At 67.1% G+C, this 44,943-nt stretch carries 43 protein-coding genes and 1 pseudogene; 21 read left to right on the top strand and 23 right to left on the bottom strand.

Annotated features, from left to right (window positions below; translation table 11 throughout):
* A pseudogene (locus tag KBZ19_RS14755) lies at positions 1-134 on the top strand (photosystem II D2 protein (photosystem q(a) protein)); the annotation flags it as partial.
* 456 nt (positions 135-590) lie between these two features.
* On the opposite strand, the gene KBZ19_RS14750 reads toward KBZ19_RS14755, so the two are convergent.
* Genes KBZ19_RS14750 through KBZ19_RS14735 form a run of 4 tightly spaced genes read right to left on the bottom strand, consistent with a single transcriptional unit; the run spans position 591 to position 7,568 of the window.
* Positions 591-2,231, bottom strand: a complete 1,641-nt coding sequence (locus KBZ19_RS14750) for a DUF2079 domain-containing protein (RefSeq protein ID WP_255101476.1) — start codon at positions 2,229-2,231, stop codon at positions 591-593.
* Complete coding sequence (locus tag KBZ19_RS14745; protein ID WP_255101475.1) at positions 2,215-3,906, bottom strand: glycosyltransferase family 39 protein; 1,692 nt, start codon at positions 3,904-3,906, stop codon at positions 2,215-2,217. The genes KBZ19_RS14750 and KBZ19_RS14745 overlap by 17 nt, the downstream gene beginning before the upstream one ends.
* A 5-nt stretch (positions 3,907-3,911) precedes the next feature.
* Complete coding sequence (locus tag KBZ19_RS14740) at positions 3,912-5,477, bottom strand: glycosyltransferase family 39 protein (RefSeq protein ID WP_255101470.1); 1,566 nt, start codon at positions 5,475-5,477, stop codon at positions 3,912-3,914.
* Between the two features lie 27 nt (positions 5,478-5,504).
* On the bottom strand, positions 5,505-7,568 hold the full coding sequence (locus KBZ19_RS14735; RefSeq protein WP_255101469.1) for a glycosyltransferase family 39 protein: 2,064 nt from the start codon (positions 7,566-7,568) through the stop codon (positions 5,505-5,507).
* A gap of 221 nt (positions 7,569-7,789) precedes the next feature.
* On the opposite strand from KBZ19_RS14735, the gene KBZ19_RS14730 reads away from it, so the two are divergent.
* The 3 genes from KBZ19_RS14730 to KBZ19_RS14720 all read left to right on the top strand — a co-directional run bounded on the left by KBZ19_RS14730 (position 7,790) and on the right by KBZ19_RS14720 (position 12,195).
* Positions 7,790-9,391 (top strand): iron uptake porin, encoded by a 1,602-nt coding sequence (locus tag KBZ19_RS14730; protein WP_255101468.1) that lies wholly within the window; start codon positions 7,790-7,792, stop codon positions 9,389-9,391.
* Positions 9,392-9,677: 286 nt separating this feature from the next.
* Complete coding sequence (locus KBZ19_RS14725) at positions 9,678-11,378, top strand: iron uptake porin (protein ID WP_255101467.1); 1,701 nt, start codon at positions 9,678-9,680, stop codon at positions 11,376-11,378.
* A 121-nt stretch (positions 11,379-11,499) separates the two neighbouring features.
* Positions 11,500-12,195, top strand: a complete 696-nt coding sequence (locus tag KBZ19_RS14720; RefSeq protein WP_094514838.1) for a J domain-containing protein — start codon at positions 11,500-11,502, stop codon at positions 12,193-12,195.
* A gap of 23 nt (positions 12,196-12,218) precedes the next feature.
* Here KBZ19_RS14720 and ndhO read toward each other — a convergent pair whose 3' ends face one another.
* Entirely contained in the window at positions 12,219-12,461 is a 243-nt protein-coding gene (ndhO, locus tag KBZ19_RS14715; protein WP_094514834.1) for an NAD(P)H-quinone oxidoreductase subunit O, read from the bottom strand.
* 97 nt (positions 12,462-12,558) lie between these two features.
* On the opposite strand from ndhO, the gene KBZ19_RS14710 reads away from it, so the two are divergent.
* Complete coding sequence (locus KBZ19_RS14710; protein WP_255101466.1) at positions 12,559-13,506, top strand: TIGR01777 family oxidoreductase; 948 nt, start codon at positions 12,559-12,561, stop codon at positions 13,504-13,506.
* Here KBZ19_RS14710 and KBZ19_RS14705 read toward each other — a convergent pair.
* From KBZ19_RS14705 to KBZ19_RS14690, 4 genes are all read right to left on the bottom strand, one after another.
* A complete protein-coding gene (locus KBZ19_RS14705) occupies positions 13,442-13,720 on the bottom strand; it encodes a hypothetical protein (RefSeq protein ID WP_255101465.1) in 279 nt (92 codons plus the stop codon). The two genes, KBZ19_RS14710 and KBZ19_RS14705, sit on opposite strands and share 65 nt — an antisense overlap.
* Positions 13,713-14,921, bottom strand: a complete 1,209-nt coding sequence (locus KBZ19_RS14700; RefSeq protein WP_255101464.1) for a lipid-A-disaccharide synthase-related protein — start codon at positions 14,919-14,921, stop codon at positions 13,713-13,715. Before KBZ19_RS14700 ends, KBZ19_RS14705 begins: the two co-directional genes overlap by 8 nt.
* 23 nt (positions 14,922-14,944) lie before the next feature.
* A complete protein-coding gene (locus KBZ19_RS14695; protein ID WP_399220423.1) occupies positions 14,945-15,370 on the bottom strand; it encodes a hypothetical protein in 426 nt (141 codons plus the stop codon).
* Between the two features lie 140 nt (positions 15,371-15,510).
* Complete coding sequence (locus KBZ19_RS14690) at positions 15,511-15,915, bottom strand: iron-sulfur cluster assembly accessory protein (RefSeq protein ID WP_255101462.1); 405 nt, start codon at positions 15,913-15,915, stop codon at positions 15,511-15,513.
* 172 nt (positions 15,916-16,087) lie between these two features.
* Between KBZ19_RS14690 and zds the strand changes: the two genes are divergently transcribed.
* Genes zds through KBZ19_RS14675 form a run of 3 tightly spaced genes read left to right on the top strand, consistent with a single transcriptional unit; the run spans position 16,088 to position 18,673 of the window.
* A complete protein-coding gene (gene zds / locus KBZ19_RS14685) occupies positions 16,088-17,593 on the top strand; it encodes a 9,9'-di-cis-zeta-carotene desaturase (protein WP_094514819.1) in 1,506 nt (501 codons plus the stop codon).
* A 5-nt stretch (positions 17,594-17,598) separates the two neighbouring features.
* Complete coding sequence (locus tag KBZ19_RS14680; protein WP_255101460.1) at positions 17,599-18,048, top strand: SRPBCC family protein; 450 nt, start codon at positions 17,599-17,601, stop codon at positions 18,046-18,048.
* Between the two features lie 40 nt (positions 18,049-18,088).
* The gene (locus KBZ19_RS14675) at positions 18,089-18,673 is read left to right on the top strand and encodes a hypothetical protein (protein WP_255101459.1); all 585 of its coding nucleotides are present in this window, start codon (positions 18,089-18,091) and stop codon (positions 18,671-18,673) included.
* Here KBZ19_RS14675 and KBZ19_RS14670 read toward each other — a convergent pair.
* The 5 genes from KBZ19_RS14670 to KBZ19_RS14650 are packed head-to-tail and all read right to left on the bottom strand — an operon-like array spanning position 18,660 to position 23,040.
* Positions 18,660-19,469 (bottom strand): uroporphyrinogen-III synthase, encoded by an 810-nt coding sequence (locus KBZ19_RS14670; RefSeq protein WP_094514813.1) that lies wholly within the window; start codon positions 19,467-19,469, stop codon positions 18,660-18,662. The two genes, KBZ19_RS14675 and KBZ19_RS14670, sit on opposite strands and share 14 nt — an antisense overlap.
* A 30-nt stretch (positions 19,470-19,499) precedes the next feature.
* Positions 19,500-20,693 carry a glycosyltransferase gene (locus KBZ19_RS14665; RefSeq protein ID WP_094514811.1) on the bottom strand — a complete coding sequence of 398 codons (1,194 nt, stop codon included), beginning with the start codon at positions 20,691-20,693 and terminating at the stop codon, positions 19,500-19,502.
* A 49-nt stretch (positions 20,694-20,742) separates the two neighbouring features.
* Positions 20,743-22,425 (bottom strand): glycoside hydrolase family 3 N-terminal domain-containing protein, encoded by a 1,683-nt coding sequence (locus KBZ19_RS14660; RefSeq protein WP_399220415.1) that lies wholly within the window; start codon positions 22,423-22,425, stop codon positions 20,743-20,745.
* Entirely contained in the window at positions 22,382-22,831 is a 450-nt protein-coding gene (gene rbfA / locus KBZ19_RS14655; RefSeq protein WP_255101456.1) for a 30S ribosome-binding factor RbfA, read from the bottom strand. The genes KBZ19_RS14660 and rbfA overlap by 44 nt, the downstream gene beginning before the upstream one ends.
* Before the next feature lie 2 nt (positions 22,832-22,833).
* Positions 22,834-23,040, bottom strand: coding sequence for a DUF751 family protein (locus KBZ19_RS14650; protein ID WP_094514805.1), 207 nt, complete (start codon positions 23,038-23,040; stop codon positions 22,834-22,836).
* 168 nt (positions 23,041-23,208) lie between these two features.
* On the opposite strand from KBZ19_RS14650, the gene KBZ19_RS14645 reads away from it, so the two are divergent.
* On the top strand, positions 23,209-23,967 hold the full coding sequence (locus KBZ19_RS14645; RefSeq protein WP_094514803.1) for a glutathione S-transferase family protein: 759 nt from the start codon (positions 23,209-23,211) through the stop codon (positions 23,965-23,967).
* Here KBZ19_RS14645 and KBZ19_RS14640 read toward each other — a convergent pair.
* On the bottom strand, positions 23,927-24,739 hold the full coding sequence (locus tag KBZ19_RS14640) for a DUF6816 family protein (RefSeq protein ID WP_255101453.1): 813 nt from the start codon (positions 24,737-24,739) through the stop codon (positions 23,927-23,929). The two genes, KBZ19_RS14645 and KBZ19_RS14640, sit on opposite strands and share 41 nt — an antisense overlap.
* On the opposite strand from KBZ19_RS14640, the gene KBZ19_RS14635 reads away from it, so the two are divergent.
* Positions 24,738-25,007 (top strand): chlororespiratory reduction protein 7, encoded by a 270-nt coding sequence (locus tag KBZ19_RS14635; protein WP_255101452.1) that lies wholly within the window; start codon positions 24,738-24,740, stop codon positions 25,005-25,007. The genes KBZ19_RS14640 and KBZ19_RS14635 overlap by 2 nt on opposite strands.
* 10 nt (positions 25,008-25,017) lie before the next feature.
* Here the strand turns inward: KBZ19_RS14635 and KBZ19_RS14630 are convergent, their stop codons facing one another.
* A complete protein-coding gene (locus tag KBZ19_RS14630; RefSeq protein ID WP_255101451.1) occupies positions 25,018-25,632 on the bottom strand; it encodes a shikimate kinase in 615 nt (204 codons plus the stop codon).
* Between the two features lie 62 nt (positions 25,633-25,694).
* Between KBZ19_RS14630 and KBZ19_RS14625 the strand changes: the two genes are divergently transcribed.
* Together KBZ19_RS14625 and KBZ19_RS14620 are read left to right on the top strand one after the other, a co-directional pair.
* Positions 25,695-26,618, top strand: coding sequence for a 6-carboxytetrahydropterin synthase (locus KBZ19_RS14625; RefSeq protein ID WP_255101450.1), 924 nt, complete (start codon positions 25,695-25,697; stop codon positions 26,616-26,618).
* Between the two features lie 38 nt (positions 26,619-26,656).
* On the top strand, positions 26,657-27,316 hold the full coding sequence (locus tag KBZ19_RS14620; protein WP_255101448.1) for a dihydrofolate reductase family protein: 660 nt from the start codon (positions 26,657-26,659) through the stop codon (positions 27,314-27,316).
* Here KBZ19_RS14620 and KBZ19_RS14615 read toward each other — a convergent pair.
* Positions 27,301-27,750, bottom strand: a complete 450-nt coding sequence (locus tag KBZ19_RS14615; RefSeq protein WP_255101446.1) for a hypothetical protein — start codon at positions 27,748-27,750, stop codon at positions 27,301-27,303. The two genes, KBZ19_RS14620 and KBZ19_RS14615, sit on opposite strands and share 16 nt — an antisense overlap.
* Before the next feature lie 56 nt (positions 27,751-27,806).
* Between KBZ19_RS14615 and KBZ19_RS14610 the strand changes: the two genes are divergently transcribed.
* Positions 27,807-28,985, top strand: coding sequence for a GNAT family N-acetyltransferase (locus tag KBZ19_RS14610; protein ID WP_094514779.1), 1,179 nt, complete (start codon positions 27,807-27,809; stop codon positions 28,983-28,985).
* A 16-nt stretch (positions 28,986-29,001) separates the two neighbouring features.
* The gene (locus tag KBZ19_RS14605) at positions 29,002-29,385 is read left to right on the top strand and encodes a DUF4346 domain-containing protein (RefSeq protein ID WP_094514774.1); all 384 of its coding nucleotides are present in this window, start codon (positions 29,002-29,004) and stop codon (positions 29,383-29,385) included.
* A 26-nt stretch (positions 29,386-29,411) separates the two neighbouring features.
* Here the strand turns inward: KBZ19_RS14605 and KBZ19_RS14600 are convergent, their stop codons facing one another.
* Positions 29,412-31,016: a B12-binding domain-containing radical SAM protein gene (locus KBZ19_RS14600; protein ID WP_255101443.1), complete on the bottom strand. Its 1,605-nt coding sequence runs from the start codon at positions 31,014-31,016 to the stop codon at positions 29,412-29,414.
* Between the two features lie 119 nt (positions 31,017-31,135).
* On the opposite strand from KBZ19_RS14600, the gene KBZ19_RS14595 reads away from it, so the two are divergent.
* A complete protein-coding gene (locus KBZ19_RS14595) occupies positions 31,136-31,252 on the top strand; it encodes a cytochrome B6 (protein ID WP_233133140.1) in 117 nt (38 codons plus the stop codon).
* 52 nt (positions 31,253-31,304) lie between these two features.
* Here the strand turns inward: KBZ19_RS14595 and KBZ19_RS14590 are convergent, their stop codons facing one another.
* Both KBZ19_RS14590 and rimO read right to left on the bottom strand, forming a co-directional pair.
* Positions 31,305-32,522: an MFS transporter gene (locus KBZ19_RS14590; protein WP_255101442.1), complete on the bottom strand. Its 1,218-nt coding sequence runs from the start codon at positions 32,520-32,522 to the stop codon at positions 31,305-31,307.
* The gene (gene rimO / locus KBZ19_RS14585) at positions 32,519-33,994 is read right to left on the bottom strand and encodes a 30S ribosomal protein S12 methylthiotransferase RimO (protein ID WP_255101440.1); all 1,476 of its coding nucleotides are present in this window, start codon (positions 33,992-33,994) and stop codon (positions 32,519-32,521) included. Before rimO ends, KBZ19_RS14590 begins: the two co-directional genes overlap by 4 nt.
* 168 nt (positions 33,995-34,162) lie before the next feature.
* On the opposite strand from rimO, the gene KBZ19_RS14580 reads away from it, so the two are divergent.
* The gene (locus KBZ19_RS14580) at positions 34,163-35,089 is read left to right on the top strand and encodes a vitamin K epoxide reductase family protein (protein WP_255101439.1); all 927 of its coding nucleotides are present in this window, start codon (positions 34,163-34,165) and stop codon (positions 35,087-35,089) included.
* A 110-nt stretch (positions 35,090-35,199) separates the two neighbouring features.
* Here KBZ19_RS14580 and nadB read toward each other — a convergent pair whose 3' ends face one another.
* The 3 genes from nadB to KBZ19_RS14565 all read right to left on the bottom strand — a co-directional run bounded on the left by nadB (position 35,200) and on the right by KBZ19_RS14565 (position 38,224).
* Positions 35,200-36,870 carry an L-aspartate oxidase gene (gene nadB, locus KBZ19_RS14575; protein ID WP_255101477.1) on the bottom strand — a complete coding sequence of 557 codons (1,671 nt, stop codon included), beginning with the start codon at positions 36,868-36,870 and terminating at the stop codon, positions 35,200-35,202.
* Between the two features lie 157 nt (positions 36,871-37,027).
* Complete coding sequence (gene psbU, locus KBZ19_RS14570) at positions 37,028-37,405, bottom strand: photosystem II complex extrinsic protein PsbU (RefSeq protein WP_094514757.1); 378 nt, start codon at positions 37,403-37,405, stop codon at positions 37,028-37,030.
* Positions 37,406-37,603: 198 nt separating this feature from the next.
* The gene (locus tag KBZ19_RS14565) at positions 37,604-38,224 is read right to left on the bottom strand and encodes a DUF3120 domain-containing protein (RefSeq protein WP_255101438.1); all 621 of its coding nucleotides are present in this window, start codon (positions 38,222-38,224) and stop codon (positions 37,604-37,606) included.
* A 255-nt stretch (positions 38,225-38,479) separates the two neighbouring features.
* Here KBZ19_RS14565 and KBZ19_RS14560 point away from each other — a divergent pair, with 255 nt between their 5' ends.
* From KBZ19_RS14560 to KBZ19_RS14540, 5 genes are all read left to right on the top strand, one after another.
* Positions 38,480-39,355, top strand: coding sequence for an undecaprenyl-diphosphate phosphatase (locus KBZ19_RS14560; protein ID WP_255101437.1), 876 nt, complete (start codon positions 38,480-38,482; stop codon positions 39,353-39,355).
* A 120-nt stretch (positions 39,356-39,475) separates the two neighbouring features.
* The gene (locus tag KBZ19_RS14555) at positions 39,476-40,864 is read left to right on the top strand and encodes a TIGR03279 family radical SAM protein (protein WP_094514857.1); all 1,389 of its coding nucleotides are present in this window, start codon (positions 39,476-39,478) and stop codon (positions 40,862-40,864) included.
* A gap of 68 nt (positions 40,865-40,932) precedes the next feature.
* A complete protein-coding gene (locus KBZ19_RS14550; protein ID WP_255101436.1) occupies positions 40,933-42,687 on the top strand; it encodes a TolC family protein in 1,755 nt (584 codons plus the stop codon).
* Between the two features lie 67 nt (positions 42,688-42,754).
* Positions 42,755-44,155: a BCD family MFS transporter gene (locus tag KBZ19_RS14545; protein WP_255101434.1), complete on the top strand. Its 1,401-nt coding sequence runs from the start codon at positions 42,755-42,757 to the stop codon at positions 44,153-44,155.
* Positions 44,152-44,943: inositol monophosphatase family protein (locus KBZ19_RS14540; RefSeq protein ID WP_255101433.1), on the top strand; the 792-nt coding region annotated here is incomplete at its 3' end. The genes KBZ19_RS14545 and KBZ19_RS14540, both read left to right, overlap by 4 nt.

Here is a 44,943-nt window from a genome sequence, read left to right as displayed (position 1 = left end):
CTGAATTCGAAACCTTCTACACGAAGAACATTCTTCTGAATGAAGGTCTGCGTGCCTGGATGGCACCGGCTGACCAGCCGCATGAAAACTTCGTCTTCCCTGAAGAGGTTCTGCCCCGTGGTAACGCCCTCTGAGCCCTAAGTCAATCAGACAGTTCCAGAGGATCAATTCAAATTTGGCGCCCTTCGGGGCGCCTTTTTTGTTGGGTCCCCAACTGTTGCCGATCTCTCAGGTTTTCTTCTAAGATCAATGGGTTGTGTCAGCAGTGCCGTGGGGCGAGGCTTCGGGGTTTTCTCCCTTGTTTCGCTCCGAAGGCGTCACCGGCTGGCGTTATCCCCCAAGGGAGGAGGTGCTTGTGAGCCAAAGTTCCATGTGCAAGGGTCTGTTGATCGCGGAGAACGCCGTCTGATGCCAGGCAGCTTGATCTGAGTTCATTCGGTTCCGCGCCAGAGCGGACCCGGCGATGCCCCCATTCAGCAATCGGCTGAATGGGGGCATCGTTCATTCTGGAGACAGGGTATTGATTGAAGAGCAGCCTTTCTATGGGGAAAGACTTTTCATTTTCGATCGGGTTCTTTGTTCCAGGGAAGTCACTTTTTGGATTCCCGCTCCAGCTTCAATGATCCCACCAGGCGAGCAAGGCGCTCCTGGGCATCGGCATGATCCACTGCGCCTCTGGCCATTAACACGATGCCCCCATCAACATCGACAACCCCATAGCCGGGCGAAAGATCGGGGATCATTTCAAGGATGCGCACCAGCTCTTTGCGATCACCATCAGACACCCTGAGATTCCTGTTGAGCATCTCAAGATCTGCAGCAATCCAGTCAACCTCCTGGGGCTTTCCTTGCCTGTCGAGATAGCGCCAACTGCGGGGAAAACGCACCAGCACCTCCCGCTCAGCAAGCAAAGGAACCAGCGGGGTGGTGGCTGAAACGGTTGCCGTTGGGGGGATCTGCTGGAGAACGCGCCGGGCGGCCTGGCCATGGGCCCAGAGCTGGGCTGGGTTGGAGTAAATCCAGGGCTGCACGCTGTCGGGAATGACGAACGAGAGGCTGCGATTGGGGTTGCTGCTGATCGTCAGCAGGATCGACAGCCCGATTGCCCCGATCCAAACGGCATGAAACTTCGGTCGACGGAAGGTGTCCTGATGGTGCTCCCACCAGAGCACGGCCCCTGCAAACAAGCCCGGGACCACCAGCAGCGCGTAGCGCACATTGATGGCCAGTGGTGGTGGCTTCCCGTCCGCCAGCAGCAACCCTAGAAATGGCAACCCCATCAGCAGCCAGCTGTCCAGGGAGATCAAGGGGATGAACAGCAGCGGCAGACTCTGGGCGAGCAGGTAGCGAAGCGTGTGCCCAGGTTCGCTGAACAGTTCCATGATCAGCGCCATCGGCGTTGAAAGGATCCTTCCCGCCACCTCCAGGCTGCTGGCGCGATCCTGGTCACCGAGAAAGTGGCCGAAGTTCTCCACCATGAACCGGCGTGAATTGTCTTCGCTGAACAGAGGCATCAACACATTGGTGACGATCAGGACCCAGCTGACCCCCACCCCACCAATCAGGAGCGCCAAAGGCCACTCTTCCCTGCGTCGTCGCAGCAGCATCCACAGACTCACCCCCACCAGCAGCACGCCGGTGTCCTCCCGGATCAACGGAATCAGCAGGGTGCAGAGCGCCACCAGCCACCAGCTCCGTCGGCGCAATCCCCAGATCAGCAGAAAAAAGGCCAGGGGCAACTGGCAGAGATCCGTGAAGTTGCCCCAGGTGGGGCCGAGTACGGCATTGGCTCCGAAAAAGGAGCAGGCCAGCAGAGCGGCCAGCCGATCGTTGTTGCTCCCCAGGATCTCGAGGGCAAACCGATGCAGCGCCAGACCTGCCGCCGTCATCAGCCCCACCTGAACCAGGGGCAAGGCTGCCGCTCCCAGCAGACCCACCAAGGGAGCCCAGAGCAGCAGCACCGGGGTGAAGTGCTGCCCCAGGCGGTGATAGCCCAGGCTGGGCAACTGGCCGTCGTGGACCACGCTGGCGGAAAGCTGGGAGGAGAGGGTGCTCTCGAAGGGGTGGCCCCGCAGGCTGTTCCAGAGCACCTGCAGAAAGATGCCCTGGTCGTAGGAAGCGGCGAGAACCTGGAGGCGCCATGCCTGCAGGGCCAGGCCAACCACGGCAAACAGCACGGCGGCAGTCAGAACCGCGCGGCTCCAGGAGCGTCGTTCAGGGGCGAGGGTCATCGGATTGAGACGCGAGTGTGCAGCGCCAGAGGCGCCAGTCCTGCTCGCCCAGCCCACTCAGGCGGCAGCGGACGCCGGGCTGGAGAAGCATGGGCGGAGGGGGGGCGGAGGCTTTCTCAATGAACAGGAACGGGCTCGGAGAACCGGGGCTTGCCCGGGACGGCAACCGTTCGATTGGCCGTTGGGCATACCAGCTCAGGCTTGGACGTCGCCCGGATTGTCCGGCCATGTAGATCGGCATCGGGCGATGGTCCGGCTCGGTCGCCGCACCCCTGACCAGGCTGGCCACGGGGCGAACGTCGTCATGTTCGTTCAATTCCCAGTTCCAGAGGGAACTATGGAAGAGCAGCAGCAGGGAGAGGCACCAGCCCGCGAGCAGCAGGACCAGGCCGCGGCGGCGCTGCCGTTCGGCCGGGCGCAGCAGCAGCAGCCCCCCCCCAAGCAGCCCTACGCCCGCCGGCAGAACAAGAAGACTGGTCCCACTCGGCAGTCCGGTCCGGGCTGTTGCGGCTGCCAGGGCCAGCAGGATCAGGCCGCCACCCAGCCAGGACCACAGGATTGGAACGAGCTGGAGAGGCGGACGGGTCTGCCGAGCCTGCAGCATCTGCGCCAGCAGCGGCCCGCAGATCAGGGCGAACGGCAGCCAGAGCGGGTGGCTGTACCAGGGGAGCTGGGTGCGCAGCGGCAGGATCGACCCGGCGATCACCAGCTGCAGCACCAGGCACCAGCGCCCCCAGCTGCGGTGGCGCTGCCGCCAGGCGATCACCACCGCCAGGGGCCAGAGCGGCAGCCAGGGCCAGCCACCTTCCAGCACCTCGATCACCGGCACCCGCCAGCCCAGCTGGCTGCCTTCGCCCGCATCCAGCAGCACCCGCGTCACGCCGTCGCCGCCCCAGAGCCAGAGCGCATCGCTGCCGCGCATGAGCGCATGCCAGCCGTGCCAGGCCAGCCCGGGCAGCAGGCCCACGCCAAGGGCCGCCAGCAGCGGCGCCAGCGAACGGCGCGGCCGCTCCGGATCGAGCACCAGGGCGGCCAGGCCGGCGGCCAGCACCGGCAACAGGATCGGGGCCTTCAACATCAGCAGTGCACTGCCCGCCAGGCCGGCGACCAGCCCGCAGCGCCAACCCGCTCCAGTGCGGCCGGAACGGCTGCGCAACAGTGCCCACCAGAGCAGCCCCATGGCGGTGAGCTGCGCGCCGTCCAGCATCGCCAGCCGCCCGTGGCGCGCCACCGGCAGCAGGGTGAGCAGGATCGCCGCGGTCGCCAGTGCGGCACGGTTGTCGCCCGGCCGCAGCTGAAGCTGCACCAGGCCCCCCACCGGCACCACCAGGGAGGAAAGCAGTGCCGGCACCAGCCGCACCACCCATTCCGGCGGTAGCGCCTCCGCCGGCGCCTGGCTGAGCTGGCGCCAGAGGCCGATGGCGGCGGCGATCAGCACATGCAGCCCGGGCGGCTTGTTGAGGTAGGGGCTGCCCCAGATCGTGGGCAGCCAGCCTTCCGGCAGCCCCCTGTTGGCGATCTCCAGCGACACCCGCGCCACGATCCCCTCATCCCAGTCGCGCAGGGGCAGGTTGCCGAGACCCACGACAGCCAGCACCACGGCGGCCAGCCAGAGCAGCAGCAGGCCCCGCCAGGGAATGGCGCGGGGCGGGGTCTGGGGGTGCAGGACGGTCATGGGGCTCAGCCTGCCGGCCGCTCGGCCCCGGGAGCCAGCGGAATCACGAAACCGGGCCCGCTCTGGCAGCCCGGTGGCTGGTCGCAGACCCAGCGTTTCAAGCGCGTTTTGGCCTCGCCTTCGGGGAAGGGCGCATAGCTTTCGATCACCGCATAACTGCCGGCCAGGGCATCGGCGCCGTTGGCTCGCCAGGCTGCCGCATCACGCCGCATCAGCCGCTTGGGACTAACCAGCCATCCCTTGCGGTTGGCGAGATAAAGAACAGTGGGGTCGGAACCGCTCATCACCACGACTCTGGCCCCGGGCGGTGTGCGCGCCTGGATCTGCTGCGCCAGCTCCCACACCGGGGATCCGGCCACCCGCTCCCGACTCCAGTAATCCACAGCCAGCACCGTGAGGCTCACCACGACCAGCAGCGTGAGCAGTGCCCAGGCCCCCTGCCGCCCCCAGACACCGGCCTGGCGCCGCAGCCGCACCCAGCCCAGGCCCATCAGTGGGCAGGCGAACAGCATCAGCGGCAGTTGGTAATACTCATGCACGCCGCTGGATTCAGGTGCCAGAGCTCCGGCCAGCAGCACGGCCACCAGCCCCACCGGCAGCACGTGCGCCTGTGGCCCCGGCAGGGCGTCGGGGGGGGCAGCGGCGCCTCGATTGGCAGCGGCGTCGCCATTCCCGCGCGGCAGCAGGCCGAGCACCAGCAACGGCACCCCCAGCACCGCCAGGTTGCGCACGGCCACCCTCAGGCCAAGGCCGAGCCAGTAGCCAGGCGCGAAAAGGTCGGCCCAGCTGTAACGGTTGGCCTCGCCGCCCCAGAAGCCGAAGCTGAGGCCGCTGGCCTGCCCCAGTTTGTGGGCATGCCAGTACCAGGCCGCCGTCACCACCACCGCCGACAGGGCAAACACCCAGCTGCCTGATCGCCGGAGGATCCTCCACTGGTGGGCCTGGCCCCATAGCCATAGCAACGGCAGGCCCAGCCACACGAACGGCAGAACTTTGATCAGACAGGCGGCGGTGAAGCCCAGCCAGGAGATTCCCAGGGCTGCCAGCCTGCCGGTGCGCAGCCAGGCCAGAAAGCGCTCCAGGGCCAGAGCCGCCAGCAGCATCAGCGTCGCCTCCGGCTGCACCGTGCGCCCGTAGAACACCGAAATCGGCAACACCGCATAGAACAGTCCGCCCCACCAGCCGGCCCGCTCCCCCAGCAGCTGGCGGCCGATCCGCACCACCAGCACGATCGTGAGCAGGCTGCAGAGCACGGAGAGGCCCCGCGCCAGCCATTCCTGCACCCCGAACAGGCGGTAGAGCAGGGCAACGCTGTAGGGATATAAGGGAAATTCCGCTTCCACCACGCCGCTGCCGGCGCCGCCCCAGTCGATCTGGGGTGTGAGCAGGTTCATGCCCTGCTCGGCGAAGTTTCGAGCCATCGCCGCCGTGTCTGCCTGCCTCCAGCTGTGGATCCCGAGGACCGGGGCCTGGATCTGGATCAGCCGCAACCCGGCCCCCACCAGCAGTGGCAACCACAACGGCAGGGCCGCGCCGGGCTTGGAAGGGGAAGCTGGCGCCGCAGGGGCCATCAGCAGAGTTCAGGCGTGGGCAGGAGGCTACCGGCCCTCTTTGGCGCCGGCCTCGATGCGCGCCTCCACCGAGGCGATCGCCGCCTCGACGGCGGCGCGGGTGCCAGGGAGGCGGCGCAGATCGCCGCCGAGGACGCCGGCCACATGGATCAGCCCGTCCAGCACCGGTTCGTCGTGGCGCAGGCGCGCCGCCTCGGCCACCGCCGCCGCCTGCCAGGGGCGCCAATCGGCCAGCAGCACCACGGAGCGGTAGGCGCTCGGCCACGGGTTGGCCGGTTCCACCGCCTCCAGCTGTTTGAACCAGCCTTCCGCCGCGGCGGGCCGGTTGAGCAGCACGTCCAGCAGCGCCAGTGCCCAGAGCGCCTCGCGGTCGTTGGGGTTGGCGCTGAGGCGGGCCTCCGCCCAGCGGCGCACACGTGCTTGGTAAAGGAAATGCCCGTCCAGCTGGTGTTCCGGTCCGATCGCGTCGAACACGGCACCCAGGCCGGCCGGGCCCTGCTCCAGGCCGCGGGCAAGTGTGATGAAGCGGCGATCGAACGGCACGGCCGCGGGCGCAGCGGCGCGACGTTGCCAGAGTTCGAGCTGGCGGCCCTTGGTCCACGGCCAGCTGCCCACGCGCTCGAAGCGGCCATCGCTGCGCACGCTGCGGCTCAGCTGCCTGGATTCCTTGCGCTTGGTGCCCTGGTCGCCGCTGGCCAGCAGTAGCCACTGGGCCTGCTGCAGCACCAGGGCATGCTCCCGTTTCTGTTTCCCGCTTTCCCGCCCGAGGATCTGCCCGCCCCCCAGGCGTCCGAAGGTGCTCACGTTGTGCTGGTTGACCTCAGCGGTGCTGGGGATCACCAGCACGGTGGTGGGAGCTGTGCCCACGCGTTGACGCACCGCCTCGATCGCCTCAGGCACCGGGGACTCCGCGCGCCGCTCCAGCTCGCCGACACGCTCTGAGGCGGTTGTGGCACCCGTTCCCAGCAGGCCTACCCCCAGCAGCACGGCCCCCAGCCAGGGTCCGAAGCGGGCACGGGCCGCCTGCAGCAGCACCCACCAACCCCGTGCCAGCAGCAGCACCAGCAGCGGCAGCACCGGCGCGATGTAACGCGGATCCTTGTTCGGGCTGAGGCTGGTGACCAACCAGCCGGCGAGGGCGCAACCCAGCAGCCACCCCCAGCCGGAGCCCGTGCCACCGGATTCCGTAGGCGGCCCTGAGTCCTGATCGGGCGGCTCAGCAGCAGCATCAGCAGGGCGTCTGCGCTGCCAAAGGGCCAGTGCCCCTCCGGCTGCACCGACAGCGAGCATCGGCGCACCGAGCTGGGCCGGGAAGAGCCTTGGATACCAGAAGAGGCTGGCCAGGCTCAGGGGCGATGGATCCCCTTCGGCGGCGCCCGATTCGATCACCGCCCGGTTGGTCCCGCCGAGGGTGGTGATCCAGTTGTGCTTCAGCCAGGGCAGGGCCACGGTCAGCACCAGGGCCAGGGCGGCCAGGGTCTGCAGGCGGCGCTGCGGCTGGCCCAGCCCGGTGCCCGCCGCCCACAGGCATGGCAGCAGCAGCACCAGCAGGGCGCTCTGCTTCACCATCACCGCGGTGGCCACCGCCGCTGCCGCCACCAGCGCCTGGCTCCAGCGTCCGCCCCTCGGGGCGGGGGCGTACCAGCACCCCAGCCGCCAGAGGGCAAGCATGGCGGTGGCGGTGAGTGGAAGGTCGAGGGTGAAATCCACCCGCAGCGCTGCCAGGGCCGGCGCCAGGCACACGAGCGCGGCGGCCAGCAGGCCGAAGCGCGGCCCGCCCAGCTGCCGGCCCCAGCAGGCCACCACCGCCAGCAACAGCAGCTGCCAGATAGCAAGCGCCCAGCTGGCCTGATCGGGGCTGTCGCCGCTGAAGGCCATCACGCTGCCATTGACCAGGCTGGCCAGCGGGGGAATCTTCGGGGAGAGATCGAGCAGGGCGCTCCACCCCTGCCAGCCGCCGCCGGCCAGCAGTCCCAAGGCGCGGCCATGGTCCACGGCGCTGTTGAGGTATTCGGCCTGATCCCAGGCAGGCAGCCGCTGGTCGAGCTGCAACCAGAGCCGGTCGGCGAAGGTGCCCGCCAGCCAGATCACGCCCAGACCCAGCCACCACAGCCAGGGGCGAGAAGAACGGAAAGCCAGGGTCTGCGGGCCGGGCCCCTCACTCTGGACCGGCCGGTGCTCGCCCGATGGCGGCCTGGCAAGCCATGGCGCTCACTGTCCATTGTCATTTCTGTCACATCCGGCCTGGTGGCTGCTTGAACTGCCGTGAAGATGTGGTCGGCGCATTGCGCCCCCTTTTGTGTGAGGACACAATGAAACTCTTCCAGCAACTGCTGCTGGCACCTGCCGCTCTGGGGCTTCTCTCCCCGATGGCCGTGTCTGCTGCAGAGCTCAACCTCGACGGCGTCAACCAGTACGCCTCTGAGGAGCAAGTCACCAGCATCAACCAGTTCTCCGACGTTCAGCCCACTGAGTGGGCCTACCAGGCGCTCTCGAACCTGATCGAGCGCTACGGCTGCGTCGCTGGCTATCCCGACGGCACCTTCCGCGGCAAGAAAGCCCTCAGCCGCTGGGAAGCCGCTGCTCTGCTCAACGCCTGCCTCGACCGCATCACCGAGGTGACCGACGAGCTGCGCCGCCTGCTCAAGGAATTCGAAGCTGAACTGGCCGTGCTCAAGGGCCGGGTTGATGGCCTCGAAGCCAAAGTCGGCGAGCTGGAAGCCAGCCAGTTCTCCACCACCACCAAGCTGAACGGTAAGGCCACCTTCGTGGTCGGCGCCAACTCCTACAGCGGCTCCAGCGACGGTCTTGTGGACGCAGCCCGCGCTCTGCAAGGCGCCACGGCCTTCAACTACGACATCCAGCTCAACTTCGATACCAGCTTCACCGGCAAGGACCTGCTGCGCACCCGCCTGCGCGCCGGCAACTTTGCTGACGGCCCCTGGGCCGGCGGTCCGGTCGTTGGCCTGAACGCTCTTGAAGCTGCCTTCGAGGAGAACTGCGGCTCCGGCGCTGATTGCGGCGACGTGGTCGCGATCAACCGCCTCTTCTATCAATTCCCCATCGGCACCGGCTTCACCGCCACCGTTGGTGGCCGTGTCCGTCAGGACGACATGCTGGCCGTCTGGCCCAGCGTGTACCCCGCTGACACCGTCCTCGACATCTTCACCTACGCCGGTGCTCCTGGCGCTTACAGCCTGAACCTGGGTGCAGGTGCCGGTCTGTGGTGGAAGAGCGGTGGCTGGACCATCAGCGCCAACTACGTCTCTGCCAACGGTGACGTGGGCAACCCGAGCGAAGGTGGCATCGGCACCTCTGGCGCAGCCCAAACGGGTACTGCCCAGATTGCTTACACCCAGCCCAACTGGGGCCTGGCTGTGGCCTACGTCTACACCACCCCTGAGGGTGGTCAGGCTGGCCTCTACAGCGGCAATGGCACCCCTCTGGCCGTCACCGGCTTCGGGCTCTCCACCTCGGTGAGCTCGGTGGGCATCAGCGGTTACTGGCAGCCCTCCAACTCCGGCTGGATCCCTTCGATCAGCGCCGGTTGGGGCATCAACGGCCACAGCGCTGACTCTGCTTCCGCCGGTTCTCTCGAGAGTGTGATCGACGGTGCTCAGACCCAGTCTTGGTACGTCGGTCTTCAGTGGAGCGATGTGTTCATCAAGGGCAACTCCCTCGGTATGGCCGTCGGTCAGCCCACCTTCCTCACGAAGTCGGGCGACAACGACACCCTGTCACCCAATGACGGCAACTATGCCTGGGAGTGGTGGTACAAGTTCCAGGTCACCGATAACATCAGCGTGACTCCTGCGATCTACTACCTGAGCGCTCCTCTCGGTCAAGATCAGAAGTTCAACAACGAATCGTTCAGCAACTTCGGCGGTATCGTCAAGACCACCTTCAAGTTCTGATTCTGCCTTCCTTCACTTGAATCGTCTCCTCTGAGCCCCTCACACATTGCTCAGGCGACTACGTCGATTCAAGTGAACCTTGACGAAGCATTCAGTTCTTTCGCCCCGCCATCTGGTGGGGCTTTTTGTTGGCTGGATTCCAGGCTGGGCCCCACTTCAGGGGAGGCATGGAATGTCGCCTGGAATACATGCTCGGGTAGCTCAAGCCAGGCTATACGCGTTGTCAGTTCATACAATTTGCAGGCTTCACTACAGAAGCATCCCCTCAATTGGTGTGAGGACTCTCATGAATCGCATTCAGCACTTGTTGCTGGCTCCTGCCGCTCTTGGCCTGCTCGCCCCCGTGGCAGCTTCGGCCTCAGAGCTGAACATGGATGGCGTCAATCGCTATGCCAATGTCAAGGAACAGGTCACCAGCATCAATCAGTTTTCTGATGTTCAGCCCACCGAGTGGGCCTATCAGGCGCTCTCGAACCTGATCGAGCGCTACGGCTGCGTCGCTGGCTATCCCGACGGCACCTTCCGCGGCAAGCAGGCCCTCAGCCGCTGGGAAGCCGCCGCTCTGCTCAATGCCTGCCTCGATCGCATCACCGAGGTGACCGACGAGCTGCGCCGCCTGCTCAAGGAATTCGAAGCCGAACTGGCCGTTCTCAAGGGCCGGGTGGATGGCCTCGAAGCCAAAGTGGGTGAGCTGGAAGCTACCCAGTTCTCCACCACCACCAAGCTCCAGGGTCAGGCCACCTTCGTGCTGGGTGCTGTCAACGCCGGTGGCAACAGCACGAGTGGGCGCTTCAGGACATCCTCAATCACCAGTGGAAATGACAGCGAGAACTACAACGCTCGCTTCGGTGCTACCTCGTTCAACTATGACGTTCGCCTGAACTTAATCACCAGCTTCACGGGCAAAGATCAGCTCTATACCCGCCTGCGCTCCGGCAACTTCAACAACGCCTTTAATGGCAACGGTCTCAACCTCACCGCTCTGGACATCGCCAGCAACGGCTTTGGTCAGACGAGCTGCACCGGCAACCGGAACTGCTCCGATGTGGTCGGCATCGACCGTCTCTGGTATCGCTTCCCTGTTGGTCGCGACGTAGCGATCACCGTTGGTCCCAAGGCCCGGAACACCGAAATGCTGGCGGTCACCCCGTCGGTGTACGGCAAGGGCGACAAGATCCTTGATCTCTTCACCCTTCACGGTGCTCCCGGCGTCTACAACAAGGCCACTGGCGCTGCTGCTGCTATCACCTGGCGGCAGAACGTTCCCAAGGGCAAAGGTCGCTTCAGCGCCGGCGCCAGCTATGTGGCGCAGCAGGGTGATTCGGGCACTTCGTTCGATGGCAACCCCTTCAGCTGCTCCAGCGATGAAGGTGGTATCGGCACCGATTGCGCCCGCGGCAACTTCCTCGCCCAGCTGAACTACACCACCCCACAGTGGAACATCTCAGCGGCTTACCGCTACGGCCAACAGGCCACCAACTTCCGTCGCGGCACCAACTTCGCCGCTTCCAACAGCTGGTTCCTGGCCAACGGTGATTCCAACAGCGTGGCAGTCAACGCCTATTGGCAGCCCAAGAAGAGCGGTTTCATCCCCTCCATCAGCATTGGTTGGGGTCTCAACAGCCTCTCCGGCAACGAGACCCAAGCCAGCGGCGTTGAGTTCGCTACCCCCTTCGTGAGCGAGTCGCAAAGCTGGTTCGTCGGCCTGGAATGGTCTGATGTGTTCGCCAAGGGCAACGCCGCCGGTATGGCGGTGGGTCAGCCGGTGTTCGCCACCCAGCTGAAGTCCGGCACGACCTCGGGCCTGGAAACCACCCCGAACGACGGCAACTTCGTCTGGGAATGGTGGTACAAGTTCCAGGTGACCGACAACATCTCCGTCACCCCGGCGATCTTCTACCTCAGCCGCCCGCTCGGCCAGCAAACCGGCGCCGACCAGAACTTCAACGTGTTCGGCGGCCTCGTGCAGACCACCTTCCGTTTCTGAAGACCGGCACTCGGTTCAACCTGCCCTCACACACCACCTCACGGCCTCCCGGAAACGGGGGGCCTTTTTTCGCGTTTCCGCCCTCGGCGTGGAGATGATGGCTCCGCTACCGGGCTGTTGGATGGCCGCTTCCCCCACCTCCGCAAACCCTTATGCCGTGCTCGGCGTTGGCGTTCAGGCCAGCGCGGCGGAGATCAAGGCGGCTTATCGCCAGTTGGTGAAGCAGCACCATCCCGATGCGGGAGGCGATGCGGCCACGATCGTGGCGCTCAATGCCGCCTGGGAGGTGCTGGGAGACCATGAGCGTCGCCGGCTTTACGACAGCACCCACAGCCCGGCCCTCGGGGATGGAGGGCCGCCGCCAGCGCGAGGTGCGCGTGTGCAGACCCCAGCCGCAGGCAGCAGGGGTGCGGCCCGTGACGGGGAGTTGCTGGTGTGGCTGCAACGGGTGTATGCGCCGATCGATCGTCTGCTGGGGCAGGTGATCCTGGCCTTCCCGGGTGAGCTGCGCGCCCTCGCGGCCGATCCCTACGACGACGTGCTGATGGAGGCGTTCTGCGCCTTCCTGGAGCAAAGCAAGGCCAAGCTCGACAGAGTACAGATGCTCTACAGGTCCATGGCCTGCCCGTCGGCGGCCAAGGGTTTTGGCCTCAGCCTCTACCACTGCCTGAGCCAGGTGGAAGATGCCTTGGCGGAACTGGAGCGCTACACGCTCGGCTACGTGGACAGCTACCTCCACGACGGTCGCGAGATGCTACGGGAGGCCAAGCAACGCCGCTCCCTCATGAAGGAGGAGCGGCGCCGGCTGGATCTCTGAACCGGCTGGATCTCTGAAACGGTTCAGCAGGCTTCGAGCTGATCGAGCCGCAGCCATACGTCGGGAACAGGCAGGCGCCAGCGCAGTTGGGCGTAATCGCCTTTCACGGCGAGCACTTCGCCGGGACCCTCGAACAGGTAGGCCGGTGGCTGGGGATCGCTGGCCGCCGCTTCCAGGCTGCTGGCATAGCGCGCCGCGCTCACCTTGACCAGGCTGCCTTTCTTGATCGGTGCGGGCTTCGTCGGTGCGGGTGCAGTGTCAGCCATCACGACAGTGATCGATGCGCGCAGGTTAGTGCCCCTCTTCGGTCGCCTTTGCCACCGGTGCCAGCCCTACCGTTGATCAACGTGCGTCCTCCCTGCTGTGCGGCTGTTTCTGCTCGGATGTACCGGCTTCATCGGTCGTGAACTGGTGCCCCTGCTGCAGCGGGAAGGGCACAGCTGCACGCTGCTCAGCCGTCAGCCGGCCAGCGCCAGCGCCAGCGCCAGTGGCCTAGGGCCTCCGGATGTGGCCCGGCTGCAGGGGGATCCTGCCGAGCCGGCCACCTGGAGGCGCCCCGAAGTGCTCGAGGCTCTGGCGGCTGCCGAAGGGGTGGTGAACCTGGCCGGTGAGCCGATCGCCGACCACCGCTGGACCCCGCAACACCTCCAGCGCCTGCTCGACAGCAGGCTGGTGACCACCACAGAGCTGGTTGAGGCCATGGGCCATCTGGGCACCCCGCCCCGAGTGCTGGTGAACGGTTCAGCCGTGGGCTACTACGGCACCAGCCCGAGCGGTAGTTTCACCGAAGCCTCACCACCGGCGGCTGATTTCCTCGGCCAGCTCTGCGCCCAGTGGGAGGCAGCGGCTGATCGAGCCGCAGTGGGCATCCGCGTGGTGAAGTTGCGCATCGGCATCGTGCTCGGCGCTGGCGGCGGCGCCCTCGGCAAGATGCTGCCGGTGTTCCGCACCGGCTTCGGGGGGCCCGTGGGTTCGGGCCGCCAATGGATGAGCTGGATCGAGCGCACCGACCTCTGCCGGTTGATCGCCGCCGCCCTGGTGGACCCGGCCTATGTGGGGGCTTACAACGCCGTGGCGCCCACGCCGGTGACCATGCAGTCGTTCGCCACCAGCCTCGGGGACGTGCTGGGTCGCCCGAGCCTGCTGCCGGTGCCCGCCCCGGTTCTGCAGCTCATGCTCGGCGATGGCGCCAAGGTGGTGCTGGAGGGCCAGCATGTGGTGCCCGAACGCCTGCAGCAGCAGGGATTCAGCTTCCAGTATCCGGATGTTGCCGCTGCGCTCGCCGCTGCCACCAGCCCAGGATCCCGCTGAGCACGGCCGCCGCCATCAGCAGCCCGATCGCCGGGGTGAACAGGGGCTCCCACAGCAGCTGAAACAGCTTCAGGGGGGCGTCGACGCTGCGGCTGTGCAGGGCGATCGCCAGGCCGAACCACACTGCTCCGGCGATCACCAGAAACACATTGGCCACCAGGAGGCTGTCGAGCCAGCCCTTCAGGCGAACGCTCAGGGATTGCGGCTCAGACATCGCTTAACACCGCATGGATCTCTCGGGCCATCCTGGCAGCGCCCCCGGGACCCCCGATGCGCTCGTGGCCATTGCGGCGACAGCGTTCTGAAAAGGCTGGATCCGCAAGAGCGGTGAGCAGGCCGGTGGCCAGTTCCGCCGTGCCGGCCAGGCTGTCTTCCGAACCGGGCTCGCCATCGCTGCAGGCCAGGGACGAGCCCAGCAGCCGGCGTTGCGCCTCGGCGAAGCTGACCGTGAATTGCGGTCCGTGGCCCACCAGCTGCAGCACCGGTTTGCCCAGACCCACGGCCTGTTCGGCTGCCGTGCCTGTCATCGAGAGCAGCAGATCGCTCTGCTGAACCACCGCCGCGAAGCCTCCCCATACCAGGTGCAGCACGAGCGGGCCCCGTTCCAGCCGATCGCCCTGCAGGGTCCACCCCAGCGGGGCGGCGCAGCGGCCCACCAGCTCCCGGTGAAGATCCTTCACCAGCGCCGCCACCAGCTCCAGCCGCTGCTGTTGCTGCCAGGACGGCGGCAGCCGCATCAGCACTTTCAGCATGAGCTCCAGATTGCGCAGCGCTTCCGGCAGCCGGCTTCCAGGTAGAAGCCCCAGCAGCCTGGCCCCGGAGCTGCTGTGCGGCTCCAACGGCTGCAGCGGGGGCGCTGGCTCCCGCGCCCGGTCCAGGAAGGGGTTGCCGAGGAAGTGCACCGGGCGGCCCAGCTGGGCCGTGAGGTCAGTGGCGGTGAGGCTATCGCGGCTGTACACCCGCTGGAAGCGGCCGCTGCGCAAGCACCAGCCGCAGGGCCAAGGCAGGCGCAGACGCCCTTCGTAATGGCTGGAGTAGGCCACCAGATAGGTGACCACCGGCCGGCAGCTCAGCCAGGCCGCCACCACCGGCAGCACATCGCCGATCACCACGACCAGATCGAAGTGCCGCGCCTGGCAGAGGAAAAGGGCAAGGCGCCTGAGCACGTAGCTCACCTGCCCCTGCAGCAATTCCGTGAGGCGGCCCGCCAGGCTTGTGTAGCCCAGCCCGCCGGTGCTGTAGGTGCGGGTGCGGCCCAGCACCTGTATCCCCGCCTGCCGGTAAGCGTTCCCGTGGCCCACCAGGGGCAGCGCCGCCACTTCGGCCCCGTGCGCCACCAGTTCCTGGCCGATCAGGCTGCCGCTGAGATCTTCCCCATGCCCATTGCTGATCAGCAGGACGCGTTTCGGGACCATGGCTGGGGCCGGCACCGTCCCGATCACCCCTTCAGCCAGGCGTTGACTTTCTCCAGCGAGGTCCAACCGGGCCGACGGTGCAGGCCATCGGCGATCGATTCCTGCAGCTCCTCACCCAGCTCCGGAGCCACCGCCGTGACCCTGAGCACCATGTCGATGTGCTCGCGCACGCCTTTGGCGCCGGTTTCGAGCATGGCCACCGAAAGGTTCACGCGCGACTGAGGATCCTGCGGATTGAGCTTCACGGCCGTACGCGCCGACCGCAGCGCCGCCACGGGCTGATCGTCGAGCAGCTGCAGCCAGGCCAGGCAGGTCCAGCCTGCGGCCAGCCGTGGGGCGGCGGCCGTGATCGCCTGGAACTCGGGGATCAGCTCGGCGGGCTCGGCACCTTCCTGATAGCGGCGGATGGCCTGCTCGAAGGCGGATTCGGTGGAAGCGTCCGTGGCCATCGTGGACACTGCGGCGAGGTAGAGCCCCTCAGATTCCCACGGCATGGAGCAGTGGCTCAGCTCCGCAGGAGGCCTGCAGGTCGTGGTGCCGGAGGTCGGTTCAGAGTGCTGGGGTCAGGCCGTGCCATCAAGCCGCTGGCTCAGACCGCGAAGGAGCTGCCGCAGCCACAGGTCTGGCTGGCGTTGGGGTTCGTGAAGTTGAAGCCACCACCGATCAGAGCGGAGCTGAAATCCAGCTGCATGCCATAGATGTACAGAAGGCTCTTTGGATCACACACCACGCGGAAGCTGGGGGCTCCATTGGGTTCGTAGGTATACACCTCATCGTCGGCGCGGATGCCGGCGGCTTCGATGAAATCCATGGTGTAGCTCATGCCGCTGCAGCCACCGGAGCGCACGCCCACCCGCAGCAGCTTCTCCTCACCCTGTTGCCGCATCAACGTGGCCAGCTGCAGCATGGCCGGGGCGGTGATCAGGATCCCCTTGCCATCGCGGCCGGTGTGGGTGAGGGGAGCGGCTGGGGCCGCTGGGGTGGAGCTGGTCATGGGCGGAGCCTGGGGGAAAGGGAAACGTCGTGCGATCACTCTATGGAGGGTGGCCGGTTTTCGAAGCCACGTCCCGCTGACGCCCGGGCCGCCGCAGCCCTGGCGGGAGCGGCCATCCGAACGCCGCCGCCCACTCCGGCTCCATAGAGTCGCCGGGTACGGGAGGTCAAGGGTGCGGGTCGCCATCGTGGGTTCGGGTCTGGCCGGTCTGGCGGCTGCAGTGGATCTCTGCGACGCCGGCCATCAGGTGGACCTCTACGAGGCGCGGGCTTTCGTGGGCGGCAAGGTGGGCAGCTGGGAAGACGCGGGTGGCAACCACATCGAGATGGGGCTGCACGTGTTCTTCTTCAACTACGCCAACCTCTTCGCCTTGATGCGCAAGGTGGGGGCCTTCGAGAACCTGCTGCCCAAGGAGCACACCCATCTGTTCGTCAACAAGGGCGGCGACCTCCGCGCGCTCGATTTCCGTTTCCCCGTAGGGGCTCCCTTCAACGGCCTCAAGGCCTTCTTCACCACACCCCAGCTCGACTGGATCGACAAGCTGCGCAACGCCCTGGCCCTGGGCACCAGCCCGATCGTGCGGGGCCTGGTGGATCCCGACGGTGCCATGGGGGTGATCCGGGCACTGGATCGCATGAGCTTCCGCGACTGGTTCGTCGGCCATGGCGGCAGCCCGAAGAGCATCGAGCGGATGTGGGATCCGATCGCCTACGCGCTCGGTTTCATCGACTGCGCCTCGATCTCGGCCCGGTGCATGCTCACCATCTTTCTGATGTTCGCCACCCGCACCGAGGCCTCCAAGCTCAACCTGCTGAAGGGCTCGCCGCACCGTTGGCTGCATCAGCCGATCCTCGACTACATCGTTGCCCGCGGCGCCAGGCTCCACCTGCGTCACCGGGTGCTGGAGCTCTGCACCAGCGACGGAGCCAACGCTGAGGGGCAGAACAGCCCTGCCACGGCGGCGCCGCAGGTCACGGGTCTGCGGTTGGGCACGCCCGAGGGAGAGATCCACGTGGAAGCCGATGCCTACCTGGCCGCCTGCGATGTGCCGGGCATCCAGAAACTGCTGCCCAGCGCCTGGCGCCGCTACGAGCAGTTCGACAACATCTACAGGCTGGAGGCCGTGCCGGTGGCCACCGTGCAGCTGCGCTACGACGGCTGGGTGACCGAACTGGGGGACGGCGAAGCCCAGACTGCCGCCCGCTCCGATCTTCAGCACCCCAGCGGGCTGAACAACCTGCTTTACACCGCAGACGCCGACTTCAGCTGCTTCGCCGATCTGGCCCTGGCCAGCCCTGCCGACTACCGCCGCGAAGGCCAGGGCTCCCTGCTGCAGTGCGTGCTCACTCCGGGAGATCCCTGGATCGCCAAGAGCAACGAGACGATCGTGGCGGCCGTCGATGCCCAGGTGCGGGAGTTGTTTCCGTCCGCCAGCCAACTCACGCTGCTGTGGAGCAATGTGGTCAAACTGGCCCAATCGCTCTACCGGGAGGCTCCTGGCATGGAACCGTTCAGGCCTGAGCAACGCACGCCGGTGAGCAACTTCTTCCTGGCCGGCAGCTACACCAAGCAGGATTACATCGATTCGATGGAGGGGGCCACCATGAGCGGTCGCCTGGCAGCCGGGGTGATTCTTGGTCAGCCGGTGGCGATGGCGTCCATCGGCGCGGCGGCCTGACGATCATGGGCCGTTGGCTGGAGCACAGCGTCACCACGGAGATCAAGGCCCCGGTGCAGCGGGTCTGGGAGGTGTGGAGTGATTTGGAGGCCATGCCCCGCTGGATGCGCTGGATCGAGTCGGTGGTCACCCTCGACGATCCGGACATCACCGATTGGACCCTGGCAGCCCAGGGCTTCCGCTTCCACTGGAAGGCCCGCATCTCCCAGCGTGTCGAGGCCCAGCAACTGCACTGGGAATCGGTGGGGGGGCTTCCCACAAAAGGCGCCGTTCGCTTTTATCCTCAGGGCGATTCGCTCACTGTCGTCAGACTGACGGTGAGCTACGAACTCCCTGGGGTGCTCGCACCACTGATGGAGCCTTCCATCCTTGGCGGCATCGTCACCAAGGAATTGCAGGCCAATCTCGATCGCTTCAGGGATCTTGTTGAGCGTGGAAACGATGGCCAGTCCTGATCAGCTTTCCGCTTCCGGTCCCTGCTTCGGGGCTTGCCGTTTGTCCAATAAGCCTGGAAAGACGTTCCTGGCTTCGGCAGCCCTGCTGCTGCTTTCCAGCCTGATGGGGTGCGGCGGCGCCCCCGAGGCGAGTGCGCCGCCTCCGCCGCCTCCCGCCCCGGCACCAGCGGCCCAACCCGCCGATGCCGCAGCCGCCCCTGGTGCTGCGGCCGCTCCCACGGCCGGAGCAGGCGTACTCGCCGGCCTCACCCCCCTGCCCAGCAGGCAACAGGTGCTGGCGGCTGCTCCAGCCGATCGCGCTGATCCCTTCGCCCCGGTGATCCGGCCCCGGCCCACGGGAGCGGCCGCTGCTGCCGGCGGCGATCCCTCCCGGCCGGCCGCTCCGGCGCCCCTGCGCCTCCCCGATGATTTTCGCTTCAGCGGCGTGATTGACATTTCGGGTGTGCCCCAGGCCCTGGTTCAGCGCTCTGAACAGAGCGGCACCGTGGTGGTCGGTGACCAAGGCGGTCGCTCCACGCGCCTTCTTCCCAACGGCTGGGTTGTCACCTCCATCGATGTCCAGAACGGCAGCCTGCGCATGCGGCAGGGCAAGCAGACGATCAGCGCAGCGCTCAGGCCCTCCTGAACGGTCCGCTGATCCCTGCCACGCAGGCGCGCACCAGCCCCTGAAGGTCATGGGGGTCAGCTTCCGCATCGACCCGGCCCAGCAGCTCCAGGCAGCGGGCACTGGTCTGCGGACCGATCGAGATCAGGGCGACCCCCTCCAGAACCTCCTGCCACGCGTCGCCGAAGCTGTGCTGCAGCAGAGCGCAGGTGTGCTGGACGGTCTTGCCGCTGCTGAACGTGAGGGCATCCACCTGGCCGGCCCGCAGGGCGGCTGCCGTCGCCAGGGGCAGTTCCTGCGGACAGCGCGATTCGTAGGCCGGTACCTCGACCACGCGGGCGCCGGCGGCGGCAAAGGCGTCGCCCAGGATGGTGCGGCCGCCGCTTTGCACCCTTGGCAGCAGCAGCCGCAAGCCCCAGCCTGAAACGGGGAAATGCTCGATCAGGCTGTCGGCCACGAAGGCCGGCGGCACGAAATCGGCCGGGGTACCGAGCCGTTCCAGCCGGCTGGCTGTTGAGGCCCCCACGGCGGCGATCTTCACGCCCCGGGGCCGGTCCGCCAGGTTGCTGCCGATCCGCTCCAGCCGCGCCTCCACCGCCTCCACGCCGTTGGCGCTGGAGAACACCAGCCAATGGAAGTCTTCGAGTTCGGCCAGGGCGTCGTCCAGGGGGCCCCAACTGTCTGGTGGGCCGATCACCAGCGCCGGCAGGTCGAGCACCCGGGCGCCGGCTGCCTCGAACAACCGGCGTGCTTCACCCAGCTGGCTGGCCGCGCGGGTGACGACCACGCAGCGCTGCTGCAGCGGCGGCGACGTCATGGGCGGCGGTGTCAGCGGCTCCGGCACGGCTCAGCCCTCCAGCTTCACGATGGCGCCGGCCTGCTGACGCAGCCGGTCGGCTTCTTCAGCGCGGCCCTGCTGGCGCAACAGGCTGATGGCTGTGCGGAAACTGCCGCGTGCCGCCTCGATGTTGCCACCCAGCAGCTGGGCGGCTGCCAGGTTCTGGTGGGTTTCGGCGTGGTCAGGGGCGAGCTGGCGGGCCGCCTCGTAGGCCTCCAGGGCACCGGCGATGTCTCCCTGGCGCCGGCGGACCAGACCAAGGTTGTACCAACCCAGCGCCACCTCGGGACACAGTCGCACCGCCGCGTCACAGAGACGGTTGGCCTCCTCCAGCGCACCGCGTTGCACCAGAAGGGCAGCAAGGTTCAGCCGCGCCGCCAGGCTGAGGCGGGGGTTGAGGCCGAGGGCCAGGGCCTCCTGGTAGAGCTGCTCGGACCGCGCCGGTGTGGTGCTGGCGTGGCCGATGCCCAGATGCAGCAGCAGCTCGTAGCGCTCCACGCGGGCCGAGGCGGGGCAGTGGGCGAGGGCCGCCTCCAGCAGGGCGAGGCCCCGCTCCCGGTTCCCTTCACTGATCTCCAGGCCGCCCAGTTTGGCGCTGGCATAGGGATCGTTGGGCGTCGCGATCAGCTCCTGCTCCATCGCCTGGCGCAGGCGCTCTGCCTTGCGGCCGGCCAGCAGCAGATCGGGGCGGTAGCCGTCATGCACCAGGCAGGGCTGGGAGCAATCGGCGATGCGCCAGTGGGGTTCGGCCGTCAGCACCGCCGCCACGCTGTCGTCGACCATCGCGTGATACGCCTTGCTCCAGCGGATGCCTGGATGGCGGCGGAACAGGCGGCTCACGTTCGAATAGGGCGACTGCCGGGCGCCCCGCTCGTAGCGCAGCAGGTTGATCAGCAGCACGTCCGGCTGGGCCATCAGCGCCTTGAGGGCCGGCCGCGCTTCCGGCAGCAGCTGCTCATCGGCGTCCAGCACCAGCACCCAGTCGCCCTGCACCAGTTCCAGGGCCGCGTTGCGCGCCGGGGCGAAGTCGCCCGGCCAGGGCAGCGCATGCACGGTCGCCCCCTGCTGCCGGGCGATGGCCACCGTGTCGTCGCTGGAGCCGGTGTCCACCACCACCATCTCCTGCACGAAGCCCGCCACCGAGTCGAGGCAGGCCGCCAGCCGCTCGGCCTCGTCCCGCACGATCATCGACAGGCTGAGCATGGGAGCGGCTCGGGTCTGGGGGCGAGGCTAGTGCCCCTCCCTTACGGGTTCAGTCGGTGAAGCCCCCCTCCAGGGCGCTTCGCGGCAGGCCCAACTGCTCCAGCAGCTGGGCCTGGGCCAGGGGTATCTGGGCCAGGCTCAAGCCGGCCGGGAGGTCGGGCGGCAGCAGCGGCTGCAGAGTTTCCCAGAGGTAGGGGCTGCCGTAGACCGCCAGGCCTGCCAGGCGGGAGGCCGCCAGCAGTTGCCGCAACACGGCGGCCCAGTTTTCCTCGCCGCCTGCGCTGCCCCGGAAGGGATTGCCCCGCACGAACAGCTGGAGCAGCACCGGCCCCTGGGGCAGCCGCTCGATCGCCAGCGGCGCTTCCGGGTCGGCGCGCCAGGGACTCGGGGCGCGGCCATCAATCAGCACCGGCGCGTAGCCCTTGCCCAGCGGGCGCTGCAGCGCCGGCGCCAGTACGGGCAGGAAGGGATTGGCCAGGGCGCTGTCGACCCGGATCAGGTTGACACCGGGCCCCGGCGGCAGGCCGCTGGGCCCCTGGCTGCCGGTGCTGAGCTGCACCAGCTCTCGGCTGAGCTCCAGATCCTCTGCCGTTTCCAGTTGAGCCACCGCGTGGGCGAGCTGCAGCAGGGGCCTGGCTGCCATCGGGTTGTCAGCGGCTGAGGCCGGCGGGCGCAGGCGGGCCAGTGCGGCGTCACGCCGGCGCAGGCTCTGCGTGAGTCGCGCCAGGCTGATCCGGCCACTGCTGAGGGCTGCCACCAGCGCATCGATCGCGGTGTGGGCATCGGCCGGCATGAGCAGCAGGTCGGCTCCGGCTTCAAAGGCCAGCACTGCCGCTTCCCCCGCTCCCCAGCGCGCCGCGATCGCCTCCATCACCAGGGCGTCGGTCACCACCAGACCACCGAAGCCGAGATCCACGCGCAGCAGGCCCTCCAGCACCCGGGCCGAGAGGGTGGCGGGACGCTCGGGGTCCAGGTCGCTCAGCTGGAGGTGCGCGGTCATCACCGCGCCCACACCGGCGGCGATGGCGGCGCGGAAGGGCGGCAGCTCGATCGCCTCCAACCGCTGGCGGTCGTGGGGGAGCACCGGCAGAGCCAGGTGCGAATCCACCAGGGTGTCGCCGTGGCCGGGGAAGTGCTTGGCACAGCAGAGCACTCCTTCCGCCTGCGCCGCCGCCACAAAGGCGGCGGCCAGGGCTCCTGCCGTGGCTGGATCCTCCCCCCAGGCCCGCACGTTGATCACCGGATTGGCGCGATTGTTGTTGACATCGCAGACGGGGGCCAGCAGCCAGTTCAGGCCCAGGGCGCGCGCCTGGCGGGCTGTGCAGCGGCCATAGCGGCCAGCCAGCAGCAGCGCCTGCTCCGGGGCGCTGGCGAACAGGCGACCGAGTGCCAGGGGAGGAACCAGCCAGGTGGCGCCCTCGAACCGCTGCCCGACCCCCTCTTCCACATCGGCGCAGAGCAGGAGGGGATGGCGGGCCCAGCCGCTGAGCTGCTCGGTGCGCAGGCGCAGTTCCGCGGCGCTGCCGCCCAGCAGGATCACGCCGCCCACACCGGCGGCAAGCAGGTCCTGCAGCTCGCCGTTGGGAAGCTCCCAGCGGGGATAGCGGCGCTGGCCGTCGCTGAGATGGCCGCTGCCGCGCACCACCAGCAGGCGGGCGACCTGCTCCCGCAGGCCGGGGGAAGGGGCCTCAGTCACCCCGGTCGTCGGCGTCGCTGCCGCCGGACACCGCATCGCCGCTGATCGGTTCCTGATCGCTGCCTGGGGGCACCTCGCCCCGCCGCTCCCGTTCGCGTCCCAGTTCATTGAGCAGACCGAGCACTGCGGTGCCCCGCTCCAGGCCCCGGTCGAGATGGAACACCACCTCAGGCGTGCGGCGCATCTTCAGGCGACGGCCCAGCTCGCCTTTCACGTAGGCGCTGGCGGAGCGCAGGCCCTCCATGGCTTGTTCGCGATCGGCGTCGCTGCCGTAGATGCTCACGAAGATCTTGCAGTGCTGAAGATCGCCGGCCACGTCCACATTGGTGACGCTCACCATGCCCAGCGACACCCGCTCGTCCTTGATGCCGTTCACGAGCAGCTCGCTGATCTCACGCCGGATCAGAGCTGCGACCCGCTCGACCCGTCGGGTCTGTGCCATTGCTAAGCCAGTGGTGCTGAGCCAACCATCGCACGCAGCACCAGCGAAAGGCTCACCAGCCCACTCACCAGCGCCCCCACCAGCGCCACGGCGGTGACCGGGTTGCTGCGCCGCCGGGCCAGCGGTTCAAGCACCGAGTTGAACACCCCGAGGCTGAAGGCGATCAGATAACGCGGGTAGCGCGTGACGTTGAGGAAGAACTCTTTCATTGGGCAGGCCTTGGAACGATGGTGAGGAGCAGGGGGCGCGGGGTGCGGGGCAGTGAGGCGCGGGCCTGGGCCTGGCTCAGGGGGGTGCTGAAGCCGAAGCCGACGCACCCATCTGCACGCGGGTCTCGTTTCGATGGCTACTCTGCCGCCACCGGGTCAGGGCCGCCGATGCTGGAACTTCACCAGTTCAGACATTCCGCCTTCTGCGAGAAGGTGCGGCTGATTCTGGCCGCCAAACGGCTGGACTACACCGTGGTCGAGGTCACGCCGGGCTTCGGCCAGCTGGCCCTGTTCCGCCTCTCTGGCCAGCGCCAGGTGCCGGTGCTGGTGGACGGCACTGAGGTGATTGCCGATTCCTCCGCGATCGCTCTGCATCTGGAGGCCCACTACCCCACGCCCTCACTGCTGCCGGTGGACCCCCGCGCCCGCGCCCAGGTGCTGCTGCTCGAAGACTGGGCCGATACGGCGCTGGCGGCCGGAGGCCGCATGGCCCTGCTGCAGGCGATGGGCACCGACAGCGTGGTGCGTGGCGCCCTGTTGCCCGACGCCACCCCGGCTCCCCTGCGCTCCCTGCTGGGTGCCCTGCCGACGGATCTGTTCGCCGGCGTCGGCGAGGTGATGGGCCGCTCGGAGCGCCAGCAACTGCAGACCAACCTTGAGCAACTGGCGGCGCTGGTGAGCCGCCACCCTTACCTGATCGGCGATCAGCTCTCGCTGGCCGATCTGGCGGTGGCGGCCCAGTTGTCGTTGCTGCTGTTTCCCGCCAGCGCCGGTGCGCCACTGGCGGGCCGCGGCGTCGCCGGTGTGGCGGACCATCCCCTGCTGGAAGGGCTGTTCCGCTGGCGTGACGCCATCTACGCCGAGGTGGGGCGGCAGCCTGAACCGGTCAACTCACCTGACCCTCAGACGCCGGCAGCGGCGTCGTAGGAATCCGCTGCAGATCCAGGCTGAAGCGGTGGGTGCTGAGCGGCACGGCCGCCAGCCCGTCCTCCGGCGAGGGGTAGGTGGCCTGCCACTGCAGCGCGTGTAAGCGGTCAGGCTGGCCGCCCCCTGCGCTGCTCGCGGTGCCGCTGGGCGCTGGGCTGAGCTCCTTCCTGGCGGGCGCTGGCTTTGGCATGAGCGCAGCCAGCTCGTAGCGGGTGAGGGTTTCCACCCGGCTGATCCGGGTGCCGCCGGGGCTATGCACCACCTGCAGGGCCAGCTCATCGGCGATGAAACGGTCGCCAGCTGCCGCCTCGGTCCGCCGCCCCACCACCGTGGATTCCAGTGACAGATCGCCGCGCAGAGTGGCGAGCTGCCGGTTGGGGTTGGCCGGGTCGTTGGCCACGGTCAGCAACTGGGGTCCCAGCAGCGCCTTGCCAACCTGGGCGGCATTGAAGGCCCGATCCCCCACCAGCTCGCCGCGCCGGTTGCGCGCGAAGCGCACCCGATACGTCAGTGGAGCAGTGCTGCCGGGCGCCACCTCCTCGCTGCGCACCTCCCACGTGCCTTCAAAGACGTCGGGGTACACCAGGTCGCGGCGGCCGGGGCGCGGCAACGGCGCCGGCAGGTTCCAGTCGGGCCACATGGCCAGCCGTTCCGCCAGCACTCCACCCCCGGCAGGGTTCAAACCCGTCCCCGCGTCCAGCCCCAAGGCAGCACCCGGGGGCCAGATCGCCAGCAGCACCGCCAGGATGGGGCCCATCAGTGCGGCTGCCATGTCCGATCCCCTGCTGCGCGAACTCGATCATTACGTGGTGCTGGAGCCGTACGTTGCGGAAACCTGTCTCACGGCTGCTGAAACGCTGCGTTGGCTGGAGACCACCCTGGCCGCCATGGCCACACCACCGGCCGAGCTCGCCCACCTGCCCAGTGATGCGGCCCGCGCCCAGCGCCTGCTCGACACCGCCTGCGAGCTGGAGGTGGAGCCGGGCGTGGCTGTGCAATGGTTCGCGGTGCGGCTGGAGGCACCCAGCCGCCCGGACTGAGTCCCCCGGTTCAGGAGGCCGGATCTGACGGACCCTCAGGTGCTTCTGGCGGCAGCGGCGGCTCCTTGAGCACAGCGGGAAGGGCCGCCAGCAGCTGGTCGGCCACGGCCTGCGGCGCGCGGCCGTCCTGCAGCACCTGCAGATCGGCCTCGGCATAGAGCGGCCGGCGCTGCTGCAGCAACTCCCGCAGCCGAGCGCCTGAATCCAGGCTCTGCATCAGCGGGCGGGGGGTGGGATCGGCGGCGAGCCTCTCCAGCAGCAGTCCTTCAGGGGCATCGAGCCACACCACCACGCCTTGCCGCAGCTGTCCCCAGTTGGCCGGCCTTGTGACCACCCCACCGCCGGTGGCCACCACCAGCGAGTGCCAGCTGGCGATGCTGCCGAGCACCTGCGTTTCCAGCTGTCTGAACCCTTCTTCTCCATCGGTTTCGAACATCGCGGCGATCGAGCGTCCGGCCGCTGCCTCGATCACCTGGTCGGCGTCGATGAAGCGGTAGCCGAGCGCTTCGGCCAGGGGCCGGCCGACGGAACTCTTGCCCGCCCCCATCATCCCGATCAGGTAGATGTTCATGCCGCTGAGCCGTTTCCTCAGGGCCTGGTGCGGATGCGCAGGGGCGGCGGACATGGTGGGGAGATGGAACGATGCAGGGAGGAGATCCCTAGGATGACTCCTGAGGCTTTCCGGTGATGACGGCACCTGCCACCAGATCCCAGCGCCATGGCCGCGGCCGCGGCTGCGTGATCACCCGCAGGGCCACCTTCAGTGCCAGCCATCTGTATTCGCTGCCTGAACTCACGCCCGAGCAGAACCAGGAGCGCTTCGGCCGCTGCAGCCTGGCTCCCGGCCATGGCCACAACTACGAATTGATCGTGGCGATGGCTGGCCCGCTCGATGGTGACGGCATGGTGCTCAACCTCTCCGAGGTCAAGCACGCCATCCGGCGTGAAGTCACCGATGCGCTCGATTTCCGGTTCCTCAACGCGTGCTGGCCGGAGTTCGATCTGCGCCGGCCCGAGGGCCGCCTGCCCACCACCGAAGCCCTCTGCCAGGTGATCTGGCAGCGGCTGGCTCCCCACCTCCCCGTGGTGGGTCTGCGCCTCTACGAGCAATCCAACCTCTGGGCCGATGTCCTCGGCGATTCCATGGAAGCCTTCCTCTCGATCCGCACCCACTTCGCCGCAGCCCACCGTCTGGCCCGGCCAGAGCTCTCGATGGCTGAAAACGAAGCCATCTACGGCAAGTGCGCCCGCCCGCACGGCCATGGCCACAACTACCTGCTCGACATCACCGTGCGCGGCGCGATCGATCCCCGCACCGGCATGGTCTGCGATCTGGCCGAGCTGCAGCGGTTGGTGAATGACCTGGTGGTGGAGCCCTTCGACCACACCTTCCTCAACAAGGATGTGCCCCATTTCGCCGACTGCGTGCCCACCGCCGAGAACATCGCGCTGCACATCGCCGATCTGCTGAGCGCTCCCGTTTCCGCCACCGGTGCCACGCTCCACAAGGTGCGGCTGCAGGAGAGCCCCAACAACGCTGCCGAGGTCTATGCCGAGGTGCCGCAGCTGGAGATGCGCCCGCTGGCGCTCGAAGCCCTCGCCTGCGCCTGAGCCACTCCGCCGCCACCCTCCCGCTGCCCCAGCTGCGGTTGGTGCTGGCGATCAGCCTTGATGGCCGCCTGGCTCCCGCCGGCGGCGGTGCTGCCCAGCTCGGCGGTTCCGGCGATCGCGCCGTGCTGGAAGAGTCCCTCGCCTGGGCTGATGGCTGCCTGATCGGAGCCCGCACCTTGCGTGTGCACGGCAGCACCTGTCTGATCCGCGAGCCTGGCTTGCTGGCCCGGCGCGCCGCCCAGGGCCGTTCACCGCAGCCGCTGGCCGTGGTGGCGAGCCGCAGCGGCCAGCTCGAGCCCGCGTTGCCGTTTTTCAGCCAGCCGCTGAGCCGTTGGCTGCTGCAGGCCGCCGGCCCAGCTCAGCCGCTGCCGCTGTTACCTGCCGGCTTTGAGCGCCGGCTGCAGCTGGATCACTGGCCCGCCTGTCTGGCGGAGCTGCGCGCCCTGGGGCTGGAGCGTCTGGTGCTGCTCGGGGGTGCCGAACTGGCGGGAGCCTTGCTGGCTGCCCAGCTGGTGGACGAGCTGCACCTCACCCTGTGCCCGCTCCTGCTGGGCGGGACCCACAGCTGGCTGCCGGCGTCGGCGCTCGCCGCGGCTTCGGCCTGGGAGCTGCTGGAGCACCGCGACCTCGGTGGCGGGGAACTGCTGCTGCGCTACCGGCGCACAGATCCCCTGGCCCCCCGTCAGGGGGAACCCTGAGAGCTGAAGCGGCGCCCGAGATCTTCCAGCGACACATCCTTCAGGCTCTCGGGCGGCAGGCCCAGCAGCTTGGCGGCGCAGCGCTTCGCCACCACCTCGCTGTCGTCGCCGAAGCGGCCGCCCACCATTTCGGTGATCACGCCGAGGGTGCGACCGGTGGCTTCCGATTCCCGGATCAGGCAGGTGCTCACGGGCCCCGCCAGCTGGCGGCAGGGTTGGCGCAGGCTCTGCTCCAGCCTGGTCTCGCCCCCTGCGCCCAGGCGCACACACAAATCGGCCAGTCGGTTCTCCAGCTGGGGACGCATCAGCAGCAGCAGGGGTTGCAGCAGGCTCGCCTGCGCCGGCTGGCCGCTGCCAGCGGTGGCAACGAGCAGGCCCAGCCCCAACAGCCTGGCCAGGGGATGACCCTTGAGGGTTCGGTGGCGCACCGTCATCCGGCTCCTGTGGTTAGTTTTGCGTCCGGCGCGATGCACGAGCGTGGTCCGGCGGCATGGCTGAACTTGAGACCCGCTGGCACCCCTCCACGGCCGGGCTCAGCGAAATCCAGTGGCAGGAACTCTGCGGCGCTGCCGGGATCCCGTTCTTCAGCTGGCGCTGGCTGCATGGTCTGGAGGCCTCCGGCAGCATCGTTCCCCGTCAAGGATGGCAACCCTGCCACCTGGGGGTGTGGCGCGGCGACGCGCTGGTGGCCCTGGCGCCGCTCTACCTGAAGGGCCACAGCTACGGGGAGTTCGTTTTCGATCAATCCTTCGCGCAGCTCGCAGGACAGATGGGCCTGCGCTACTACCCCAAGCTGGTGGGGATGAGCCCGGTGAGCCCGGTGCAGGGGTACCGCTTTCACATGGCCCCCGGCGAAGACGAGGCCGCGCTCACCCGCCTGATGCTCGAGGAGATCGATCACTTCTGCCGGGAGCAGCGGCTGTTGAGCTGCAACCTGCTGTACGTCGATCCGAGCTGGCAACCGCTGGCGGAGGCCGCTGGCTGGGCTACCTGGCTCAACCAGCAGAGCCTCTGGAGCAACCCCGGTTTCGCCAGCTTCGACGACTATCTGCTCGGCTTCAATGCCAACCAGCGGCGCAACATCCGCCGTGAGCGCCGCGCCGTTGCAGACGCCGGCCTCACGGTGAGCCCACTGGTGGGGGAGGAGATCCCGGCAGTGATGCTGGCGCGCATGCATGGCTTCTATGAGCAGCACTGCGCCCGCTGGGGGGCCTGGGGCAGCAAATACCTCACCGAGGAGTTCTTCCGCTACGCGGCCGAACACCTCCGCCACGACCTTGTCCTGTTCAGCGCCCACCGCGGCGATCCGCTGGTGCCGGTGGCGATGTCCCTGTGCGTGCGCAGTCAGGAAGGGCTGTGGGGCCGCTACTGGGGCAGCAACGAGGAGATCGAGAACCTGCACTTCGATGTCTGCTACTACGCCCCGATCGAGTGGGCGATCGGTCAGGGTCTGCGCTGGTTCGATCCCGGTGCGGGCGGCAGCCACAAGCGCCGCCGCGGCTTCGTGGCTCAGCCGCGGGCCAGCCTGCACCGCTGGAGCGACCCCCGCTTCGACCGCCTCGTGCGCCAGTGGCTGCCGCAGGCCAACGCCCAGCTGCTGGAGGAGATCGAAGCCGTCAACGCGGAGCTGCCGTTCTGTCGGCGGGAGTTGCCCCTGGCAGCGGCCTGATTCCTACGATCAGCCGATGAACACTCTCCTCAGCGAGCGTGACAGCCTCGATGAACGGCTGTCGCAGCGCTCCATCGCCCTCGATCCCGCCGGCTACTTCCTGATCAAGGTGGATGCCGTGGCCGGTGAGTTGGTGGCCGAGCACTACAGCAACGGCATCGATGATCGCGGCCTCGCCACCGACCCCGACACCGGTGAGGTGCTGAGCTGCCGCGGCAACGGGTCACGCACGCCAGTGGCCACCTACCGGGGCCGGAGCGCCAAGGAACTCGGCATCCGGCTCACTGAAAGCACGGAACCGTTGCCGCTCAGTCGCCTCGACCACGCCCTCTATATCGGGCGCGAACTGCAGAAGGCGGAAGCCTGCCTCCACAGCGGGCTTCCGTATGTTCAGGATTGAAGCCCTGGGGGGAAGCCTGCCGGAGTTCAGGCGGGCTGCAGCTCCTTCTCCACGCTGGTGGCGGGAGGGAGTTCGGGCGGCAGTGTCTTGAGCTGCTCCTGGATCTCCATCGTCACCACGCTGCGATATTCCAGGAAGTGCTCGTTGTGGGCCAGCACCACCAGGAACTGCTCAAGCTGGCTCGGATTGCGACGGGCGATGTCGAGCATGTAGCGCCAGAAGCGGGTGCGGGTGTTGCGCCTGATGCCTTGCCTCCACACCACGATGCTCAGGGCGCGCACGTCACTCATGGCGGGAAGTTTGGGCAACCCTGTCGACGGTCGCAGGAACTGATGCCAGCGCGGCGCCCCTACCTTGAGGTAGTAGCTGTGCACCCGGTCCATGTAGGCATTGGGCTCGTAGAGCGCGCAGAACGCATCGACGTATTCATTGGCGATGTCACGGATCGGCCGGGTGGGCAGGAAGTTGAGCAGGTTTGTCTGGTTCACGCCCTTGGCGGCGGCTTTGTCCTGAATCAGACGGCCTTCCTTCTCCAGCCGGTGCCACAGCCCGGTGTTCGGCAGGGCCTGGAGCATGCCCATCATCGCGGCGGGGATACCGGTGCGAGTCACGAACTCCACGATGCGCTGGCCGGCACCGGTCTTTTCACCATCGAAACCGATGATGAAGCCAGCCATCACCCGGATGCCATACGAGGTGATCCTGTCGACGGACTCCTCCAGGGAACTCCGGGTGTTCTGGAGTTTTCGCGCCGTTTCAAGGCTGGCTTCGTCCGGTGTTTCGATGCCCAGGAACACGCTGTCGAAGCGGCTCTCCGCCATCATCTGCATCATCTCCTCGTCGGAGGCGAGATCGACAGAGGCTTCAGTGGCAAAGCTGAAGGGATAGTCGTGTTCGATCTGCCACTGCTTGAGTGCAGGCAGCAACAATTTGGCGTTGCGTTTGTTGCCGATGAAGTTGTCATCCACCAGGAAGATCGAACGCCGCCAGCCCAGGTCGTAGAGGAACTGAAGTTCGGCGATCAGTTGTTCCGGGGTCTTGGTGCGTGGCTTGCGCCCATACAGCACGATGATGTCGCAGAACTCGCATTGGAATGGGCAGCCCCGCGAGAACTGCACCGACATGGAGTCGTAAGCATCCAGCTCAAGCAGGTCAAAGCGCGGGATCGGCGTGCCGGTCACATCCGGCTTCTCGCCGTTGGAGCTGAACCGGCCACTGGAGGCGCCGCTTTCGATCGCCTCGATGAACATCGGCAGGGTGATCTCCCCCTCGTCAAGCACCTTGAAGTCGGCGAGATCGAGCTCAGGTGCATCGGGTGTGGAGCTGGCGAAGGGGCCGCCCACGGCCACCGGCAGGCCCCGCTGCTTGGCTTTGGCAATCTGGGTGGCCATGTCGGCCTTCTGCACGATCATCCCCGAGATGATCACCAGCTCGGCCCAGGCCCACTCCGCCTCGGTCACCTCGCGCACGTTGCGGTCGGCCAGCTTGAACTCCCAGTGCTGCGGCAACAGGGCCGCGACAGTCACCATGCCGAGTGGGGGAAGCAGAACCTTCCGATTGACGAGCTCGAGGATCTTCTCGTAGCTCCAGAAGGTCTTGGGAAATTCCGGGTAGATGAGCAGGGCGCGCATGCCGTTCCGGGTGAGGGGGAGACACGAAACCCACGCCGCTGGAGGCGGCAGGGAACTGCCGTGAGTAGCAGCCACCCTAGGGGCTCCTCAAGGAAGAAGGCTTGCTTCTGCTCTAATGGGTGGACGATTTCGCATCCATCGCCATGGGCATTGCGCTGTATCTGGGTCTCGTGGCTGGTGGTCTGGTCACCGCCTTTGCGCTTACCACCGTGCTGCGCGGCATCAAGCTGATCTGAGGCGACACCACAGCCTTCAGCAGCTCAAGGCAGTCAGCGGCTCTGAGGCCCCTCAGGCCTCCTGGAGCAGCAGCCGTCCCCGACCTCGGGCCAGTTCCAGCACGGCAAGTGTGAGTCCCACCGACCCCATCAGGGCGAATGTGGCGGGCAGTCCCACCCGCAGGCTGAGGGCCGCGGCCAGCAGACCGCTCAGGCCCCCACCCCCAAGAAAGGCGATCTGAGCCAGCCCGGCCATGCGGCCGCGCAGCACCACCGGGGCAGCCACCTGCGTGATCAGGCTGCTCCCTGCCAGCAGGCAGGCGGTACCGGCACCGATCAGGAAGGTGGTGAGCAGGTGGAAGCCGCTGCCCAGCGGCGCGGCCATCAGCAATTGGCCCAGGGCCGTGAGCAGTGTGGCGCCACCCAGCAGCAGGGAAGGGCGGCGGCTGAGCCAGGCGCTGTGGCGCTGCAGCAGCAATCCTCCACTGATGCTGCCGGCCGCCAGCACGCTGGTGAACAGGCCGAGGTCCTGCGGGCTGGGCCCGAGCACCTCCGCGGCGATCAACGGGGCCAGCCCCGGATGGAAGAACACCGCCAGGCAGGCCAGGCCGGTGAACACGAGCACGTGGCGCAGCGGCGACCCGCACTCCCGCCAGGCGGTTCCCAGGCTGGAGGCCGAACCACCGCCACTGCGCTGCTCCGCGTCCCGGTGCGGCGCCAGTAGCCACACCACCGTGGCGATCGGCAACAGATAGGACGCGGCATCAATCGTGAGCGTGACCGCCGGGCCGCTCAGGGCGAGCAACATCCCTCCCACCGGAGGACCCACCAGCTTCCCCACGTTGAACACCACCGCGAAACTGGTCAGATAAGGGGCCAGCTGCTGTGGCTCCTCCACCAGCAGGGCGCAGTACTTCTGGCGCGCCGTGAGCTCAAAGGCGCTGGCGAGCCCCACCACGAGCGTGCTCAGCATCAACAGCGCCACCTGGGCCGTGCCGGTGAGCAGGGGAATGGTGATCGCCCCGAGGGCAGCGCCGCCCACCAGCCCCCACTGGGACAGCACCAGGATCTGCTCACTGCCGAGGCGGTCGGTGAGCACCCCGGCCGGGCCGCTCACCAGCAGGCTGGGCAGGGCCAGCGCCGCGAAATTGATGGCCAGCAGCAGAGGGTTGCGCGTGCCGTCCATCAGGATCCAGGCCTTGGCCGTGAGGCCGGCGAAGGATCCGGCCGTGCTCACCCCTGAAGCGATCAGAAAGGTGGTGCGTTGATGCCGCCGGATCCAGCCCTTCAATCGCTGCTTCCGCGCGAGGCTCGGGCCTGAAGCACCATCGCCGCCGAGCCCACCACTTCCCCTTCCAGGTCGTAGGGATGGGCCGCGGTGATCCGCACCGGCACCATCTGGCCCGGGGAGGCGGTCAGGCCGCCCTCGCCCGGCTTCACCCGCACATCGCCATCCACGTCGGGCGCGAAGCGGGCGCAGCGGCCGATCAGTTCGCCGGTGGCAGGGTTCTCCTGCTCAATCAGCACATCGACGATCCTCCCCACCCAGGCGCCGTTGCGTTCGGCGGCGATCGGCTGCTGCGCTTCCATCAGCCGGTTGCGGCGCTCCTGGGCCACGGCGGCGGGCACGGCATCGGGCAGATCGGCGGCCGCCGTTCCCTCCTCGGGCGAAAAGGTGAACACCCCCACGTGATCGAAGCGCTGCAGGGTCACGAAGTGGAGCAGGTGCTCGAAGTGCTCCTCGGTTTCGCCTGGGAAGCCCACGATGAAGGTGGTGCGCAGCACCGCCTCGGGCAGCAGCTCGCGGATGCGATCCAGCAGGTCGCCGTTCACGTTCGCCTGCCAGGGGCGGTTCATGGCTCGGAGCACGTCCGGATGGCTGTGCTGCAGGGGTAGATCCAGGTAGGGCAGCACGTTGGCCACTTCCCGGTAGGCGGCGAGCACCGGGGGTGTCAGGCCCGTGGGGTAGGCGTAGTGCACGCGGATCCAGGGAATCTCCACCTCGCCCAGGGCGCGCAGCAGCTCCGCCAGCTGCGGACGCCCGTAGAGGTCGAGGCCGTAATTGGTGGTGATCTGGCTGATCAGGATCAGCTCCTTCACCCCCTGAGCCGCCAGTTGCTGCGCTTCCGCCACGATCGACTCGATCGTGCGGGAGCGCTGATCGCCGCGCAGCTTGGGAATGATGCAGAAGGCGCAGCGGTAGTCGCAGCCTTCGGCCACCTTCAGGTAAGCCACCGCCTCCGAGGTGGTGCGATACCGGGGCAGGTGCTCATCGGCCACAAAGGTGGGGGTGGCGCTCACCCGGTTCACCCGTTCGCCTGCCTCCACCCGCCGCAGCACCTCCACGATGTGCTGATAGTCGCCGGTGCCCACGATCGCCCTGGCTTCCGGCAGGGCATCCAGCAGTTCCTCCTGGAAGTGCTGGGCCAGACAGCCCGCGATGATCAGCTCCTTGCCCTGCTCGGCCAGCTCCACCAGGGTGCGTACTGATTCCTCCCGGGCGTCCTGGATGAAGCTGCAGGTGTTCACCACCACCACCGAGGCCTCGCTCTCATCGGCGCTGACGCCATAGCCGGCTTCTGCCAGCAGGCCGAGCATGTGCTCGGTGTCCACCCGGTTCTTTTCGCAGCCGAGGTGCGCGAAGGCCACGGTGGGCGGACGGCTGGCCTCCACAGGAGCGCCGGCCGGCGAATCCGGAGCGAGGGAAGGGGCGGAACCGACCAGCGAGGAATCGATGCCGGCCCTGACGGCGGCTTGGCGCATGGGGGAGGGAAGACCGGGGCCGTCGAAGGGCCAATGGAACACCCTATGGGAGACGAGCCGTTCGCCGGCACACGCCCCGCGCCCAGATGGGCGGGTGGTGACCTCCGGCCCGCGGGTGGGCGCCCCGAAACGGAAGCTGCCACAATCGCTGCAGCGAGCGTCAGTCCTTTGACCCCCTCCCGTCTTACCAGCCGACTCAGTAGCCGTCGCCGCGGTGAAGCCGGCAGCCGCTGGGCGCGGGTGGCCATTGCCGTGCTGGCCACGGTCGGTGTGATTGATACCGGTGCCATCACCCTCAAGCGCTGGGGCCTGATCGGCCCCCTCAGCTGTCCTGGGGGTGGGGATGGCTGCGACAAGGTGCTCAGCAGCGTCTGGGGCAGCCTGTTCGGCCAACCCCTCTCCCTGTTCGGTTTTCTGGCCTACGCGGCCTTGCTGCTGCTGGCGGTGGTGCCGCTGGTGGTGCGCGGCGAGCGTGGCAGCGACCTGCAGAGCCGCAGCTGGTGGGGCCTGTTCCTGCTGAGCGGCGCCATGTCGGTGTTCAGCCTCGTGCTGATGGGCCTGCTGATCTTCAAGATCCAGGCCTTCTGTTTCTTCTGCGTGCTCTCCGCGCTGCTGAGTGTTTCAGCCTTGGTGCTCAGCCTGATCGGTGGTGATTGGGAGGATCCTGGCCAGCTGGTGTTCCGCGGTGTGCTGGTGCTGCTGGTGGTGGGTCTGGCGGGCCTCGGCTGGGCCGCCTCCGTCGACCGTCCGGCTGCCCTCAGCACCCAGGGCATGCCCCCCGAAGTGGTCAGGCCCAGCACGGCGGCCACAATCGCTCTCGCCAAGCACCTGAAGGCGGAGGGAGCGGTGATGTATTCGGCCTATTGGTGCCCCCACTGCCACGAGCAGAAGGAGCTGTTCGGCAAGGAGGCGACCAACTCGCTCACCATCATTGAGTGCGCCCCCGATGGCGCCAACAGCCAGACCGCCCTCTGCAAGGAGAAGAACGTGCAGGGCTTCCCCTCCTGGGAGATCCGCGGCCAGATCACATCCGGCGTGAAGCCGCTCGCCGGCCTTGCCAATGCCTCTGGCTACACCGGACCGACTGACTTTTGATCCTGACTTCTGAGCGGTGGCTCCGCCCACCAACTGCTGAGCTGTCCCCAAAGCAAAGCTCCCCTTGCTGTCCCTGAAGCTCGAGGTGCTGAGGCCAGGGGGCTGAACAGCTAGGAGCCAAGGGCCAGGGCCTTCTCCAGTGGCGCCGTGCTGATTGTCTGCCCCTGCTGCTGCACGGTGTGGCGTTGCCAGAAGGGTTGGGAGCCGGGGCAATCGGTGCGGAAATGCCCCCCCCTGCTTTCGGTGCGAAAGAGGGCGGCCTCCATCAACAGCTCTCCCAGTTCCAGCTGCCGCAGCAGATCCTGCAGCGGTCGGATCAGCCCCAGCTGATCAGCGGGAAGTTCCAGCTGATCTGAAGGCGCCAGCTGCGCCACCTCGGCCAGCAGAGCCAGCCTCTCCATCGCGCTGCGTTGCTCCTGGATCGCCGCCAGGCCCTGACGCAGGGCCGTGCCGCGTCGCTCAACGCCGGCCACCCGCCAACAGCGGCGTCGCAGCGACGCCACCTGAGCGGCAATCGTTTCAGCGGTCACACCGCGGCTGAGCCCGGGACTCATGCCGGTGGGCCCGGCCCCGTTGCCCCCGAAGCTTCCCACAGGGCTGGAGAACAACATCGCCCCCGGAGCTCCACTTCGTGCAGTAGCAGGGCGCGGTGCCGTGAAGGTGTTGTTCAGCTGGATCCGGCTCAACTGGCGGGCGAACACCAGACATTCCATCAGCGAGTTGCTCGCGAGTCGGTTGGCCCCATGCACTCCCGTACAGGCCACTTCCCCCACGGCATACAGGCCAGGAAGGCTTGTGGCGGCGTTGAGGTCAGTGCTGACGCCTCCCATCCAGTAGTGGGCCGCGGGAGCGATCGGGATCGGTGCATCGGCCGGTTCAAGGCCCAGTTGGCGGCAACGGGCCAGGATCGTGGGGAACTGCTTCTCCATCCGTGCGCCGCCGATGGGGCGCAGATCGAGCCAGAGGTGGTCCACACCTTGCTCGTGCATCGTGCGCACCAGCGCCCGGCTGACCTGGTCGCGAGGCGCCAGATCCCCGCCCGCCAGGGCGCGCACCGGGCTGCGGCCCTGCCTGTCGAGCAGCTTGGCGCCTTCACCCCGCACGGCCTCAGAGATCAGGAAGTGAGGAGCGCCGGGGAGCATCAGCGCCGTGGGGTGGAACTGAACGAACTCGAGGTCACGCACCTGGGCTCCCGCCCTCCAGGCCATGCCCACGCCGTCGCCGGTGGCCTGGCTGGGATTGGTGGTTTTCTCGAACAGATGTCCGCCGCCGCCACTGGCCAACACCACGGCCCCTGCACGCAGCCAGCGCACCTGGTCACCCTCCAGCACCTGCAGCCCCTGGCAACGGCCGGCTTCGACCCAGAGCTGCAGCGCCATCACCCCCTGGCAACGCACCAGCAGGGCACGCCGCTCAACCGCCCGCTCCAACGCATCCACCAGGGCGCCGCCGGTACGGTCCTGGGCGTGCAGCACGCGGCGATGGCTGTGGGCTGCTTCAAGTGTTGTGCTGAGGCTGGCGCCATCCCGATCAAAATCCATCCCCAGCTGGAGCAAGCGTTCCACGCAGCGGGGGGCTTCATGAACGAGCAACTCCACGGCCGCAGGATCACAGAGCCCTGCACCGGCCTTGAGTGTGTCCTCCCGGTGGCTGGCAAAGCTGTCCTCGGGGCGTGTCACGGCGGCGATACCCCCCTGCGCCCAGCGGCTTGCCGAGCGCGGGCCCCGCTCTTTGCTGAGCAGCAGCACCCTCAGTTCACTCGGCAGCTCCAGGCAGGCCATCAGGCCAGCAGCGCCCCCGCCGACCACCACCACATCCCAGGTGGTCGCCAGCGGTGGCTGGGAAGACGACGGCCTGGGGGTCGATGCAGTCAACGGAACGACAAAAAAGCCGCCGGATGAACCCCGGCGGCCAGATGGGAATCAGAAGAGAGCTGGATCAGCGGTAGACACCATTGTTGATGCGGTCAAAGCCTTCGTTGAGGGCAATGGAAGGAGGAGTGATTGTGAAGTTATCGCGGTACTTCTCAAACAGCTCCTTCTGGCGCTCCGTGAGGTCAAGGCTGAGCACGTCGTCAATGGATTCGTAAGGGCCGCCCAGCACGATCTTGCCGGCCAGCGTGGGGTACATCCCAGGGAATTGCTGGAAGCTACGGACCGGAGAGTTGTTGAGGTCCACCTTCCCGACGGCAGCGGCGATCTTGTCGTCCGCCACGTTGCGCGGGGCATCAGCGAAGGCCGCAGGGGGCAGAGCCATGGCCATCAGCAGGCCCGCAAGAAGCACACCACTCATCAGCCAGGCAACCACCCGTTTCATCGAAAATCTCCTGTTGAGGCAGCCGGTCGGCACCGCGGCAACGCTACAGCGGCCCACTGCGATCCCTGCACCGCAGCCCCCTGGCTTTTGCAGTTCTTCAATCGGCCCATGAACGGGCGGGAGGCTTCACTCCAGATCAGACCTCCCTGGCCTTGGCCCTGCTTGAAAGGCCCAGACGGAGCCGCTCAGCAGGTGGGATCAGATCAGTCCGCTCAGGTGCGGGCTCAACAGCGCTGCACCCAGGAAAATCGCATCTACCGCGAGGGTCGTGATCAAGGCGGCTGCCGCCACCCGACCACTGGCTCCCTGCGGCCACCAGCGCCGCCCAAGCAGGATCAGCCCGGTGGCGATCGTGGCGATTTCGATCAGCGCCAGCGGCTGCAACACGAGCTCCGCGGCTTTGCGCAGCAGCTCGGGCGCCTGCTCGGCTGGTGCCTGAAGCACCTGGGGCCAGAGGGGCATCACGCCCGTGAGCAGCATGGCGCCATCTGTGCAGGCCGTTCCCAGCAGGGAGGCGAGGTAGAAAGCCCCGGCGCTGCGCCAGCGGGTCGAGAGTCCGGCCCAGGCGATTGGCAAAGCGAAGGCTTCGACCGGCAGATGCCAGGCCGGGTGCAGACGGAACCACCCCCAGAACAGACAACCAGCCAGCCAGCTGCCGCTGAAGCCCACCAGCACGCCGCCCAGTTCGCGCCACTGGCCCTGGCCGCGCCAGCCGAGCAACAGCCCGGCGCTCAGCAGCACGGTTGTGAAGGCGGTGGCGCTGGTGGGATGCAACCGCACCCATGGCGCCTGCAGAAACACCGGCAGGGCCACGAGCATCCCCACGGCGACCGGCAGGAGCCAGCGCAGCTCGCGCGTGGCAGGGGAGTGCTTCGCTGGCCAGGTGCCCCTCGATGACCGTGGTAGAGCCAGAACCACCTCGGGGGATCGCTCCAGGGTTGAGACGCGGGCAAGGTAGAGCGAAACCCCGGGCACCTGTACGTATGAAGAAAGGTTGCCAACCTTAGGGGATTGCTGGGTGGCTGGCGGGAGCCGCCCGCCATAAGGTCACGTCATGTCCTGACGACCGTCCCCATGCCTCCTGTCCTTCCGTCCCAGGCACCGGGACTGCTGGAGGCCTGCTGGCAGGCCCTTGTGCTGGGTGTGGTCCAGGGACTGACCGAATTCCTGCCGATCAGCAGCACCGCCCACCTGAAGGTCGTGCCCGTGCTGCTGGGTTGGGGTGATCCCGGCGTCGCCGTCACGGCCGTGATCCAGCTCGGCAGCATTACCGCCGTGGTGCTCTACTTTCGCCGCGATCTGCTGGATGTGGCGGTGGGGATGTCCCGGGCCTTCCGCCATGGGCAATGGCGTGATCCGTCCGCCCGACTTGGACTGGCCATGGCCGTTGGAACCTTGCCGATCGTGGCCGCCGGCAGCGCCATCAAGCGCTTCTGGAGCGGCTACGAAACCTCCGTGCTGCGCAGCATCCCCTCGATTGCGATCGTCTCGATCGTGATGGCGCTGTTGCTGGCCTGTGCCGAAGTGGTCGGCCGTCGCCGCAAGGAACTGCCCCAGGTGCGTCCCGTTGATGGCCTGGTGGTCGGGCTTGCCCAGATGCTCGCCATCATCCCCGGCGTGTCCCGATCCGGCAGCACCCTCACGGCCTCGCTGTTCGATGGCTGGCAGCGCCCTGCCGCCGCGCGCTTCTCATTTTTACTCGGCATACCGGCGATCACCCTGGCCGGGCTGGTCGAGCTGAAGTCGGCGTTTGCCGCCAGCGCCTCGCTGGGCCCGCTGCCTTTGCTGGTCGGAATCCTCTCTGCGGCGGTGGTGTCCTGGCTGGCGATCGCCTGGTTGCTCCGTTTCCTTCAGGCCCACAGCACCTGGGTGTTCGTGGCCTACCGGCTCGTTTTCGGCGTCGCACTGCTGGTCTGGGCTCGTCAGGCGGCCCCGGCCTTGCTCAATTGACGGCAGCCGGCAGGAGCGTTGCTGCACAGAGCAACCCCGCGTGCCCAGCAGAGCCCTCGCGACCTGGCCCACCAGCCCCGCCTGCTGGGTTCCACACTGGAGCCTGATGCCCACCGCCCGATGTGGAACGAACCATCCGCCGGCCTGGCGTTGGCCGATGCCACCCCGGGCCGTCAGCCCCAGCCCGCCGTTGTGGCCACTGTGGAGCCCGGTTCGATCGGCGAAGACCTGGGCTTCCAACCCGGTGATCGGCTGCTGAGCATCAATGGAGTGCGTCCACGCGACCTGATCGATCTGCAGGTACTGGTGGGCGAAGAGGAGCTGGTGCTTGAAGTGGAGGATCCTGGCGGCGAGCGTCATCGGGTGGAGCTGGAGAAGGAGGCTGATGAGGGGCTTGGGCTCGGCTTCACCGAGGCGCTGTTTGATGGCCTGCGGCAGTGCAACAACCACTGCCCCTTCTGCTTCATCGACCAGCAGCCGCCGGGGCGTCGCGGCAGCCTCTACCTCAAGGACGACGATTACCGCCTCAGCTTTCTCTACGGCTCTTACCTCACCCTCACCAACCTCACTGCCGCCGATTGGGAGCGGATCGAACAGCAGCGGCTGTCGCCGTTGTTCGTCTCCGTCCACGCCACCGATCCGGCTCTGCGCAGCCGCCTGTTGGTGAATCCACGTGCGGGCTTGCTGCTGGAACAGCTCGTCTGGTTCGCCGAACGTCGCCTGCAGATCCATGCCCAGGTGGTCGTCTGCCCTGGCCTGAACGATGGCCCTGCCCTCGAGCGCACCCTCAAGGATCTGGCGGGGTTTGCGTCGGGGTCCTGGCCTGCCGTGCTCTCTGCCGCAGTCGTGCCCGTTGGCCTCACCCGCTTCCGCCCCAGTGGTGATGGCCTCAGGCCTGTTGATCCTGCCTGTGCCGGGAGGGTGATCGCCCTGGTGGAGCGGCTGCAGCAGGGTTTCCAGCAGCAGCTCGACACTCGTTTCGCCTGGCTGTCCGATGAGTGGTACCTGATGGCCGGTCAGCCGCTGCCGGAGCGCCTCAACTACGAGGATCTGCCGCAGCAGGAAAATGGCGTCGGCAGCATTCGCGCCTTCCTCGAAGCGCTGGATCGGGCCACCACCTCCCTGCCGAAGCGCCTCGCCGTTCCACGGCGTGTCAGTTGGGTGGTGGGTGGACTTGTGGCCGGTGCGCTCTCGCCTGTGGTGGAGCGGCTCAACGCAGTGCAGGGGTTGACGTTGCAGTTGTTCGGCTTGCCCAGCCCCTACTGGGGGCAGGATCTGGTGGTCACCGGCCTCTTAACGGGTTCAGATGTGTTGGCGGGGCTGGCCGGGGCGGATCTCGGCGACATGCTTCTGCTACCCGGGGTGATGCTGCGGCAGGGAGAGCCGGTGTTCCTCGACGACCTCCCCCTTTTTGCGATCAAAGACCGTCTGGGGGTGCCGATCCGGGTCGTGGATGGGGCAGATGATTTCGTGTCTGCCTGCGTCGGCGCTCTTGCCCATCCTCCTTAAACTCAGCTGGTTATCAGGTCTCACGACGCGTGCGCCCCTCCCTCCTTGCTTCGTGTGCTCTGGCAGGGATGGTGTTCCTTCCGCTGGGCGCCCGTCCATCGCTCGCACAGAGCACCTCAGTCCTTCCTTCTGGCCCAGACACCACTGCTCAGAAACCCACCACCACCGCTGAGCCAAGCTCCAAGGCTGCGGGCACTGCTCCGTCTCCTGCCCAGCCTTCCACTGCCGGCTCTGGCGCCCTGCCCACGGCTACCGAGCTGAAGGGGGAGCGCCCGCTGTCCGATCCCTCGGTGCTTGCACCGGCTGCTCGCCAGTTGCCCGAAGCGCTGCAACCGTTGGTTGCCCCCCCGCCGCTTGCACTCCCGGATCTTCCTTCCCAAGTGAGAATCCAGCAGCTCCGTCCATTGGGCCTGCAGGAGGTGGAAACCCTGGCAGAGGTGAACAACCCCAACCTCAAGGCAGTGGCGTCACAGGTTGAGCAGGCGCAGTCCAATCTCAGGGCTCAGATATCGGCCTGGTATCCCACAATCAACCTCACCACCCAGAACAACTTCCCGTCACTCCGTAATAACTACAGCTTCCAGAACTCCGCCACCGGACTGTTTGCTCCTACCGGTGCCACCATTGGTGCCCGGATCGGTGCCTCGATGAATATCGGCATCAATTGGGATCTGATCAATCCGCAGCGGGTTCCCCAGATTTCCGCAGCACGCGATTCCTTCGAGAAAGCGCAGAACCAATACCTGATTGCCCTACGAGATCTTCGTTTGCAGGCTGCCCAGGCTTATTTCGACCTTCAGCTCAGCGACGAGGGTGTGAGGATCGGTCAGGAGTCTGTGCGGGCTTCCCTCGTCAGCCTTAAGGATGCTCGTGCACGGTTCCAAGCGGGTGTCTCTACCAAGCTGGATGTGCTTCAGGCTGAAACCCAGCTTGCCCGCGACCAGCAGCTACTCACCAACCAGTTGTCTTCCCAGTCGATTGCCCGCCGCAGCCTGGCCGCTCTGCTCGACCTCCCTCAAGACATCACCCCGACGGCCAAGGAGCCTGCGCGGGTTCTTGCCACCTGGATTCCCTCGTTGCAGGAGAGCATCGTGGCGGCTTTTGCGTTCCGCGAGGAGCTCGATCAAGTGTTGCTCGACATCTCGATTGCGAACAGCAATGCCAACGCTTCTCTCGGCGCAACGCAGCCATTCTTAAGCATCGTCAATAACTTTGGCTGGGATCGCAGCAATGGTCAGACCAACGTTCCGGAGGGTCAGTCGATCAACTTCGACAATTTCTCCTACTCCATTGACAACGCCATTGGTCTGAATCTTCGCTGGACGCTCTTCGATGGCGGACGCGCTGCCGCCGAGTTCCGTCAGCAGAAGCAGGCTGCAGAGCAGAACCGCTTCAATTTCGCCAGCCGGAGGGATGCCATCCGTTTTGAGGTGGAAACCAGTTTCTATCAGCTGCTGCAGAACAACCGCGACATCACCACCACGTCCCGGGAGGTGATCTCTTCCCGTGAAGCGCTGCGGTTGGCCAGGCTGCGGTTTCAAGCCGGCGTCACCACCCAGCGGGAAGTGGTCGACAGCCAGCGCGACCTCACCCAGGCAGAGGTGAGGTACGCCACCGCCGTCACCGACTACAACAAGCGCTTGGCGGAACTGCGCCGTCGTACGGGCCTTGATCAGGTGGCCTTCTGCAAGCCTCCGGCATTAAAGGCGGTCAAGCCGGCCGTCGATCCCGCCACCCAGATTCCAATCGATCCCCAGCCGCTCCAACCTGCCTGTCAGGCGGAAGTCCGAGGACCCGGTGGCGCATCACCGCTTTCCCCCTGATCGCCACTTCCCTTTTGGCTGACTTGGTTCCGTTGATAGGGTCACGGTGTCGTCGCCGACCACCCGGATGACCCAAGCAGCGACGGCGCGGCCAGGCCTTTCGTTCGTCACCACCATTCGGTTGGGTCTGTTCCAGGGATCGCTCGGTTTTCTCGCGGTTGTGTTTGCCGGACTGCTGAACCGGATCATGCTCAGCGAACTGGGCTTCCCCGGTTTGTTGGTGGGCGGAGCACTGGCTTTCGAGCAGTTCGTTGCCCCGTCGCGCATCCTTTTCGGCCAGATTTCCGATCGCCACGCCATCGCTGGCCGGCATCGCACGCCTTACATCTGGGCGGGCAGCGCTTGTTTCTGCGCTCTGGCGGTGTTGGTGGTTCCCTTGATCTTCCGCCTGGCGGAGGCCATGGACAGCGCTGACGGCCAGGCGGTTCTGCTGGGGGTGGTGCTGTTGTGCGGGCTGTTTGCCTTCTATGGGCTGGCGGTGTCGATGGCCACCACCCCTTATCTCGCCCTGGTGATCGACCGCACCCAGGAGCAGGAACGCCCCCGGGCCGTGAGCATCATCTGGTGCATGCTCACCATCGGCATTGTGATCGGTGCCATTGCCATTTCTTTGAGCCTCCGCGGCCTCGATGGCATCACAGATCGGGCCACCCTCGAAACGGTTCTCGGGCCATTCATGCTGCGATCGGCCGGGCTGGTGTTCCTGCTCACGCTCGTGGCCACCTGGGGGATCGAGCCCGCCCGGGCTGGTGAATCACTGAGCAGCGCCGCCGATCGCGACGACGCCATCACCCTGTCGCGGGCCTGGCGTCTGATCCGATCAAGCGCGCAGGTGGCGATCTTCTTCACCTTCCTGATTCTTTTCACCCTGGCCCTGTTCCTCCAGGACCCGATCCTGGAGAGCTATGGAGCTGATGTGTTCGGCATGCCCATCGCCGCCACCGCGTCGCTCAATGCGCTCTGGGGGTCCGGCACATTGGTGGGTCTGATCCTGGCCGGTTTGTGGATCGTGCCGCGTCTGGGCAAATTCGCGGCGGCCCGCCTTGGCTGTCGGCTGATCCTGATCTCCTTATTGCTCCTGCTGCTGGCCGGCTTCACCGCCCGTGTGGCAGTTCTGCAAGGGCTGATGATCCTGTTCGGCCTGGCTTCCGGCATCGGAACCAACAGTGCGCTCTGCCTGATGCTTGATCTCACCCTGCCCGAGGCGGCCGGCACTTTTGTCGGGGTGTGGGGCCTGGCCCAGGCATTGTCCCGGGCCATCGCCAAGTTGCTCGGTGGTGGCCTGCTCGACCTTGGTCGAGCACTCTTCCCTTTGCAGGGACCCTTCCCCCCCTTCGCTCTTGTGCTGGGCATCGAGGCACTGGTCGCACTGGCTGCCTTGCTGATGCTCAGCCGCGTCAATCTGCACCGGTTCCGCGAGGACACCAGCCGCAGCCTCACCCAGGTGCTTGCCATGGAGCTCGGATGACCTTTGCCCACGCGTTGCCGGCGGATGCGCTGCGGCTCAACTCCCTGCTTGATGCGGTGGCAGAGCGGCAACGCAACGATTTTGGCCATATGGCATTCGAAGCCAAGGCCGATGGCAGCTTGATCACCGCCTGCGATCGCTGGAGTGACGAGACCCTTGTGCAGGGCCTGGCTGAGCTCTATCCCGGCGAAGGGGTGCTGAGCGAGGAGGGGAGGCATCTTGTCCCTGCCACAGAGGCGTTCTGGGTGGTGGATCCCCTTGATGGCACCACCAACTTCGCCGCGGGCATCCCTTACTGGGCCATTTCGATGGCCCGCTTCGAGGCGGGAGTTCCCGTGTTGGCCCTCCTTGATGTCCCTCCGCTGCGACAACGCATCGTGGCGGTGCGGGGCCAGGGAGCGTGGCGTAACGGCAAACGTCTCTTGCCGCCGTCCACCCAGCAGCTGCAGACCGGTTGTGCGTCCCTGTGCAGCCGGTCGATCGGCGTGCTGCAGAAGCTCCCCGACCGCAGGTTTCCCGGCAAGATCCGCCTGCTCGGTGTGGCCAGCTTGAACCTCGTCAGCGTGGCAATGGGCCAGACCGTCTCAGCTCTGGAGGCCACGCCCAAGATCTGGGATCTGGCCGCGGCCTGGCTTGTGCTTACAGAGCTGGGCTGCTCTCTGCAGTGGCTGCAACGCAGTCCCACCCCTCTAGTAGCAGGCGAAAGCCTTGCGAGCACAGACTTTCCGGTGCTTGCGGCGAGCAATAGCGAGCAGCTGGCACGATTCGCGCCATGGGCGGAGGCCTTG

The organism is Synechococcus sp. L2F, assembly GCF_024345695.1.
Lineage (GTDB): Bacteria > Cyanobacteriota > Cyanobacteriia > PCC-6307 > Cyanobiaceae > MW101C3.
Note: the sequence above shows the minus strand (reverse complement) of the source record. Positions and strands in the feature narration are given on the sequence as shown.

Coding starts and splice junctions, on each gene's coding strand:
- KBZ19_RS14750 (WP_255101476.1), bottom strand. CDS start 2,231: ATGACCCTCGCCCCTGAACGACGCTCCTGGAGCCGCGCGGTTCTGACT.
- KBZ19_RS14745 (WP_255101475.1), bottom strand. CDS start 3,906: ATGACCGTCCTGCACCCCCAGACCCCGCCCCGCGCCATTCCCTGGCGG.
- KBZ19_RS14740 (WP_255101470.1), bottom strand. CDS start 5,477: ATGGCCCCTGCGGCGCCAGCTTCCCCTTCCAAGCCCGGCGCGGCCCTG.
- KBZ19_RS14730 (WP_255101468.1), top strand. CDS start 7,790: ATGAAACTCTTCCAGCAACTGCTGCTGGCACCTGCCGCTCTGGGGCTT.
- KBZ19_RS14725 (WP_255101467.1), top strand. CDS start 9,678: ATGAATCGCATTCAGCACTTGTTGCTGGCTCCTGCCGCTCTTGGCCTG.
- KBZ19_RS14720 (WP_094514838.1), top strand. CDS start 11,500: ATGGCCGCTTCCCCCACCTCCGCAAACCCTTATGCCGTGCTCGGCGTT.
- ndhO (WP_094514834.1), bottom strand. CDS start 12,461: ATGGCTGACACTGCACCCGCACCGACGAAGCCCGCACCGATCAAGAAA.
- KBZ19_RS14705 (WP_255101465.1), bottom strand. CDS start 13,720: ATGTCTGAGCCGCAATCCCTGAGCGTTCGCCTGAAGGGCTGGCTCGAC.
- KBZ19_RS14700 (WP_255101464.1), bottom strand. CDS start 14,921: ATGGTCCCGAAACGCGTCCTGCTGATCAGCAATGGGCATGGGGAAGAT.
- KBZ19_RS14695 (WP_399220423.1), bottom strand. CDS start 15,370: ATGGCCACGGACGCTTCCACCGAATCCGCCTTCGAGCAGGCCATCCGC.
- KBZ19_RS14690 (WP_255101462.1), bottom strand. CDS start 15,915: ATGACCAGCTCCACCCCAGCGGCCCCAGCCGCTCCCCTCACCCACACC.
- KBZ19_RS14680 (WP_255101460.1), top strand. CDS start 17,599: ATGGGCCGTTGGCTGGAGCACAGCGTCACCACGGAGATCAAGGCCCCG.
- KBZ19_RS14670 (WP_094514813.1), bottom strand. CDS start 19,469: ATGACGTCGCCGCCGCTGCAGCAGCGCTGCGTGGTCGTCACCCGCGCG.
- KBZ19_RS14665 (WP_094514811.1), bottom strand. CDS start 20,693: ATGCTCAGCCTGTCGATGATCGTGCGGGACGAGGCCGAGCGGCTGGCG.
- KBZ19_RS14660 (WP_399220415.1), bottom strand. CDS start 22,425: ATGCGGTGTCCGGCGGCAGCGACGCCGACGACCGGGGTGACTGAGGCC.
- rbfA (WP_255101456.1), bottom strand. CDS start 22,831: ATGGCACAGACCCGACGGGTCGAGCGGGTCGCAGCTCTGATCCGGCGT.
- KBZ19_RS14650 (WP_094514805.1), bottom strand. CDS start 23,040: ATGAAAGAGTTCTTCCTCAACGTCACGCGCTACCCGCGTTATCTGATC.
- KBZ19_RS14645 (WP_094514803.1), top strand. CDS start 23,209: ATGCTGGAACTTCACCAGTTCAGACATTCCGCCTTCTGCGAGAAGGTG.
- KBZ19_RS14635 (WP_255101452.1), top strand. CDS start 24,738: ATGTCCGATCCCCTGCTGCGCGAACTCGATCATTACGTGGTGCTGGAG.
- KBZ19_RS14640 (WP_255101453.1), bottom strand. CDS start 24,739: ATGGCAGCCGCACTGATGGGCCCCATCCTGGCGGTGCTGCTGGCGATC.
- KBZ19_RS14630 (WP_255101451.1), bottom strand. CDS start 25,632: ATGTCCGCCGCCCCTGCGCATCCGCACCAGGCCCTGAGGAAACGGCTC.
- KBZ19_RS14625 (WP_255101450.1), top strand. CDS start 25,695: ATGACGGCACCTGCCACCAGATCCCAGCGCCATGGCCGCGGCCGCGGC.
- KBZ19_RS14615 (WP_255101446.1), bottom strand. CDS start 27,750: ATGACGGTGCGCCACCGAACCCTCAAGGGTCATCCCCTGGCCAGGCTG.
- KBZ19_RS14610 (WP_094514779.1), top strand. CDS start 27,807: ATGGCTGAACTTGAGACCCGCTGGCACCCCTCCACGGCCGGGCTCAGC.
- KBZ19_RS14605 (WP_094514774.1), top strand. CDS start 29,002: ATGAACACTCTCCTCAGCGAGCGTGACAGCCTCGATGAACGGCTGTCG.
- KBZ19_RS14600 (WP_255101443.1), bottom strand. CDS start 31,016: ATGCGCGCCCTGCTCATCTACCCGGAATTTCCCAAGACCTTCTGGAGC.
- rimO (WP_255101440.1), bottom strand. CDS start 33,994: ATGCGCCAAGCCGCCGTCAGGGCCGGCATCGATTCCTCGCTGGTCGGT.
- nadB (WP_255101477.1), bottom strand. CDS start 36,870: ATGGCCTGCCTGGAGCTGCCGAGTGAACTGAGGGTGCTGCTGCTCAGC.
- psbU (WP_094514757.1), bottom strand. CDS start 37,405: ATGAAACGGGTGGTTGCCTGGCTGATGAGTGGTGTGCTTCTTGCGGGC.
- KBZ19_RS14565 (WP_255101438.1), bottom strand. CDS start 38,224: ATGCTCGTGGCCCTGCCGGTGTTTCTGCAGGCGCCATGGGTGCGGTTG.
- KBZ19_RS14560 (WP_255101437.1), top strand. CDS start 38,480: ATGCCTCCTGTCCTTCCGTCCCAGGCACCGGGACTGCTGGAGGCCTGC.
- KBZ19_RS14555 (WP_094514857.1), top strand. CDS start 39,476: ATGTGGAACGAACCATCCGCCGGCCTGGCGTTGGCCGATGCCACCCCG.
- KBZ19_RS14550 (WP_255101436.1), top strand. CDS start 40,933: ATGGTGTTCCTTCCGCTGGGCGCCCGTCCATCGCTCGCACAGAGCACC.
- KBZ19_RS14545 (WP_255101434.1), top strand. CDS start 42,755: ATGACCCAAGCAGCGACGGCGCGGCCAGGCCTTTCGTTCGTCACCACC.